This window comes from cf. Phormidesmis sp. LEGE 11477 (assembly GCF_015207105.1).
GTDB lineage: Bacteria > Cyanobacteriota > Cyanobacteriia > Phormidesmidales > Phormidesmidaceae > Phormidesmis.
The window spans coordinates 1-57,671 of the sequence record NZ_JADEXO010000024.1; the positions used below are offsets into that span (position 1 = coordinate 1).

At 49.3% G+C, this 57,671-nt stretch carries 48 protein-coding genes and 1 tRNA gene (1 of these 49 running past the window's edge); 22 read left to right on the forward strand and 27 right to left on the reverse strand.

What is annotated here, in order from left to right; translation table 11 throughout:
• Window positions 1–2,890 (forward strand): ATP-binding protein (locus IQ256_RS09280; protein WP_193855260.1); only part of this gene is annotated, 2,890 nt, incomplete at its 5' end.
• Window positions 2,887–4,038 (forward strand): DUF3322 and DUF2220 domain-containing protein, encoded by a 1,152-nt coding sequence (locus IQ256_RS30340; protein WP_193855261.1) that lies wholly within the window; start codon window positions 2,887–2,889, stop codon window positions 4,036–4,038. The genes IQ256_RS09280 and IQ256_RS30340, both read left to right, overlap by 4 nt.
• A 103-nt stretch (window positions 4,039–4,141) precedes the next feature.
• Here the strand turns inward: IQ256_RS30340 and IQ256_RS09290 are convergent, their stop codons facing one another.
• Window positions 4,142–4,387, reverse strand: a complete 246-nt coding sequence (locus IQ256_RS09290; RefSeq protein ID WP_193855262.1) for a hypothetical protein — start codon at window positions 4,385–4,387, stop codon at window positions 4,142–4,144.
• Between the two features lie 203 nt (window positions 4,388–4,590).
• A complete protein-coding gene (locus IQ256_RS09295) occupies window positions 4,591–7,140 on the reverse strand; it encodes a hypothetical protein (RefSeq protein WP_193855263.1) in 2,550 nt (849 codons plus the stop codon).
• 532 nt (window positions 7,141–7,672) lie between these two features.
• On the opposite strand from IQ256_RS09295, the gene IQ256_RS09300 reads away from it, so the two are divergent.
• Window positions 7,673–9,109 (forward strand): ATP-binding protein, encoded by a 1,437-nt coding sequence (locus IQ256_RS09300; protein WP_193855264.1) that lies wholly within the window; start codon window positions 7,673–7,675, stop codon window positions 9,107–9,109.
• Between the two features lie 26 nt (window positions 9,110–9,135).
• Here the strand turns inward: IQ256_RS09300 and IQ256_RS09305 are convergent, their stop codons facing one another.
• Window positions 9,136–10,137 carry a ligase-associated DNA damage response exonuclease gene (locus tag IQ256_RS09305; protein WP_193855265.1) on the reverse strand — a complete coding sequence of 334 codons (1,002 nt, stop codon included), beginning with the start codon at window positions 10,135–10,137 and terminating at the stop codon, window positions 9,136–9,138.
• A 163-nt stretch (window positions 10,138–10,300) separates the two neighbouring features.
• Here IQ256_RS09305 and IQ256_RS09310 point away from each other — a divergent pair, with 163 nt between their 5' ends.
• Entirely contained in the window at window positions 10,301–12,757 is a 2,457-nt protein-coding gene (locus tag IQ256_RS09310) for a PAS domain-containing protein (protein ID WP_193855266.1), read from the forward strand.
• 18 nt (window positions 12,758–12,775) lie between these two features.
• Here the strand turns inward: IQ256_RS09310 and IQ256_RS09315 are convergent, their stop codons facing one another.
• The 3 genes from IQ256_RS09315 to IQ256_RS09325 form a co-directional block, all read right to left on the reverse strand.
• On the reverse strand, window positions 12,776–13,690 hold the full coding sequence (locus IQ256_RS09315; RefSeq protein ID WP_193855267.1) for a cation diffusion facilitator family transporter: 915 nt from the start codon (window positions 13,688–13,690) through the stop codon (window positions 12,776–12,778).
• 199 nt (window positions 13,691–13,889) lie between these two features.
• Entirely contained in the window at window positions 13,890–15,686 is a 1,797-nt protein-coding gene (locus tag IQ256_RS09320) for an S-layer homology domain-containing protein (RefSeq protein ID WP_193855268.1), read from the reverse strand.
• A gap of 245 nt (window positions 15,687–15,931) precedes the next feature.
• On the reverse strand, window positions 15,932–16,306 hold the full coding sequence (locus tag IQ256_RS09325; protein ID WP_370623394.1) for a DUF2237 family protein: 375 nt from the start codon (window positions 16,304–16,306) through the stop codon (window positions 15,932–15,934).
• 142 nt (window positions 16,307–16,448) lie between these two features.
• Between IQ256_RS09325 and msrB the strand changes: the two genes are divergently transcribed.
• The 3 genes from msrB (at window position 16,449) to IQ256_RS09340 (ending at window position 18,820) form a co-directional block, all read left to right on the forward strand.
• A complete protein-coding gene (gene msrB, locus IQ256_RS09330; RefSeq protein ID WP_193855270.1) occupies window positions 16,449–16,898 on the forward strand; it encodes a peptide-methionine (R)-S-oxide reductase MsrB in 450 nt (149 codons plus the stop codon).
• A 46-nt stretch (window positions 16,899–16,944) separates the two neighbouring features.
• Window positions 16,945–17,766: an alpha/beta hydrolase gene (locus tag IQ256_RS09335; RefSeq protein ID WP_193855271.1), complete on the forward strand. Its 822-nt coding sequence runs from the start codon at window positions 16,945–16,947 to the stop codon at window positions 17,764–17,766.
• A gap of 124 nt (window positions 17,767–17,890) precedes the next feature.
• Complete coding sequence (locus IQ256_RS09340; RefSeq protein WP_193855272.1) at window positions 17,891–18,820, forward strand: LysR family transcriptional regulator; 930 nt, start codon at window positions 17,891–17,893, stop codon at window positions 18,818–18,820.
• Window positions 18,821–18,939: 119 nt separating this feature from the next.
• Here the strand turns inward: IQ256_RS09340 and IQ256_RS09345 are convergent, their stop codons facing one another.
• Both IQ256_RS09345 and IQ256_RS09350 read right to left on the reverse strand, forming a co-directional pair.
• Window positions 18,940–20,910 carry a lipoxygenase family protein gene (locus IQ256_RS09345; RefSeq protein WP_193855273.1) on the reverse strand — a complete coding sequence of 657 codons (1,971 nt, stop codon included), beginning with the start codon at window positions 20,908–20,910 and terminating at the stop codon, window positions 18,940–18,942.
• Window positions 20,911–20,988: 78 nt separating this feature from the next.
• Window positions 20,989–25,077: a LamG-like jellyroll fold domain-containing protein gene (locus IQ256_RS09350; RefSeq protein ID WP_193855274.1), complete on the reverse strand. Its 4,089-nt coding sequence runs from the start codon at window positions 25,075–25,077 to the stop codon at window positions 20,989–20,991.
• A 595-nt stretch (window positions 25,078–25,672) separates the two neighbouring features.
• Between IQ256_RS09350 and IQ256_RS09355 the strand changes: the two genes are divergently transcribed.
• Complete coding sequence (locus tag IQ256_RS09355) at window positions 25,673–26,224, forward strand: GNAT family N-acetyltransferase (RefSeq protein ID WP_193855276.1); 552 nt, start codon at window positions 25,673–25,675, stop codon at window positions 26,222–26,224.
• 28 nt (window positions 26,225–26,252) lie between these two features.
• Here IQ256_RS09355 and IQ256_RS09360 read toward each other — a convergent pair whose 3' ends face one another.
• The gene (locus IQ256_RS09360; RefSeq protein ID WP_193855277.1) at window positions 26,253–27,086 is read right to left on the reverse strand and encodes an inositol monophosphatase family protein; all 834 of its coding nucleotides are present in this window, start codon (window positions 27,084–27,086) and stop codon (window positions 26,253–26,255) included.
• A gap of 191 nt (window positions 27,087–27,277) precedes the next feature.
• A complete protein-coding gene (locus IQ256_RS09365; RefSeq protein ID WP_193855278.1) occupies window positions 27,278–27,646 on the reverse strand; it encodes a 2Fe-2S iron-sulfur cluster-binding protein in 369 nt (122 codons plus the stop codon).
• 231 nt (window positions 27,647–27,877) lie between these two features.
• On the opposite strand from IQ256_RS09365, the gene IQ256_RS09370 reads away from it, so the two are divergent.
• Window positions 27,878–27,964: transfer RNA gene (locus IQ256_RS09370), tRNA-Ser, on the forward strand.
• 12 nt (window positions 27,965–27,976) lie between these two features.
• Here IQ256_RS09370 and IQ256_RS09375 read toward each other — a convergent pair.
• The 3 genes from IQ256_RS09375 to IQ256_RS09385 all read right to left on the reverse strand — a co-directional run bounded on the left by IQ256_RS09375 (window position 27,977) and on the right by IQ256_RS09385 (window position 32,837).
• Window positions 27,977–29,479, reverse strand: coding sequence for a hypothetical protein (locus IQ256_RS09375; protein WP_193855280.1), 1,503 nt, complete (start codon window positions 29,477–29,479; stop codon window positions 27,977–27,979).
• Window positions 29,480–29,819: 340 nt separating this feature from the next.
• Window positions 29,820–31,121, reverse strand: coding sequence for a glucose-1-phosphate adenylyltransferase (locus tag IQ256_RS09380; protein ID WP_193855282.1), 1,302 nt, complete (start codon window positions 31,119–31,121; stop codon window positions 29,820–29,822).
• A 234-nt stretch (window positions 31,122–31,355) separates the two neighbouring features.
• A complete protein-coding gene (locus IQ256_RS09385) occupies window positions 31,356–32,837 on the reverse strand; it encodes a serine hydrolase (protein WP_193855283.1) in 1,482 nt (493 codons plus the stop codon).
• 151 nt (window positions 32,838–32,988) lie between these two features.
• Here IQ256_RS09385 and gatA point away from each other — a divergent pair, with 151 nt between their 5' ends.
• On the forward strand, window positions 32,989–34,431 hold the full coding sequence (gene gatA / locus IQ256_RS09390; protein ID WP_193855284.1) for an Asp-tRNA(Asn)/Glu-tRNA(Gln) amidotransferase subunit GatA: 1,443 nt from the start codon (window positions 32,989–32,991) through the stop codon (window positions 34,429–34,431).
• A gap of 168 nt (window positions 34,432–34,599) precedes the next feature.
• Here the strand turns inward: gatA and IQ256_RS09395 are convergent, their stop codons facing one another.
• From IQ256_RS09395 to IQ256_RS30345, 4 genes are all read right to left on the reverse strand, one after another.
• Complete coding sequence (locus IQ256_RS09395) at window positions 34,600–34,917, reverse strand: hypothetical protein (RefSeq protein ID WP_193855285.1); 318 nt, start codon at window positions 34,915–34,917, stop codon at window positions 34,600–34,602.
• A gap of 145 nt (window positions 34,918–35,062) precedes the next feature.
• The gene (locus IQ256_RS09400) at window positions 35,063–36,241 is read right to left on the reverse strand and encodes a sodium-dependent bicarbonate transport family permease (RefSeq protein WP_193855286.1); all 1,179 of its coding nucleotides are present in this window, start codon (window positions 36,239–36,241) and stop codon (window positions 35,063–35,065) included.
• A 621-nt stretch (window positions 36,242–36,862) separates the two neighbouring features.
• Entirely contained in the window at window positions 36,863–37,138 is a 276-nt protein-coding gene (locus IQ256_RS09405; RefSeq protein ID WP_228024719.1) for a nucleotidyltransferase domain-containing protein, read from the reverse strand.
• 47 nt (window positions 37,139–37,185) lie between these two features.
• Window positions 37,186–37,359, reverse strand: coding sequence for a nucleotidyltransferase substrate binding protein (locus IQ256_RS30345; RefSeq protein WP_370623396.1), 174 nt, complete (start codon window positions 37,357–37,359; stop codon window positions 37,186–37,188).
• A 396-nt stretch (window positions 37,360–37,755) separates the two neighbouring features.
• On the opposite strand from IQ256_RS30345, the gene ilvC reads away from it, so the two are divergent.
• Window positions 37,756–38,751: a ketol-acid reductoisomerase gene (ilvC, locus tag IQ256_RS09415; RefSeq protein ID WP_193855287.1), complete on the forward strand. Its 996-nt coding sequence runs from the start codon at window positions 37,756–37,758 to the stop codon at window positions 38,749–38,751.
• A 78-nt stretch (window positions 38,752–38,829) separates the two neighbouring features.
• Here the strand turns inward: ilvC and IQ256_RS09420 are convergent, their stop codons facing one another.
• Together IQ256_RS09420 and IQ256_RS09425 are read right to left on the reverse strand one after the other, a co-directional pair.
• On the reverse strand, window positions 38,830–39,753 hold the full coding sequence (locus IQ256_RS09420) for an FTR1 family protein (protein WP_193855288.1): 924 nt from the start codon (window positions 39,751–39,753) through the stop codon (window positions 38,830–38,832).
• 76 nt (window positions 39,754–39,829) lie between these two features.
• Window positions 39,830–40,777: an isopenicillin N synthase family oxygenase gene (locus IQ256_RS09425; protein ID WP_193855290.1), complete on the reverse strand. Its 948-nt coding sequence runs from the start codon at window positions 40,775–40,777 to the stop codon at window positions 39,830–39,832.
• Window positions 40,778–41,187: 410 nt separating this feature from the next.
• Here IQ256_RS09425 and IQ256_RS29530 point away from each other — a divergent pair, with 410 nt between their 5' ends.
• Complete coding sequence (locus tag IQ256_RS29530; RefSeq protein ID WP_228024720.1) at window positions 41,188–41,586, forward strand: hypothetical protein; 399 nt, start codon at window positions 41,188–41,190, stop codon at window positions 41,584–41,586.
• An 89-nt stretch (window positions 41,587–41,675) separates the two neighbouring features.
• Here the strand turns inward: IQ256_RS29530 and IQ256_RS09435 are convergent, their stop codons facing one another.
• Window positions 41,676–43,313, reverse strand: coding sequence for an ATP-dependent DNA ligase (locus IQ256_RS09435; RefSeq protein ID WP_193855291.1), 1,638 nt, complete (start codon window positions 43,311–43,313; stop codon window positions 41,676–41,678).
• 118 nt (window positions 43,314–43,431) lie between these two features.
• Between IQ256_RS09435 and IQ256_RS09440 the strand changes: the two genes are divergently transcribed.
• Window positions 43,432–44,364 carry an NYN domain-containing protein gene (locus IQ256_RS09440; RefSeq protein WP_228024721.1) on the forward strand — a complete coding sequence of 311 codons (933 nt, stop codon included), beginning with the start codon at window positions 43,432–43,434 and terminating at the stop codon, window positions 44,362–44,364.
• Between the two features lie 86 nt (window positions 44,365–44,450).
• On the opposite strand, the gene IQ256_RS09445 is transcribed toward IQ256_RS09440, so the two are convergent.
• Both IQ256_RS09445 and IQ256_RS09450 read right to left on the reverse strand, forming a co-directional pair.
• On the reverse strand, window positions 44,451–45,191 hold the full coding sequence (locus IQ256_RS09445) for a hypothetical protein (protein ID WP_193855293.1): 741 nt from the start codon (window positions 45,189–45,191) through the stop codon (window positions 44,451–44,453).
• Between the two features lie 21 nt (window positions 45,192–45,212).
• Window positions 45,213–45,485 (reverse strand): hypothetical protein, encoded by a 273-nt coding sequence (locus tag IQ256_RS09450; protein WP_193855295.1) that lies wholly within the window; start codon window positions 45,483–45,485, stop codon window positions 45,213–45,215.
• A gap of 177 nt (window positions 45,486–45,662) precedes the next feature.
• Here IQ256_RS09450 and IQ256_RS09455 point away from each other — a divergent pair, with 177 nt between their 5' ends.
• On the forward strand, window positions 45,663–45,839 hold the full coding sequence (locus tag IQ256_RS09455; protein WP_193855296.1) for a hypothetical protein: 177 nt from the start codon (window positions 45,663–45,665) through the stop codon (window positions 45,837–45,839).
• A 219-nt stretch (window positions 45,840–46,058) separates the two neighbouring features.
• Window positions 46,059–46,919 (forward strand): SDR family oxidoreductase, encoded by an 861-nt coding sequence (locus IQ256_RS09460; protein WP_193855297.1) that lies wholly within the window; start codon window positions 46,059–46,061, stop codon window positions 46,917–46,919.
• 121 nt (window positions 46,920–47,040) lie between these two features.
• On the opposite strand, the gene IQ256_RS09465 is transcribed toward IQ256_RS09460, so the two are convergent.
• Window positions 47,041–47,676 (reverse strand): Crp/Fnr family transcriptional regulator, encoded by a 636-nt coding sequence (locus IQ256_RS09465; RefSeq protein ID WP_228024722.1) that lies wholly within the window; start codon window positions 47,674–47,676, stop codon window positions 47,041–47,043.
• 159 nt (window positions 47,677–47,835) lie between these two features.
• Window positions 47,836–49,245, reverse strand: a complete 1,410-nt coding sequence (leuC, locus tag IQ256_RS09470; protein ID WP_193855299.1) for a 3-isopropylmalate dehydratase large subunit — start codon at window positions 49,243–49,245, stop codon at window positions 47,836–47,838.
• A gap of 200 nt (window positions 49,246–49,445) precedes the next feature.
• Between leuC and IQ256_RS09475 the strand changes: the two genes are divergently transcribed.
• The 5 genes from IQ256_RS09475 to IQ256_RS09495 all read left to right on the forward strand — a co-directional run bounded on the left by IQ256_RS09475 (window position 49,446) and on the right by IQ256_RS09495 (window position 51,756).
• Window positions 49,446–49,772 (forward strand): nucleotidyltransferase family protein, encoded by a 327-nt coding sequence (locus tag IQ256_RS09475; protein ID WP_193855300.1) that lies wholly within the window; start codon window positions 49,446–49,448, stop codon window positions 49,770–49,772.
• Complete coding sequence (locus IQ256_RS09480; RefSeq protein WP_193855301.1) at window positions 49,744–50,142, forward strand: DUF86 domain-containing protein; 399 nt, start codon at window positions 49,744–49,746, stop codon at window positions 50,140–50,142. The genes IQ256_RS09475 and IQ256_RS09480 overlap by 29 nt, the downstream gene beginning before the upstream one ends.
• A gap of 176 nt (window positions 50,143–50,318) precedes the next feature.
• Window positions 50,319–50,495: a hypothetical protein gene (locus IQ256_RS09485; protein WP_193855302.1), complete on the forward strand. Its 177-nt coding sequence runs from the start codon at window positions 50,319–50,321 to the stop codon at window positions 50,493–50,495.
• Between the two features lie 246 nt (window positions 50,496–50,741).
• On the forward strand, window positions 50,742–51,062 hold the full coding sequence (locus tag IQ256_RS09490) for a YkvA family protein (protein ID WP_193855303.1): 321 nt from the start codon (window positions 50,742–50,744) through the stop codon (window positions 51,060–51,062).
• Between the two features lie 109 nt (window positions 51,063–51,171).
• A complete protein-coding gene (locus tag IQ256_RS09495; protein WP_193855304.1) occupies window positions 51,172–51,756 on the forward strand; it encodes a hypothetical protein in 585 nt (194 codons plus the stop codon).
• Between the two features lie 76 nt (window positions 51,757–51,832).
• Here IQ256_RS09495 and IQ256_RS09500 read toward each other — a convergent pair whose 3' ends face one another.
• Window positions 51,833–52,009 (reverse strand): protochlorophyllide oxidoreductase, encoded by a 177-nt coding sequence (locus IQ256_RS09500; RefSeq protein ID WP_193855305.1) that lies wholly within the window; start codon window positions 52,007–52,009, stop codon window positions 51,833–51,835.
• Window positions 52,010–52,112: 103 nt separating this feature from the next.
• On the reverse strand, window positions 52,113–54,638 hold the full coding sequence (locus IQ256_RS09505) for an EAL domain-containing protein (RefSeq protein ID WP_193855306.1): 2,526 nt from the start codon (window positions 54,636–54,638) through the stop codon (window positions 52,113–52,115).
• 461 nt (window positions 54,639–55,099) lie between these two features.
• On the opposite strand from IQ256_RS09505, the gene IQ256_RS09510 reads away from it, so the two are divergent.
• Entirely contained in the window at window positions 55,100–55,270 is a 171-nt protein-coding gene (locus IQ256_RS09510; RefSeq protein ID WP_193855307.1) for a hypothetical protein, read from the forward strand.
• 138 nt (window positions 55,271–55,408) lie between these two features.
• Here the strand turns inward: IQ256_RS09510 and dnaK are convergent, their stop codons facing one another.
• Window positions 55,409–57,316 (reverse strand): molecular chaperone DnaK, encoded by a 1,908-nt coding sequence (gene dnaK, locus IQ256_RS09515; RefSeq protein ID WP_193855308.1) that lies wholly within the window; start codon window positions 57,314–57,316, stop codon window positions 55,409–55,411.
• Window positions 57,317–57,547: 231 nt separating this feature from the next.
• On the opposite strand from dnaK, the gene IQ256_RS09520 reads away from it, so the two are divergent.
• On the forward strand, window positions 57,548–57,671 hold the 5' portion of the coding sequence (locus IQ256_RS09520; protein ID WP_193855309.1) for a hypothetical protein. The gene runs 116 nt beyond the window's last position; the window shows 124 of its 240 coding nt (coding positions 1–124); it begins with the start codon at window positions 57,548–57,550; the stop codon falls past the right edge of the window.

Genomic DNA, 57,671 nt, shown 5'->3' on the forward strand with positions numbered 1-57,671 from the left:
GGAGAACTTAGCTGAGTGTCGAGAAATTTCTCAGCTAAAGCGGGTTCTAAAGGCAAACGATGTTGAAATCTTTGATAATTTTTCTAGGTATACTCAGCAGTTTCGTAAGCGCTTTGGCCTAGCTTCAGAAAAAGCGCTCGATTTGTTTAATCAGACGGTGAGTATCAAGCAAATTGATGGTCTCAATAACTTTGTGCGCGACCACATGCTAGAAACCGTCGATATGCGAGAGAAAATTGACGGTCTAGTCGGCAGCTACGAGAATCTGACCATCTCTCACAACTCAATTCAGAAGGCCCGCGAGCAGCTAGAAGTGCTGATGCCGCTGACCAAAGAGTCGGCCAAGCTGCAAAAGATAGAGCGAGAGCTATCCGTACTAGAGCGATCGATTGCTGTAACCCCCGCTTTCTTTGCCGCGCAGAAGCTGACGCGCTTGCAGACGCGCTTGCAGCAGATTCAAGAAGATTTAGCTCGATCAACAAACCAAAAAGACAGCTGCGATCGCACGCTTACCACCCTGCGCCAGCAAGCAAAAGAGCTAGAATTTGCTATCCAAAATGACAGCGTCGGTCAGCAATTGCAGGCGCTCAAACAACAGATAGAACAGGTTCAAAAAGAGATTGATCAAAAGCGGCACTCGGCTCAGCAGTATGATCGGCTTGCCAAACAATTAGACCTAGCCAGTCACTCGAACCGTGATGATTTTTATGCCGGTAGAGAGCAGGGCAATGCGCTAGCACAAGAGATCGAAGCAGCGCTCGCTGCCATCACAGCTCAGCGAGACGAGCTGAAGCTGACGCAGGCCAGGCTAAAGCAAGAGCGAGACCAGTTAGAGGCCGAATTGGTTTCACTACGCAGCCGCAAAAGCCAGATTCCAAAGCAAAATCTAGATATTCGCGATCGCCTACTTCAGTCGCTGAACCTAGCAGACTCTGACCTGCCCTTTACTGGCGAGCTGTTGCAGGTGCGATTGGAAGAAAAAGCCTGGGAAGGGGCAATTGAGCGGCTGCTAAGGAGCTTTGGTCTATGTTTGCTAGTGCCTGAAGCGCACTACCGGGCAGTGAACGCCTATGTGAACAAAACCGACTTGCGCGGTCGCCTGGTGTACTACAAGGTGACGGCGACTGCTCCCAATCCTACGCAGCGATCGCTAGATCCGAGTCAGATTCCTGGCAAAGTTCAGGTTAAACAGGACGACGTATTTTTTGAATGGCTGCGATCGCGCCTCACCCAGCAGTTTAACTATGTTTGCTGCGACGACATTGAACAGTTTCAGCGAGAAAAGCGAGCCATTACTAAAGCTGGGCTAATCAAGCATGGACAGGGGCGGCATGAAAAAGATGACAGCTTTCGGCTCAATCAGCGCAGCCGCTACATTTTGGGATGGGACAATGCTGACAAGATCAAAGCCTTGGAAGCCGACTTAAAAGCTGTCACCCAGCAGTTGGCTAAGATCGACAAAGAGATCGATGGATTAGAACAGGCGCGATCACACAGAGAGCAGCAAAGATCCTGGCTGCAAGATTTTATGCGCTTTGCCGACTTTGCCGAAATTGATTGGGAAAGTGGGGAGCGCGATCAGCAAGTACTAGTCAAGCAAAAGCAAAAGCTAGAAGCAAGCTCTAATAAGCTCAAACAGCTAGAAGCTCAGCTAGAAACGACTCAGTCAGAAATAGTCAAAATCAGCGTCAGTCGCGACCTAGCGCTGCAGGCGATAGGTACTTTTGAAAGCTATCAGCAAGATAATCTAAAGGCGCAAACGCAGTGTGAAAGGCTACTGAAAGCCGCTGCGTCTGATGAGCTTAGCGCTTTCGAAAAAAGCCATGCTAAAAAGCTGAAAACCTATGAGCTCACGCTAGAGACGATTGCCGAGGATGAATCGGCGATGAAAGACTCTTTGCAGGCGCAGCTTAGATCTAGAGAGCAAAAAAGAGATACGATCAAAAACGAAATTGTCCGCTGTTTGATTAGGTTCAAGGAAGCTTATCGAGAAGAAACGTTAGAATTTGGCAGCAGCTACGAGGACCTGCCGGACTACCTGAAGCTACAGCAGCAGATCGCCAAAGATGATTTGCCCAAACACGAAAAGCGATTTAAGCAGCTGATGAATGAGAAGGTGATTATTGCCATCTCTATGTTCAAAAGCGATCTAGAAAAGCAGGAAGAAGAAATTGAACTAGCCATCCACGATCTAAACGAGTCGCTCAGACAAATTGCCTATACGGACGCTACCTATATCGAGCTGTGCTGCGCCAAGACCAAGCACCGTGAGATTCGAGACTTTAAAGAAAGCCTAAGATCTTGTTTGGGCGATGTCGCCCGGCAGTCTCCAGAAGATCAAGAAGAGCGCTTTCAACGGATACGCACGCAGCTAATCGAACGATTCAAAGCATCAGATCGTTGGACAAAGCTGGTGACCGATGTCCGTAACTGGCTAGATTTTTCAGTCAGTGAGCGCTACCGCGAAGACGATGTGGAAAAAGAGCACCATACCGATTCCTCGGGCAAGTCTGGCGGGCAGAAGGTAAAGCTAGCCTATACGATCTTGGCCAGTGCGATCGCCTACCAGTTCGGCCTGACTCAAACCGACGCGAATGGCTTTAACGGTGCCTATCCGATTGAAGATAGATCGTTCCGCTTTGTTGTCATCGATGAAGCCTTCAGCCGTTCTGACGATAGCAATGCCCGCTATGCCATGGAGCTGTTCAAGAACCTGAATCTTCAGCTACTAGTGATCACGCCTAAAGACAAAATCAACGTGATCGAATCGTACATTGACACCCTTCATTTTGTTTCCAACTCTCCCGCAGGTGACTACTCTAAAGTGATGTCCGTTTCGATCGAGGCTTTCCAACAAAAGCATCGTAAGTCAACAGCTTTAGAATCGTGATTAGTCCTGAAAAGATCAGGGAAAAAGCTCAGAAACAGTACAAAGCTTTTCTGCGCGCTACCGTACTCGAAGAGAGCTTTTTCCCATTTGATTTGCCAGTAGGCAGTATCCCCAAAACCTACCCGGAATTACAGGCATCAGTTACCGAGCTGATCAATAGCTCAAAGGCAAAAAAGGGATTTGGCTACACAGTGCGACTAGAACCAAAAAATACTCGTAAATACGGTCTACAATCTCTCCCGCAGAAAATTTTCATTGAGAATGAAACAGATTATCTACAGCTCATTGACCAAGAGTGCGCTTTTGCCCACTTCCAATCTGACATAGCTTTGATCCAATCAACTACCCCAGGCTTGAGCTCATGGGTTGGGCACTATCCACTCAAAGTCGTTGCCTATCATGGTGACTGGCCAGATCTAATTAGGGTTTGCCAGTACTTTCAGCAAAATCCGCAGCCTTATCTATACATTCGAGAGCTGCCTATCGTGGTCCATACAAAGTTTATAGAAGAACGCAAAGGCATCCTTAGCAGCCTGTTAGAGGCGATCTTGCCAGATGAAAAACTGGGCACTGTCGAAGGTGAGAAGCACACTTTTGAAAGGCGCTTTTCTTTGCGATATAGCGAGCCGCTGGTGCGCCTACGAATTCTCGATCCGCTGCTTCAGCAGAAGTATGGCTTTCCAGTGGCAGACTTTAGTCTAGCCATATCGGCCTTTGCTAAGCTGCAGCTAGGCTCCCCTCGGTGCTTCATCACTGAAAATATGATGCCATTTCTGACGCTGCCTGCCCTAGCTGATGGCATCGCTATTTTGGGAGCAGGCTACGCTGTCAACCGCTTAAAGCTAGCGAATTGGCTGCTATCTTGTCGAATTTTCTACTGGGGAGACCTGGATTCGGCAGGATTCGACATCCTCTCTCAAGTAAGAACTCACTTTCCCCAAACTCAGTCAATACTGATGGATCTTAAAACATACCAGACGTTTCGAGATTTCGAAGTGCCTGATAGGAAAGCAACAGTTGAGACATCGCTAAACCTGCGGGCCGAAGAACAGGCGCTGTATCTGAAGCTAGCCATGAACAAGCGCCGATTGGAACAAGAGCGAATTAGTCAAGACTATGTCAATCGAATCTTAAAGCAAATTGACTAGATCAGAGCTATTAGAGCAGGTTCATTCGACGATACGACAGTCGAGAGCATGTTTATGACTGATAGCCCAGGGTTAACAGCCCAAGCTCAATAGCGATTAATCGCTAAGGACATAGCTGCGTAGTCCACTCTTCTAGATCGCGGCCTCTGCGACATCTTTGCTGGTCACCTGCCCAGACAATCTGCCAACGCTGCTCGTCAACTTTCTCAAACTCTAGCCTGTCTCTTTTGGCGGCGATCGCATCATCCACAAAGCCCTCGTTAGTGACAGTCACAACTGAGTAGTCTGTAAAGACCTGAAGTTCTAATATCGGTGGCTGTTCGCCCTCTTCGAGTGATGAACGGCCCACAATATCAAAAGCGAGCTCTCTAGGATCGCGGCCCTGAATAGGAGAGCCTCTTCTGTTCAGCTGCTGGACCGGAACCTGATTGTAAGCTGCCCAGCTTGCTTACAAAGCTTTCTTTCTCTTCGCCAGATTCTGCCATAGGAGTCACAGATAACCACAGGAAACTGCTTCAAATCTATCAAAACCTTCAGCTTCTTGGGCGAACGTTAGTAATTTGTCGCTAGCCAGCCTGCTCCAGCGGCGGCGCTACCTGACCAGACAAAGGCGATGAAGAGCCACCAAGCCGCGATCGCAATCTGCCTGCGACCGCTGTCTACCTGCGATTGTATTTCTTCCTTGACGTGAGTCACTTGTGACTGTACTTCTTCCTTGACGGCTGTCACCTGGGAAGCAACTGCCGCTTGCGTACTGGTAATTTGTTCATCGATTTCTTTACCTGCATTCTCTAGCAATTCTTTATCCGGTAGGCTCAGGTACTTACTTGCTTCAGTTTGCACTGCCTGTAGCCACTGGCTGATCTGTTTGGCTTTGGGCTGCCAAGCTTGCTCACCCCACTCTATGATGCGATGAATTTCCGCCTCAGTCATATCTTGGCGACTCTCTAATGCCTGTTGCCACCGGGCCTGGTCCCACAGCTCTTGATCAAAGGGAATATTGTGGTCGGATAGGTCGCTGAGTTTGGGAAGGTGGGAAGGGTGCGGAAGAGATGCGATCGCACTACTTACTGTTTGGCTAACTATCTGGCTGAGCGCTTTGGTTGCTTCTGCTGGCTGCAATTCGGACTTGTCTCTATTCTTTAAATAGTCAGTGACCTGGTCAGAAAAGTAATGCGAAAGATCTTTGACTGTATGGACAATCGCTGGACGAGTCGATTGAAGTTTGCTATCTAAGGTTGCTCTTAGCCACTCTGCAAGCTCTTCTTTCATATCATGATGAATTTGAACTCGTGAGAACAGCTCTGACCAGTCGATAGCGCTGAGCGATCCTTCGTTCTCTAACTGATCTAGCAACTTACCGACTTCAGGCTTGATATCTTCTAAAGAAGCGTTCCAATCTACTGTCTGCAAGTGCTGCTCTACAGTCTGATAAGCTTTGTCAGCAACCGAATGAATAGATAGCTCAGATTGGCTGTCTTTTATGTCTGATGTCTGTTGATCTGTTTCTTGTTCTGCTTCTGGTTCTGTACTCAAAAGTTCTGAAGGCCACGCTAGCTTCAGCGCCTGTATAAGCTGTTGTTCATCCTCCAAAGAGAGCTTCTGTCGATTTAGCAGTACGGTCTCTATCCTAGCAATGTTGAGCTTTTGATAGCTGTTAGAAATTTGCTCTGCTGATAAGTCGTGCTCTTGTAGCTGGGAGCAGACTTTCTCAGAAAGCTTCTGAGGGGTTAGTAGGCTGAGGTTAGTATATCGGCAGTAGTCTTCTAGTTTGGTTTGAATAGTTTGGATAGCTGAACTGTGATCTGTCGACAGATGACTAGTAGGTAATTGCTCGGTAGGTGACTGCTTAGTAGGTACGTGTTCTGTAAGCGAATGCTCTTCAGATAAGTGCTCTTCAGATAAGTGCTTTTTAGACGAATACTCTTCAGACAAATGCTCCGTAGGTAGACGGTCAGCAGAGAAATCTGTGCTGTTGTTCTCGTCTGCTGAAGAGCTTAATGACGACTCTGAGGATGCTGTTTGGCGGACGGTATCTGGTAAGAGTGCAGTCGTAGCGCCTACTATTCGACTCGCTGCGTATTTTGCTGCTGGCGGGTCTGTTTTCGATAGGTCAGCGTTTGACCAGTCTTCAGAAAGCTGCTGTATCAGCGTTTCGACGTCCCAATCTGATAGGTCTACCTCGTTGATGACGCTTTTGGCAATTTGCTGCCAGCTAGGTAAAGAAAGCTGTGAGAGTAGACTAGGCGATGTGGTTGATACAGTGACTTTGGGCGCTGAGGGTTGACTGGTTTCGGTGACGGTGACTTCGGTTCTACTAGGTTCAGAGGTTCTACTGGGCTCAGATAGCGACTGCAGACTCGATTGCTGGTTTGACTCTCCTTCAGCTATAGGAGGTTGATCTGCTTTGCCTTTATTTACACCTTCTTCTAATTTTTCTTCGATGACGGCGTTGATTTGAGATAGAATTTCGCCCTGCTGGCTGGACAGTAGCTGAGGAATTGCCGCTTGGGTTCTAGCAAGCTCGGAAATTTCTGCTGCTAGTTCTTCGATGGCAGTCTGTTGTTCTGCCGCGCTGTTGAATGGGCTATCAGATGGGCTGTCGGACTGGATGATTGACTGTTTGACTGTGGAAACTAGCTGCCTGCCACTGGCGATCGCACCACCGATCAAAGAATCTGTGATGCCTGTAATTGTCGTAGAGCACAGCCAAATAAACAGCAGCCAATAGGTCGACCAAAAAACAAGCCCAAAAATGATGCCCCGGCGGGGTTCCGCTAGAGCGCTAAATTCTACAGCTAGTAGCGTGCCCACAAAAATAACTGCCGACAGCCCGATTGCCACGCCAAATCCCAACAGGTGCGTAATTGGCAGCGACAAGCTATCCTCAGTAGCTTGCGGTTTGACAGATCCCAGCTCAGCGGCCTTCTCTTCGCTGCTCTCAGCTTGACTAGTCTCAGTTTGATCTGCTGTATCTGATGATGAACTGCCAGGAGAAAAGTCGAGCAGCGTCAGTCCCAGCGCTAGACCTAAATTAGCAAACGCAAGCTGCACAACCACTGCTATTAGCAGCCCACCTACAAGTGAAAAAACTAAGGTCATGCTCTGCTCTTGTACGGTTGCTTTCCTGTAGGAAACCATCTGTCAAGATAAGATCAGTGGAATTCTTTGTCATCTACCTATAGAAGCACCTTTAGATAGATGCACTTCTAGACACACCCCTAGACCGTTCCGACGGGAATGCTTTTCTGTGGGCACAATGTTAGCGAGGTAATTTGTCTGGGTAACTAGGCTCCTCACCCAAGTTGCCTACACTCTCTATTTGAGCCCCCACCGTTTGACCTCCTAGTCTGTTTCGGCCTGCTCTAGCTCAGCATTATCTCGGATGTCTGAATCTTTCTCTAACTCTCTCAAAGACTGCTCTATAAACTTTCGGTTAACTTTTGGTCAACCTCTCAATCGTTTCTTTAAGTTCGGCAACCTAAAAACATCTAACAAACTCGTGCCTTCCACAATGCCTTAGTGATGAGCGTCACACTAACATAGTGATGCTCCACTCTGTTCTAATCAAATTCTCTGATGCTGCCATAGTCAGCTACAAAAGTATCTCTATATCTGCGTATACAACTGGCTTATGCAAGTATCTATCAATCTCGTCTCAGCCACCAAACAAAACACCTTCTTTGCTGCTGAGGCAGATGCGTCAACTGTAAGAAACCACCTAGCTGTCGATAGCCCACCGATCAAAATATTACTAGTAGACGATCAGCCTATGGTGGCTGAGTGCCTTGAAGCGCTATTAGTCGATGAAAAAGACATGCAGCTTGTTTACTGTCGTCAGGCAAACCAGGCGCTAGCTGTTGCTATTGACATTCGGCCAGCGGTGATTTTGCAAGACCTAACTATGCCAGAAACTGATGGATTGGTTATGGTTGAGGCTTTTCGCACCGAGCCAAAAACCTGTTCTATTCCGGTGATTGTGCTCTCGTCTCAAGAAGATAGTGGCATCAAGGCAGCCGCCTTTAGTAAGGGTGCAAGCGACTATCTAGTCAAAATTCCTGAGCCCATTGAGTTTGTCGCTAGGTTGCGATGCCATGCCTCTGCCTACGCCAATTTGCTGAAAATCAAAAGAACAGAGAAGCGGCTAGCGAAGCAAAATGAAATATTAGAGTACCGCGTAGCAGAGCGAACTGCAGAGCTTGAAGATGCGCTTAGCAACCTAAAACAAGCCCAGGCTCAGCTCATTCAAGAGGAAAAGATGGCGAGCCTGGGGCAGCTAGTTGCAGGCGTTGCTCACGAAATCAATAACCCGATCAACTTTGTCTATGGCAACCTAGGGCCAGCTCAAAACTACGTCGAGCGGCTGTTAGATCTCATTGCGTTGTATCAGTCGGAATATCCTGTGCCGACTGATGTGATTCAAGATGAGCTCGATGAATTTGACCTAGGATTTATTACGGAAGATTTTAAGAGGCTGATCGGATCGCTGAGGTTAGGTACGCAGCGGATCAAAGACATTGTCGTTTCTTTACGAAATTTTGCTCGTCTAGATGAATCAGAGAAAAAATTTGCTGACATTAGAGAAGGTCTTGACAGTACCTTACTGATTTTGTCTTCTCAAATGAAAGAGATTAAGGTTGTAAAAACCTATGACGATCTGCCGTTAGTCGAGTGTCTGCCAGGTCAGCTCAACCAGGTTTTTATGAATATTTTAGCCAATGCGATCGCCGCGCTCAAATCGGTAGAACATCCCCAGATCAGTATTCAAACCGCCATGCTGACGCCGAATGTGATCACGATTGAGATCGCCGATAATGGGCCGGGTATGCCGCCAGAGGTTCAAGGCCGCATCTTCGATCCGTTTTACACAACCAAGCCAGTTGGGGAAGGCACCGGCCTTGGACTCTCTATCAGCCACGATATAATAGTACAAAAGCACCAAGGGAAGTTACACTGCCACTCTACGCCAGGGAAAGGAACAACGTTCTTAATTGATATTCCTATTTCCACGGAAAGCATGCCTAGTAAAAGTACTTGCAAAAGCACTTCTAGTAAAGAACATAGCAGCTAAAGAACACTTCCTAAGCCACCTGCTAATCACACGTCTAGGCTATCCCTTTCCCCTTCAAACAACGTTTCTAAAGGGCTAGCCTCCACAGATTTCTTCTCATTCAAGTATCTTGCTAGCACGTCATTTTGTCCGTGTGTTACGTACACTGTTTTAGCCTTGGTTTGTTCTATCGTTTGAATCAAGCCAGGCCAGTCAGCATGATCAGAAAGAACAAATCCGCGCTCATAGCCACGTCGTCTGCGGTTGCCGCGCACAGCCATCCAGCCGGAAGCAAAAGCGGTTTGAGGCTGCTTGAACCTTTTCATCCAGGTAGAGCGATGCCCAGAAGGGGGGGCAATGATCAGATCGCCAGTGAATTTGTAGCCTTTCTCCATGGTAGATACGGGCACTGTCGGCACCATGTCGATACCGACCGCTCGATAGATTTCAGTCAGGTTGTGAACTGCGCCGTGCAGATAGACAGGTTGATCTGTGAATTTGGTGAGCTCGGCCAGCACCCTTTGCGACTTACCAAAGGCATAGCAGAACAGAAGAGAGGGCCGAGTCAAGTCGCTCTGCCACCAGCGATAGATTTGTTCGGCGGTAGCTTCGCCGCTGTCCCAGTGATAGATGGGCAGACCGAAGGTGGCCTCTGTGATAAAAGTATCGCACTCAACGACCTCAAACGGATCGCAAGAGGGGTCTATCCCCCGCTTATAGTCGCCAGAAGCTACCCAGACTTCGTCTTTGTATTCGACCCGGACCTGGGCCGACCCTAAAACGTGACCAGCCGAGTGAAATGAGACCCAGGTCTGGCCTAGTTTGATCTTGTCGCCATAGCTCACACCGTTGAGATTGATGTCTTTGCCCAAACGCCGACGCAAAATGCCTTCGGAGATAGCAGTGGCATAGTACTGCTGGTGGCCCGTGTAGGCGTGATCGGCGTGGGCATGAGTGATCAGGGCTGTATCGACGGGTTTCCAAGGGTCAATATAGAAGCTTCCGGCTTCGCAATATAGACCTTCGGGGCGAACGGTGATTAGCGGCATAAGGAGGGAAGAGAGAACGAAACCTAGCAGCAAACAAATCAACTGCCACCGCCATCGTTATATCTAGGCTGAACGGGCTAATTTGATTTGATCGAGTTCGCTGTCGGGAATGATAAAAGTAGCTTGATATTTATTTTAGCTAAGTTTCCTCGAAGCATAATATATGACATTTCCTATTGCATCAGCTTGCAAAGAGTCGGTGGTTTCAGCCTCTTCGGTTGATTCGCAGGCGATTTATCAAGTGCTTTGGGATGATGACTATATAGGCCGAGCAGTTCTAGAGGTTTTAGAGCAAGGGAAACGTTTTCGCTTCTTGAAACTGAATAGTGCGATCGCCCAATCGAGCCTTTTCCCTACTGCTGATATCATCGGCAAAACGCTATCTGCAGTGACCTCAACGCAGTTGGTAAGCCGGTATCAAAATCACTGTGCCGACTGCGTTCAAACCAAAAAAACTGTTCGATTTGAGCTCAGTCAAACCACAGAGCCGTATCTGGAGCAATGGTGGCTAGTTACGGTTGCTCCGATCAAAGATACAGCCGACTGCGTGTATCAACTTGTTCTAAGTGCCACTGACATAAGCGAGAGTAAACGGCTAGAAGCTGATCTGAAGATGGCAGCTAAAGATGCTGACGAGATTATTGACCATGTTCAAGAGTCGATTGTGATTCACGACCCTAGCGGTAAAATCTTGAGGGTCAACAAATCATTTTTGGAGTTGTACAAGGTTACCTACGCGGATGCCCTACGCTTTAGAATCAGCCATGAGTATGCAACACCAGAGACCCCTGTCCATTTGTTGCCAGAGCTGTGGAGCCGGGCGTTAGCAGGTGAGAAGATAGAGTTTGAATGGCCTGCAAAGCGTCCTTACGAAGGTAGTCTAGTCAGCCTAGAAGTCAGCTTGCAAAGAATTTATCTGAGCGGCCAGGTTCGGCTAATGGCTTGTCTGCGCGATGTGAGCGATCGCAAGCAGGTAGAAGAAAAACAAAAGCGCTTACTCGACATTCTAGAAGCCACGCCAGATTTTGTCGAAATTACAGACGCCGAAGGTAACTGTCTATATATAAACCAAGCGGGACAAAAGATCATAGGGCTTCTAGAAGAGAGGCCGGTTAACGATTTACATATCAGCATGCTGATGCCGGCTCACCAAGCAGAAACCTTCCAAAATACCATCATACCTCATGCCATTGAGCACGGTAGCTGGGTAGGAGAGCAACAGCTAACTACCCTTTCTGGTGAGACTATGCCAGTTTCTCAAGTAATCATCACTCATAAAGATTCTTCTGGGAAGCTGAAATATATATCCACCATTGCCCAAGACATCAGTGAGCTCAAACTAGTAGAAGCAAAACTGCGCGATCGCGAACAATTTCTGAATAATATATACAGCGTTACAAGTATTGCTATTTTCTCTTGGGACGTAGACGAAAATGATCCGAGCGAGTTGAGATGTTCGGACTGGAACCCCGCTTGCGAGGCTGCAACTGGAATGTGCGCTGACAAAGTTTTAGGAAAAACGCCCGCAGAGGTCTTTGGCGTAGAACAAGGGAAGACGGTCACTCGAAACCTGACGCGGTGTATTGATCAAAGAAAGACTATCGCTTACGAAGAAGAAATTTTGATTGGGGAAGAACCTACCTGGTGGTCAACAAAACTAAATCCTATCTCTGATGAAACAGATCAAATCTATCGAGTCGTTGGAACGACCACCAATATCACGGAACTCAAGCTAAACACCCTTAAGCTAGAGGCATATAGCAAAAATCAGACTCAGCAAACCGAACAGCTCACTGCCGCGCTTAGCGAACTCAAACGGACTCAAGCTCAAATTGTTCAGAGTGAAAAAATGTCTAGCTTGGGACAGATGGTTGCAGGCGTTGCCCATGAGATCAACAATCCGGTAAACTTCATCCACGCTAATATCGAGCCTGCCTGTACTTACGCCGCCGATCTGATAGAAATTATTTCTTTCTACCAGCGTGAGTATCCGCAACCTTCTGTGGATCTATTAGCTAGGCTAGAAGAATTAGACTTTGATTTCATTCAGCAAGACTTCACTAAATTGCTTTCTTCTATGAAAGTAGGTACTCATCGCATTCGAGAGATTGTTTTATCGCTGCGTAATTTCTCTCGTCTAGACGAAGCTGAGGTCAAAGCGGTAGATCTGCATCAAGGACTTGACAGTACGTTAGTGATCTTGGCCCACAAAATTAAGGCAGACGGTGAACACGAAGGTATTGAAATTATTAAAGACTACCAGCTCACTCACTTAGTAGAGTGCTATCCCAGCCAGATCAACCAGGTGGTGATGAACCTTTTAGCCAACGCAATCGATGCGCTAGGTCAAACAAGTACGCCAAGAATCAAGATTTCGACCCGGCTGCACCAAGATCAAGCAGTGATCACCATCTCGGACAATGGCCCAGGCATCCCTGAAACGGTGCGAGCTCGAATTTTTGATCCCTTCTTTACTACAAAGCCAGTTGGGAAAGGCACCGGGATGGGACTCTCGATTAGCTATCAAATCGTGACCGAAAAGCACAAAGGGACGCTTTCAGTCAGCTCTGAGCCAGGGCAAAGCACCCAGTTCATCATTTCAATTCCGCTGTGGCAATAGGGTTTCTCATCGCAAGCGCTAATCAACTGAGGCCGCTTCGATAAAGATTCGCTTGACTTCGGTGTGCGTTCCTCTGATTGTCTTCTCGATTCTTCTGACAGCAGCTTCAATTTCGTCGGCTGAAAGCTCGTCTCGAAACTCGATGTTGAGTGCCAGCATGATGTCTTTTGGCCCTAAGTGTAGGGTAATTGGGGCTTCAGAATCGGAGACGGCATCGTCTGAGCGCACAATTGTTCTAATGCTTTCACGAGTTTCTAGCGAAGCGCTTTCGCCGACGAGCAAGCCCTTGGTTTTAGCGACAAGCGCGGTGGCTACTACGGTCAATAGTCCGCCGATGGCAATCGAGGCGATCGCATCATACATTGGATCCCCAGTCGTCTCGCTCAGCCACACACCCGTAAAGGCTACTAGCAGACCTACTAGCGCCGCCGAGTCTTCTACAATCACAATAAAAGAGCTGGGATCTTTACTCTGGCGAATTGCCTTCCACAGACCGATGTCCGCATTAGACTGGGCTTTTTTAAACTCTCTAATGGAGACCGTCAAAGCTGCTCCTTCAAAGACCGCTGCCGCTCCAAGCACACAATAGCTAACAATGGGATCGCTAGAAACTTCTGTAGATTGCAGGCCACGTATTCCCTGAAAAACCGACACGCCACCGCCTAGCGCAAAGATCAGCACTGCCACCATCAGTGACCAAAAATAGAGTTCCTGGCTGCGTCCGAGCGGATACTGCTCATCTGGTCCGGTCTCACTCTGCTTGAGTCCATACAGCAGCAGGACTTCATTGACAGAATCTACAACAGAATGGATGCCTTCTGAGAGCATTGCCGAACTGCCACTGATATAGGCACCGACAAATTTGGCGATACCGATAGCGACGTTTGCTGCCATCGCTGCGTAGATTGAGACTTTGGATGAGCCAGTGGACATAAGGTGTGTGTACTTAGATAACCATTCCAGTTAATTAACATACTGCCCCCTTTATTCCCTGCCTTCTCTCGGAGGAGAAGGCAGGGGTATCTAGAGCATCCTGCTTTTCAAAAGAAAGACTTATGCCCATGAAGCTGCCTATGAAGCCAGAGATACATTGAAAAGGCCGACTTTAGAAGAGGCTGATTGTAAGCCGGGCTTATCTTCTTTGCCACAGTCGACCGACTACCTCGGCGATCGCAGGCACTGAATCCACCTGATCCGCGTCTGTTCTTAGGAATCCTAGATCTGGCGCAGGTTCGTTTCTATTCCCTAAGATTAGCAGAGCTAGCTGAGCGATATCGACAATGCGGTCATTATCATCGCCTAGTAGGCCACGCAGATCGGGAAGGGCCGGACTGGCCTGTCGACCCAGATAAGTGAGGCCCAGCGCCGCTAGCTCGCGGGTTTCGACGCTGCCATCGGAGAGAGTGGAGACCAGCGTCGGTAAAATCAGGCTGCTGTCTTCAGTCAAGGTCCACAGTGCGTCGGCGGCGTACAGTCTAGTCAACGCATTCTCGCTATTGAGCGCCTCAGTCAAGCCCGGCACCGACTGCTGACCGATCTTAGTCAGGCTAGCGGCAATGGTCTTACTGACGTCCGGCTCTTCGCCAGTGAACGCGGAGGCTAGAGCAGGAATCGCGGCATCGGCTAGCGGGCCAAAGTCTCCTAAAGCAGAGGCAGCAGCACGACGAACGTCACTGTCGCCGTCGTTTAGAGTGTTGGTCAAGATGGGAATTGCGGACTGGAGAACCAGATCATCGATCTGGTTAGCCTGGTTGATATCACCGATTAGCGTGGCGGCGGTCTGTTTGGTGAGAGCGTTAATGGCTTCATTCTGGAGCAAGTTGCCTAGGGCCGGGACAGCATCGCCACCAATCTCAACTAAGGCGTCAGCGGCAATGTCTTTGACTAGGCCCGATTCGTTAGTAATAGAAGCCGTCAGTAGATTGATTAGTACGCCCTGATCGAGGCCGACTTGAGCCAAAGTGCTAGTCGCCAGGGCGCGAACCAGTTCGTCGTCGTCACGCAGGACTTCTAGAAGCGTTGGGGTAGCCGCTTCGGCTTCAGCGCCAATTTCGTTGAGGGCGTAGGCGGCGGCTTCTTGCGTTTGAGTATCGTCAGACTGGAGCGCGATCGCCAGATCCGGCACGGCTTTTGCACCTTCAGCCGCCAGCTGGTCGGCAGCGGCTTTGCGAACATCGGCATCGGCGCTGCCAAGAGAAGCTACCAGCGAGGTGAAATCGTCTTCTGCTGGATCGGTGACAATCGGCACAGAGGTATCAGGCAAATACGGAGAGGCGATCGCGCTGGCTCTACCTTCGTTGACTAGCGCCTGATAGGCGATCGCGGCAATTTCTGCTCTAGTAGCATTGCGTGATGGATTAAGCTGGCGCACGTTGGGATAGTTGATCACTAGATCGCTGGTCGTGGCCGCTGCGATCGCCTCGACGGCCCAGCCAGGAATTTCTTCACTATCCGCAAACGCTTGCAGGGCTGAGATATCTGAGTTAATCGTATCAATGCCTAACCCGCTCACTAGGGAGAGCAATACTTCTAGTCTGGTGATTGGCTGATTGAGCCCAAAGCTGCCGTCTGGATAGCCGCTGAGAAATCCGCTGCTGTAGGCCGAAGCGATCGCATCAGCCGCCCAGTGATCGGCAGGCACATCGCTGAAGTTAACGGACTCTCTCACCGCGTCTTTGGGAAAGCCACCGCTAACGATCGCGGCAAACTGAGCCCTCGTCATCTCTTGATCTGGGCGAAAGGTGCTGTCTGGAAAGCCGCTGATAATTTCGGCTGCAGTGAGCGCCTGTACATAGGGATTGGCCCAATAGCTGCTATCAACATCCATAAAGCGTGACTGAGCCGCCGCCGGCAGGGTGACCGATACGCCCAAAGTCAGCGCCGTCGAAAGTGCGATCGCGCTATTTGTATAATGATTTTGACCAAACATAATAAGAGCCTTATACCTGCAAAAAATACTGACGAGAATTCACTGAGCTGCTAGTCAGAATATCCCAACCAGATCTCTGGCTGCTAGCGTTTGGGTCCGATTAGAAATTCGGCCAAAGCTATAGCTTTTATCGTAAGGAATTGCAGGTCAAGAACGTATTGTTGCAATCGGCAGTGCTACTAGGCGTATGTTCTTTGAACGCGAGGGTCTGAAGACTTTGATTGGAAGAGTCTGAACACAAGTCTTCAAACTGAATGCGCTTTTAGATCCTCTAGGCTGACATGCTGTAGGGCTGCTTTGTGCGTAGAGGCTAATACAACAGGTGGAGCGACGCCATCATCCATGGCTTCTTTCCAGCGGGCCGCGCACAGGCACCACTTATCTCCTGGCTTTAGTCCTGGAAAATTGTATAAAGGCTGCGGTGCGCTCAGATCATTGCCCTGTGCCTTGGTATAGCGCAAAAAGGCGTCAGTAAGCTGGGCGCAGACAACGTGAACGCCTCTATCTTGTGGGCCAGTGTGGCAACTGCCATCCCGGTAGAATCCAGTCATTGGGGAAGTACAACAACTTTCTAAAGGGCCACCGATCACATTTTCAGCTTTGACTTTGGCATCATCTATCACTGTTAGTTGTCTCCTATCGTCTATTAATGCAATTGAAAATCATCCGTAAGTATGACTTTCCCTAAATACTACTCTGCTAACGAATACGTTAGGATCAAAGCGACCGCCCATACAAGGAATAAACCAAGGAGTAGACACTATGCCAGATAAGGTCGTTAAAACAGATGAAGAATGGAAAGAGCAACTTACCCCTGAAGCCTATCAGGTCACGCGCAAGGCGGGTACCGAGCGAGCCTTTACTAGCCCACTGAACAACAACAAAACTGAAGGCATTTATAGCTGCGTGTGCTGTGGTGCAGAGCTATTTACCTCAACGACCAAGTTTGATTCTGGCACAGGCTGGCCGAGCTTCTATGCGCCTAGCCAATCCGAAAATGTGTTGAACAAAAAAGACTTTAGCCATTTTATGATTCGCACAGAGACTGTTTGCGCTGTCTGTGATGCCCATCTAGGTCATGTATTCAACGATGGCCCCAAACCTACGGGCAAACGCTATTGCATGAATGGGGTAGCGCTCGCGTTTGAGCCTGCGGATGTGGATGGCGATGGCCAAGTCAAAGGGGCTAGTCCGGCTGAGGCTACCAGCTGATCCTACCAGCTAATTAATGTAGTCATAGGCTGCAACCACCGGATCGATGCGATTACATACTAAAACTCAAGGTTCTATTACCGGCTATCCTGTCCTCTGTTTGCACGGTCATCCCGGTAGCGGCGCGGCCATGAGTGTCTTTACTGATACTTTGGCCGCGTTGGGATTTCGGACCTATGCACCAGACCTGCGGGGGTATGGCCACAGTAAAACGGCATATCCTTTCGAGATGATCAGGCATCTAGACGATCTAGAAGAACTGCTGGCCCGATACGGAATTAAAGAGTGTCTGGTGTTGGGCTGGTCTCTGGGTGGAATTTTGGCAATGGAGCTAGCGCTGCGTCGATCTGATGTCGTGCAGGGATTGGTGCTGATCGGAACAGCAGCAAGACCTAGAGGATCGCATCCGCCGATCTCACTGCAAGACAATGTGATGACTGGCATTGCAGGACTTGTGAACTGGGTAGTCCCAGGGTGGAAAGGTGCGATCGCCCTCGGCAAGCAGTCTCTTTTCCGATATTTAATCTGCAACCACACGCCCACAGCGTACTCGTACCTAGCTAAGGCAGGCGCACCCGCTACGCTACGCACCAGTCGCCATGCCACCACCGCTCTAAACCAGTCTATTCGAGCTGGCTACAATCGCTTGCCCGATATCAAGGCATTGCAAATCCCAGTGCTGATGCTATGCGGAGAATGCGATCGTCACATCACCGCAAAATCCAGCCTAGAAACGGCTCAAGCTTTGCCAAACTGCGAATCTCACTGCTATCCAAACACCGCCCACCTGTTCCCCTGGGAAATTCCAGACCAGGTGAATTCAGACATTCAAAACTGGCTAGGCAGGCATAAAGAACGCTTCAATTAAGTCTTCAGTTAAGTACTGAGATTGATCGCGTTTCAACCTAAGAAAGTCCACGCAAAAGGTGTTCTCAAGTAGTAATAGTTTTCCTGGCTTAAGATAGGGTAAATGCTCGGTCGTTTGAGAATCTATGGCGGAGATCAATGTCAATCGAATCAAGCTGTCTCAGCTGCGGGCACTGGTGGCGATCGCGCGCACTGGCACCTTTAGTGATGCTGCCTCTCAGCTAGATCTTTCGCAGTCGGCGGTGAGTCATGCGATCGCCACGCTAGAAGAAGAACTCGGCGTTAGTTTGCTCAGTCGTGGTCGTCAGGGCGCGGTACTCACGCCTGTGGGACAGCAGATCACCCACGAAGCCAAGACGATGCTTTCTCATCTCAAAATTATTGGGCGAAAAGCTCAAGATGCAAAGGGTTTGCAAGCTGGACTGGTTCGAGTCGTCGGCTTTCGTAGCGTCGCAACTCACGTGCTGCCTGTTGTGATCGAAGAGTTTAGAAGGCTTTACCCTGGCATCAGCGTCTCAATCGGCGAAGGTAACGACGTACGCGGCGCAGAAGAAATTCTACGCCGAGGCGAAGCCGATATTGGCTTTACCTATCTGCCTGTGAGTGATGCTTTTGACGCCTGGGAGCTATTTCGCGATGACTACGTCGCCCTGCTGCCAAAGGCAAAAGCACCGACTACCCAACAGCCGCTCGATTGGGAAACGCTGAAAAAGCTACCCTTAATCCTGCCGATGCCAGAAGACGGCTGTCGCTATAACGTCGATCAGTATTTGCTAAGACACGGTCAGACTATCGCCCCTGCCTACGAAGTCAAAGAAGATTCAACCGTAGTCAGTATGGTTCGCCGAGGTCTAGGAGCCACCATCATCGCTAGACTCGCCGCCGAACCCATTCCCAAAGACGTTGCTGTTTGTGAACTACCCGTTCCTCTGCAAAGAGTAATTGGTGTTATCACCCTCGCTGACGCGCTACAGACGCCGCCTGTCTTCGCCTTTCTAGACACGCTCAAAGCCACTTGGGAACAAAAGGCGAACATTGTTCCTGCTAGAAGATGACGCTCCGAGCAATCGAACCCTCCGACTGGCCGTTCGTTTGGTCTGTGCTTGAGTCCACCTTCAGAATGAACCTTGCCACCATTTGTCCTGATCGGCAGCTCGCGATAGCTCACAGTCGTCTAGACACTGATACTCATCAAGATGGTATCAACTGGAATGCCGGGCTGGATTGCTTCGCGGTGCTGCCATAGGGCTGTTTTGAGCTTGATGGCCTCAGAGGTCATAATGGGGTTGTATTTCACCGTAGTTAGATTCCATAGCGTAATTACTTGGTCGGCATTTTTGGCCGCCACCTCAGGATTGTTTTCTTTCCACATGCCCAGGGTGGCGTATTCCACATCGCCGCCGTCTTCATACTGTTTGTTGTTTACCCATGAATGTTGGAACGTGCAGATATAGATGACATAGACGCACAGCTCTCTAAGATCTGACATCGTTTTGATATCCAACGTGCCTAGCTCTGGTTTTAGAACAGAGTGAGCGCTTAGATCTTTCGACATTTCCTCAATCTCTGACCAGTGCTCTTGAATGTCGGCTTCATGTTCGTCAAAGAAATCCTTAACGTAGCCGGTCAAAAGCGTCCACATGGCGATCGCAGCCGGGTCAAAGTGATTATTTTCGACGTAGTCAGGCATGGTCTGCTGCCGAGGCGTCCAGTTACGGTAGGTCTGGGTTTTTAGGGTTTCTAACAGCAGGCGATCGCTATCTTTAAAATTAATCACCGTTAGTCTAGGGACAATGCCTTCACTCTTCTCATCTCCCATCAACATGGTCAATCCATCTTGATCAATTTTCAGCAAACTCTCAAAGTGCGGTTCGAGCAGCGCCTTAATCGGATTGTCTTTTACATTGCGGAAATACGCCATCGCATACTGATCCATGTTTAGATGGGTAGCCCCCAAATGAGCATGTAGCTCATGAGCCACAAACTCAGCGCAGCGGAATAGTTTTTTGGCCCATTCCCATTCACGATCTTGCTTTTTAGGATGTCGAGTTTGCTTTTCAGTTTCTCCATACAGCAAATACTCAATTGAATGAGGGGTTAGCTGTTGATTGTCTAAACAGAACCGCGCTTCAATGTACTGAGGCAAAATGCCGTTTTCGTCAATGCTGACATCCTTAAACTCATAGCGGATAATGTACTGCCAGGGGTGATCGTCTACTCGCTTCATCTGGCCGGGATGAAACCCATTCAAACGGCGCTCCACAAAAAACTCGTCGCTAAACTTATCGGGATGCAGGCGAGTGAGGTTGGGCTGCAAGTAGCTAACAGCATTTAATTCAAACTGATCGGCCTCTGGATTAGGCAGTGTCAGAAGCGGGTTAATGACCTGTAAGCCAATGCCACTGAGATAGAAGTTGAAGTTCCATCTTAGACTGGGCGCAACACTTTCTGGCAGCGATTGAGTTTGATCAAAAGTTGGCGCATTAGGCGCGTAAACAAACTGCGTCTTAGGATCGGCAGATGCAGGGGCTTGGCTAGAGGGTTGCTTAGTAGAAGGCGGCTTCGCAGAGACTGTCTCTGGTTTTACAGACGGGTTGCTGGTGACTGGAGCTGGTTTCTTGGCGTTGGATACCGACGCTGCTGGAGTGGATGCAAGAGGTGTTCCTACTGCTTTCATGGGGTGGGGACTTTCAATAATCCAGATATCTGAAGTTCCTTTTTCGGTGGTTATGTACCCGTGATTGCGGGTGTCGGCAGACAGTTTTTGCTGGTCGTAATGACTATTGGTGATAGACACCTGATCTCCGTAGTGAATCGCACCTCCACCAGAAATTTTACGAATCTGCCAGCCTTGTTTGGCAGCATCGTAGCCGTCTTTCCAGTAATAGCAGTTATGACTGTCAGGAAAAGCACCCAATACATTCTTGCTTCCTAAACTCTTTTCTGAAGAAACAATTTTTACAGTATCTCCACTCGTAAGATTGCCAGTTTTTCCTCTGAGTTGGAGTTCTATTTTCCCCGTGTTGTCTAGCTGAGGCCAGCTATATCTTCCTTTGTCTGCAGCAACTAGGTGCTGACCGTTTTTGTGCCTCAAGTAGAATTTATCACCAAATTTTATGGCCGTAGCTTGGGCTTTTGCAGGCATGATACTTCTCTCACTTGTGTTAAAGGGCAGTGGCGTTTTAAAGGGGCTACCTACCGTTCGGCAGCCCAAATGAGGGTGCTATATGCTGATGCTCATCAGCAGTCGATCGAGCGGGAGTCCTGGTTCAATTGAGTCGCGTTGTTCCCAGACTGCTTTTTTCAGCTCAGTCGGCCCCATGTCCATTACCAGGTTGTAGCGAACAACAGAGAGGTTCCATAGCACGCTTGCCTGCTTAGACTTTCGCGCCATCTGTCCTACAAATTCACCCATATTATCCTTGGGATTAACGGCTTCCCACAGGCCCATAGAGCCGTACTCAACATCTCCACAGTCGTCATACTGCTTGTTGTTTACCCAAGAGTGGTAGAAGCTGCTGGTATATATCAAATAGGTACACATTTGCTTGAGATCGTCCACTGTTTTAATGTCCAGCGTCCCTAGTTCCTTCTTAAGCACAGAATGACTACTCAGATCGTCAGACATCCCTTCAATTTCTGACCAGTGTTGTTTGATGCCTGCTTTGTTCTTGGTAAAGAAGCTGTCGACGTAGTCTTGGATGACTTTCCACATGGCGATCGCAGCCGGGTCAAAGTGATTATTTTCCACTGTATCTGGCATGCAGTCTTGCTCAGGGGTCCAATCCCGATAGGTGAGGCCGCTAATCTCTTCTTTTAGCAGCGTATATAGTCCATCTAGGCTAATCGCTGAGGTCTCTGGAATCATGCCATCTATAGGCTTTCCATTCACGCTTTTGTAGCCAATGATGTTAGTACCGCCCCGCTGGTTGATGTTCAGCACCCCTTCAAAGTGAGGCTCCATCAGCTTTCTAATCGGATTGTTGATCACGTTGCGGTAATACGCGACAGCATACTGGTCAACGTTGAGATGGGTTCTACCCAGATGAGATCGACTCTCATGGTGAACCATTTCAGCACAGCGGAAAATCTCTTTTGCCCTTTCCCAATCACCGCTTACTGGCGTGTATTTCTCAGACTCTGTTTTGCCGTGCAGCGTGTATTCAATCGAATGGGGGCGTAGCTGCCGCCCATCTAAACAGAACCTGGCTTCAATGGTTTTAGGGAAAATGGAAAAGGGATCAACTTCAATCTGGCTGAAGTCGTAGTTCACTACATACTGCCAGTCTGGGTGCTCAACCCGTCTAAGCTGGCCGGGATTAATCCCGTTAAGTCGGCGCTCTACAAAAAACTCATCGCTGATCTTATCCGGGCGAAGCTTAGTCATGTTGTGAGGCAAAAGAGGACGAGGATCTTCTTGTCTCTCGATAATCTGTAGCGTCAATAGTGTCCCCACTAACCCTTTAAAGGCTTGGTGAAAGTTCAGCAGCCAGCGCGTGGTGCTCTGGAGTTCAGCCGGGAGCGTTTTATCTGGGTCAAACTGAGCGATGTTGCTGTTTTCAGCGTAGGAAATTTTCTCTTTAGGTGTGGGCACTTTCACCGGCAAATCGTCGCTGATTGCCCAGCTTACGCCGCGCATAACGCCGTAGCGGTCATACACTGTAGAATCGCAAGCGGTGGATTCAGATCCTCGATTCAGCATCCAGTAGCCCATCAGAGCGGGTTCTTTGCGGTTTACATACGCCAAACGACGCGACATATTTGTCTTAATTTGATCGGCGCTGCGGGCGGTGTTCCAGAATCGGAAGTCAGCGAGTTCGCCAGCAAAATGGTCTTCGTTTGGATAGCGTTTGCCAAGCAGCAGCTCAGCATTAACTGGAGGAGCGATCGCACCTTTCAACTTCTCTTTGCCAACCGACTCACCATTCACATACAGTTCCACCTGCTGACTATCTAGAACAACTGCCAGGTGATACCATTCGCCCAGCTCAATCACCGCGCTATCCCACGACTGAATAATCTGATTCTTGCCAGCGTCAGTAGAGTAAATAAACTGAGGAATTTTCTTCTCTGCGTCAATCAACAGCCCATAGTGGATCGCTTCTAAGTCAACAGGGGGAGTTCCTGGTGATTGAATCGGATTGTACTGCTTAGCAAAAACAACGCTCTTTTTATATGCCGATAGTTTTGTCCAGCATTCTAGAGTGAGCGTATCGTCCGGCTCCTGATAGTCTAGTGAGGCGCTACGGCCAATACTTACATAGCTGTCTTTCCCATTAAAAGAAAGCACAGGCTGTGGCTGTGCGGCAGGTTTGGCATAAGCACCTAATCGAATCATCAATATGTTGCGGTTCCGGTCTTGAGTCGCACCATAAGCGCCACAAAATCCTATGATTTCTTCTCCACCCGCTTCTAGCGAGAAAGGCGTGATCTTGGTCTGTCTGTGTTTACTCTCTCCCCCAAATACTTCAGAGGACACACCGTTGCGGGTATGAAATTGCAAACTGATAATGACGGGTACCGAATGATTCTGGGTTTGTAGTCCCCAAGTCCCTGTTACTTTGGTTAAATAGTCGTCGTCGTCGATAAAGAATACTCTGGGGGTGTCGCCAAGCCTGCCAGAGTCAACATCAGCATTCGGGACAGTGACGGAGTCCTGGTAGGCAACGCCCAAACCATCCACCGCCCAACAGGCCGCAACTCGCAGGGCCACGATCTTTGCCCCAGGCGTTCGATGGTCGGCCAAAAGGTCAAAATCCGTGGCGTCAGTAGAGCCGCCAACGGGCTGTATTTTGAGTTTGTTTTGAGCTTTAGGCTGAGTTTTAGGCTGGGTTTTAGGCATAGTGTCCTCGGGGGAATCTGACTGGGAATCGGCAGATGAAATTGTGAGAGTTCTGGTGGTGTTATTAGCAGATGACTGATATTCGATGTCATCTGACTCGTCTGGATCGGGTAAGGGAACAGTGGGAGAATCGACTAACAGACGCATCGCTGAGAGCAAGTAATCTCCCATCCGATGGTCGCCAACGTTATCTAAATCGAGCCGGGTCAGAGACTTGCCAAAATTAGCGATGCGGTCCCAGGCGGACATTTGACCGTCTTTGTGCAGGTTCCCATCAGCATCCCAATACACCAGCGTCCCCATATGCTCGTACCAGATGTGAGGGACGCGCGGTACGGAATCGTTGTCGTTAATCACTCGAAAGAATCGAGCTTTGAAGTCAGCATCAAAGGCTTGGGCCAGCTTGCGATCGCCCACCCGAGGCTGACCAAACGTATAGGCCCCCATGACGTTGTACTTCTTACCTTCTTGCAGCCGCAACGTGGCACAGGCTAGGGCTGCGAGCGCACCGCCTAAGCTATGGCCCGTAATCCAAATCGGCTGATTGTGAGTATTGAGCTTGTCCAACGACTTGATAATTCTGGGCCAAACCGAGCGCAGCGATCGATAGAACCCACTATGAGCGTTGCCTATAGGCTTATCAGTGGGCCAAGCATCTTTGTCAAGCTCGATGTTAGTAAGCCAGTCCGTAAGGTTTTCAGTACCGCGAAAAGCCAAGATTATCTTTTCATCATCGCCAACAATAAATCCTTCCGCGTCCGTTTCACCGTTGGTATCACTAGATCGAAAGAAAAACTCTTGATTGTTCTTTTCATCGAAGGTAAAGCCCAAAGCACTTAATAACCCTTGGCAAGGCTCTGACTTTTGATAGGCCATATTAGCGCAATAGCCTAAGTAGGCCATGTTAGCTAGGCTAAATTCCTCAGCGGTCGGATTGAATAGTTTTTGTAAAAATACGGCTTCTGTATTAGGTTCTCCGGTCACCTGATAATCATCAGATTCTATAAACCACCACTCATTAGCGCGAGGTACGGTGGTGACATAGCCTTCATAGCGCGTATCTCTTGACAGCCGCTGATCGTAGTGATCGTTAGTCAGATAAAACGCATCGCCATAGTAAATCTGTTTGTCGCCTTCTTCAATTTCTCTTTTTGTAACTCTCCAGCCTTGTTTTTTAGCGTTGTAGTCTTTCTTTCCGTAATAACAAGAACGAGAATCACGCCAGGCCCCTAAAACTCGCTCTTCTCCAATAGCGGGCTCTAGTCCTACAATTTGAACTGTCGCCCCGTCTACAGCATCACCTTGAAGCTTCACCTTAGCCTTGCTTTCAAAGCCGAGCCGGGGCCAGTTGCGTCGTTTGGCATCGTCCGGCTTCGGAAATACGTCCGATAGATAGGCTCCGCTCATATGCCGCAGGTAAACAACATCTCCCGCTTTAACGGGAACTTTCGATTCGGTTTGAATCTGCATGCCAATAACTTCCTATTTTTTAACTTAGGACAAACACGACAGGCAAAATATTCCAAAAACATTCCAAGAGCAATTATTTCAAGAGTAATTGTTTTTACCTGTAGCCATAGGTGAATAGTGACCAATCAGTGAATAATTGAGCCTTATTCTTATTCTTATGTCCGCTGAGCAGCGTTTATTTAGGCTGCTATCGCTTTTACAACAATCAGAAGAGAGAATAAAACTAGAGAGAATTATCTATCTCCAGACCTAAGCCTGTCACAGTATCTCGAAAGGGGGTAGGGATAAAAGTGGTGTTGTATCAATAGAGGTATGCGATCGCAATCCCCAAATCTTTCATCAAGTCGGATAAACTAGTTAGGGCAAAGTAGAAACTATTCCCGTACAATCACACTGACTTTAAGATAGAAAATGGCTGGCACTATAGATTTTCACCCGTTAGCAGGGACGAAGCTGAAAATCTAAATACTGGTATCCTCTTTGTATAAATTAAGTCAATCAAGCACTGTGACAAAAGATACAAAATGGTTTTGCTGACTATGAAGCGTTATCACTTATTTGTTTGTATTTATGTCGTTTTCTTATCGTTATATAAATGATTATCCGAGCGATCGAACCATCTGACTGGCCGTTTGTTTGGTCTCTGCTTGAGCCCACTTTTAGGGCGGGTGAAACCTACGCCTTTTCTCCTGATATCTGCGAATCTGAAGCCTATCAAGTTTGGGTAGAAAGGCCAAGAGCGACCTACGTTGTCGTCCAAGAGGGCGTAGCTAAAGGGACTGCTGTTGAGAAAGTCACTGAAGAAGTCGCTGTTGAGGAATGCGATCGCAGCTCTCGCATTCTAGGAACTTATTACATCAAAGCAAACCAACCTGCACTAGGCGCTCACGTTTGCAATTGTGGCTACGTTGTTGCCACCGCAGCTAGAGGAAGAGGCATCGCCACCGCCATGTGCGAGCATTCCCAAGCAGAGGCAAGGCGCTTAGGCTTTATTGCTATGCAGTTCAATCTAGTGGTATCCACCAACGCAGCCGCAGTCAGACTATGGCAAAAGTTAGGATTTGAGATTGTTGGCAAATTACCAAAGGCATTTCAGCATTCTGTTGCCGGATTAGTTGATGCGTTTGTGATGTACAAAATCTTGTAATTAAGTCCTTGTAATGAAGCCCAGTCGTTCAAGATCCTGACGGCGCAAACCTGGCTAATGGATCTACATCAGCAAGAACATCACTCAGCTCGCTATGAATGTGACCATTGGTGGCCAAAATTCGACCGCTCCCGATATCAAATGAACCCTCGTCATAAGCGGTCACTTTGCCACCCGCTTCTTGTACTAAGATGACACCCGCCGCCACGTCCCAGGGCGATAGCCCTCGCTCCCAGTAACCATCTAGTCGGCCACAGGCGACATAGGCCAAATCAATCGAAGCCGCCCCACCCCGGCGAACGCCACGAGTGAGATGAGTCAACTCACAAAATTCTGCATAGTTATTGTCAATTGTTTCCCGGCGGTCGTAGGCAAAGCCAGTGACCAGCAGACTGTCGGCCAGCGTCTCTGTCTTCGAGACGCTAATCGGCTCTCGGTTACAGGTTGCGCCTAACCCTTTGGCGGCTCGAAAAAGGTGATTGTGAACCGGATCAAAAATGGCCCCTACCGCAGGCTGATTGTTAATTAATAGACCCACCGAACAGCCACAAAAGGGATACTGATGCGTGTAGTTAGTCGTGCCATCTAGTGGGTCAACGGCCCAAAGTAATTCGTCCGTTTGCTTGCCAATACTGCCGGATTCCTCAGCGAGAATAGCGTGCGTGGGTACATGGCGGCGTAAGACAGCGAGCACTTCCTTCTCGGCGGCTTTGTCAGCTTCGGTCACGAGATCTCCAGGACGGCCCTTTTGTTGAATATTAGAAAGATTGCCCCAGTAATGCTGGAGCACGGCCCCTCCCGCGCAAGCAGCTTCGGTAGCGATATCAAGAAAGCGCTGGAGATCTTCGGAAGAATAAGTCATCTGGAGAGAATTTCTTTAGGAATATTGTCTGAAACCGCTATCTTTCGAGAAGACGAGCTCGTAGCATGAGGTGGATTGACGCCTTCCACTTCATACCGAGACTCATTTCTTATCTCTCCCGGCAAGAGATTTGCTGCAGGCTGGGTCAACTGTAGCCGGGTTAGATTAGCTGCGGACTAAGCTGGCTTCTATTAATCGTCGTCGATCAAGATGCCAGAGCGGGTCTTACCTTTGCCAAAGTAGCGACCAAATTGGAGTTCATAAACCTCGTCTTCGTCTTGAGTTTCTACTTCTATATCGCTGCGGGGATAGCTAACGCACAGCAGCGCATAGCCCTGTTCGCGCAGGTCAGGAGAAAGGCCCATCGCCTCGGGCTGGTGAACTTCACCCGAGAGCACGCGAACGGCGCAGGTGGTGCAGGCTCCGTTGCGGCAGGCATAGGGCAAGTCGGCGGCTTGATTTTCTGCGGTTTGCAAGATGTAGCGATCGCGCGGCACCTGCACTGTATAAACCGTATTTTTCTGTCGGTGGTGAATGCGAATGCGGTAGGTTTCAGCCATGACAAGGATAATGACAGGGACAGTTGAAGCGAAAAGTTAGATCGAACAGTGCTTCTATCATTACACGGATTTCATGACACAAAAATTGATTGAGCAGGTAGCTATGCGAACGGTTGACGAGTCGAAAATTAGTATTGTATCCAGGTCGCTTTCTGCTACGATGGCAAAGCTGTAAGTCGTTATCTCAAAAGACCTTAGTTGGCTTTGGGAGTGCGCTTACTAGCCTAATCAGGAGAGATGGCCGAGTGGTTGAAGGCGCAGCACTGGAAATGCTGTAACGGGGCAACTTGTTCGAGGGTTCGAATCCCTCTCTCTCCGTTCTTATTACGCTTAGTAGATCTGTTCTTTGCTCAGCTTTTCTTTTGCCAGGGCAATGCCGCCGACGGTAATCATCATAATGCCTGTCCACTGAATAATTTCTAAGCTACGAACGGGCATAAAGCTCAAAGACAGTAGCAAAGTTACTAACGGTGTGGTCGCGGCGACGATAGCTGTACGCGGCCCTGTAGCTAACAGGCTGGCATAGTTAAGCAAGTACGCAATCAACATTAGCAACCCAACCAGCAGGCCCCAGAGGAAAAAGCTTTCCCCGCTGAGGTCGACGAGCTGCAGCGGTTTGATCAGTAATACCAGGCTGCTGATTAGGGACACGGTAGAAAACTGGACGATAGATGTCGGGATAGGATGGCATCTTTGCCGATAGCAAAAATTGGTAAGCAGAATATATAGACTAAGGGCAGCGCTAGCAAGAAGTCCGATCCAGAGCTGGCTAGAGGAGCCGCTAACAAAGACAGGCTGTCCAACCAGCCAGCCTCCCATGGCGATCGCAACTAATGCAAGCAAGCCAAACGGCGTTAGTGATCGCGGCTGACGAAAGACGATCCTAGAAGGAATATCCGTCAGCGGATAGAGGAACAATAGCGCCGAGCTAATCGCCGCACCCATCAGGCCAATGCTTTGATACAGCAGCACCTGCGAGAGAAATAGAGCCGTGCCGCTAGCGACAACTGGCCAGAGCAGCTGCTCGCGAATATAAAACCAGTCATGTAGGTCATGCCAAGTATTTCTATATAGCTGAGGTGCCAGCAAAACTAGGCCCGGTAGGATCACAAGCATTCTCAGCCAGAGAAACGCAGTCGATGGTAGAAATCCAGCGCCGAGTTGCCCGATATCAACTAGATCAAACCAGGTGCCGCCCTGACTTAGGGTGCCGAATATGCAGTAGTGCAGCGCGGTGATTAGCGTTGTAATCACGCTCAAGATCAGTCCCCTATTCCCGTTGCCAGTTGCACCGACAGCTACATTGCCAGTTGCGCTTGGAAGGGGCATGCCTATCTGCTGCTGTACTAACCGCTGGCGGCGCTGCTCAGAGGTGGCGGGTGTCGGCAGCTCTAGCGTTCGATCCTGGCTAGCAGCGGTAGTCTCTGGTGTCGGTGGCTCACTCTCGCCCGGCAGAAGCGGACCAGCCGTCCAGGGATTGACTCTCTGCGTATGCGCTGCTGACGCTGCGGATGTATCTATCAACAGCTCTGAAGCAGCGGATGTTTCGGCTGATGGGCCAGCGCGATCGGGGTCTGTATCAGCAAGCTGGCGAAGGGTCTGCGTCAGTGAGATCAGCTGAGTATAGTCTGCTTGCAAGGCATCTATCTGACTTTGCAGATGGTCTTTCTCTGCCTCCAGACGGCTTCTTTCTGCTTCTAACTGCTCGATGTGCTGGGTTAGCCGACCGGCGTGACGACGCTGAACGGTTTCTATAGAAATCTCTTCTAAAGTGATCGGATCTTCCGGCTGCTGCGAATCGTCGCTATTAAAGTCTGAGTTGACCGACGCCATTAGTAATTTGCAAATGCTGTCTCTAACATATAGATAAAGTGGCTGTTTGCTGAAACCTCTGCTGAGAGTCTTACCAGATCATGGGTCACTGTGGTTGATATGCGTGCTACAGGCGGTGTAATTTCTCTGAAATGATCAAACAGATCGAGGGCCGAAGACAAAAGAAAGGAGTCCAATCAATTGAACTCCTATGAGATCAGATCTAAGGTAAACGCTTTTTGAACAATACAAACACTCTTCGAATGCCGCGAATGCCTTAGCTAGTCCAGGTTTCACCTAGGTTTCCAAGCTATGTATCTGTGTCAGCTTTGCCTATATGATTTTGCCTATGTAACTTTGCTTAGATGATAGTGCCATCAGGAATCGTGGCATTTTTTAGTACAACGACGATACCGCTACGGATGTAATAGCCTTCGTCTTCGCGTTCAGCCTCTTCTACATTGTCTTTGTTGATGATTTGAACATTCTTACCGATACGAGCGTTTTTATCGATGATAGCTTTGCGAATAACTGAGCCTTCACCAATCCCAATGGGGATTTTGTCCGGCTGTCCGGCAGTGATCGGGAATTCACCATCCTCGTCCATCTTCTCGTAATAGTCAGCGCCAATCAGCAGGGCGCTGTCAATCTCACAGTTGGCATGGATGCGCTGACGCAGACCAATAACCGAATTGTGAATGCGGCACTGTTTTAGAATGCACCCCTCGCTGATAATTGACTTGGTGATCTGGCTGTCTTTGATTTTACTGGGGGGCAAGTAGCGCGATCGCGTGTAGATCGGAGACTCTTCGTTATAGAAACTAAAGGCTGGATTAGGCTGCTCGGTTAGGGCAATATTGGCATCGTAAAACGCCTCAATGGTCCCAATATCTTCCCAATAGCCCTTGAATAAGTAGGCTTGAACGTTGTAATCGCGAGAGGAAGCTGGAATGATCTCTTTACCAAAGTCTGTCTGCTCTGGGTTGTTCTTGAGCAGATCGATCAACACCTGCTTTTTAAACACATAAATGCCCATAGAGGCGATAAATGGCTTTTCTTCCGCTTCTTCAGGAGAAAGACCCATGGCGGTTGTATCGACCTTCATGGCCTCAAGCGCCTCGCCTTTTGGCTTCTCAGAAAAATCAACAATGCGGTTGGAGTCATCGACCTTCATCAGACCGAAACTAGAGGCAGTTTTGTAACCGATTGGCACCACAGAAAGCGTGACATCTGCGCCACTTTCACGGTGCTTCATCACGTAATCGCTGTAGTCCATGCGATAGAGATGATCGCCCGAAAGGATAATAAATTCGTCTACATCGGCCTCTTCAAACATCCATAGATACTTACGCACCGCATCAGCGGTACCTTCAAACCAGCTCGGACTGTCAGGAGTTTGCTGCGCGGCCAAAACTTCTACAAAGCCGTCGCTAAACGTAGAAAAGTTGTATGCCTTTGAAATGTGCCGATTCAGCGAAGCCGAGTTGAACTGAGTCAGCACGTAAATTTTAAAAATATCGGAATTTAAGCAGTTACTGACTGGAATATCGATCAGTCGGTACATGCCTGCTAAAGACACCGCAGGTTTTGCACGGACTTTTGTCAGCGGGTAGAGGCGGGTGCCAGCACCACCGCCCAAAATTATTGAAAGTACTCTTTTCACAACGTCAATCCTGGCTCAAGATACAGGCCGTTCTCACATCACAATCAGTGTGAGCGGGTATCTGCCAGTTGGCAAGAGGGGATCGATACATATCTCTATTTCTAATTGCAGAAATCCGGGTTTACCGGGGCAAAGAAATATCTTTGATCAAGGGTTAATCGATCAAGAATAAGCTAAGGCTTAAGTGAGTCGAGTCTTACCAGCCAGTGCTTGGGTTAGCACTATTCTGTTCTCCTACAACGATCTGGCTCTCGATCTGCGCGTAAATTGGGTAGTGGACTTGACGGCAGATCTAGCAATCGACTGGGCGGGCGGCGAACCTATCTCTGCTTGATCGAACTCTGTGACAATCGGCTCTGTAGCAATCGGCCCGTTTTCTATCAGGTGGTTGGCCACGCCTTTGATCAGCTCTCGCAGCGCGATCGCATCGGCGCTATGGTTAATCGCAACGGTTAGGGCGTAGCGCTCGGCGTCTATTTTCATCACCAGCGTCGTCCCTAGCATGCGCTCGTTTTGTCCAGTCTTTTCACCTATCCATTCCACAGCGGGCCCGACTTCTTGCAGCGCCCGATAGCCAAGTTCTTGATCCTTTTGGGTTTGCAGTGCCTGTAGCAGCTTTTCATCGCCAGGGTGAGTCAGACGGTAGGTATTAACCATCATGGTGGTGACATCGTCGGTGGTGATGCGGTTGCTCTGGGTGCCGGGGTTGGGCGGCAAGATGCGATCGCCAGCCAGCTTGTGATCGACGAAGGTGTTTGTGTAGCCTTGATCTATCAGGGTTTTGTTGATTGCCCCTCGGCCTACGTAGTCAATGAGCTGATTGGTAGCGATGTTGTTGCTTTCGCTGATCATCCGATCCATGACCTGCAGCAGCGGATATTCTTGATCTACTTCAATCGTCGCCCCGAGCGCGTTTTCAGTAAAGTTCTGCGGATCGATGTAGAGCTTGCTGTTCGGGCCTAGATTTTCGGCGTGGATTTTGTCTAGAACGGCGATCGCAATGGGCAGCTTGATCAAGCTAGCAGGACTTGCCAACAGTTGTTCACCCTGATAGTGACGACACCAGTCAGCGCTGTAACCGCTTTGAGCCGCCTGCGTACTGATATCGATTGCTGCAGATGAACTAGGCGATGAATTGAGTGGCGATGGATAAGGCTCTGATAGATTAGGAGGCAAGTCGATCTGGCAAAGAGTGATATGCACAGCGGCTGGTGATATCTGAGCGGCCTTAATGATGTCGGCTAGAAACGCGCTATCGGCAGCGAGCACTTTCTGCTCTGCAGTGGCCAGCAGCGTTTTGTAGTGCGCCTTCTTATCGTTGACCTGCTGATAGATTAAAGCGTCTCTAGAAATGGTTGATAGCTTTTGCAGTGAGCTGTGCCATAGAACCCTTTCCTGCCGAGTAAATGCTAGGCTCGCGGCGGGCGTGTCAGCCGTCTGAGCCGCCTGATAGGCGTCCACTGCCTGCCGGGCAAGCGCTACGGCCTGATCGAAGTTGGCCCTGTCAGCATTTTGCTCAATCAGAACGTTTCGCGCCGCTAGCGTACTCCCAGTTGCGTCGTTAGGTGCTGCCTTATGCTTTGATCGTTCTTCATTTGATCCAAAAGCAGATTGTCTAGAAAGCATCGTTTCTAGCGGCGTTGCTAGCTCCCCTGTCAGAATGAATAGAGCGCTAGCGGTGGTTGCGATCGCAGCGGTATACCAAAAGCCAGACATAGGCGCAAAGTCGACCCTATCGAAAGTGGATATGAGAGCTTAACAAAACTACGTAAACTGCTTCGCCATAGAGAATACCATCTAGACGGTTCTGTGGTCTGTCGGCCTGTTACCCTTCTATATAGCTTCGGTCAATACAAGAGGAACCCCTATGTCAGCCATCCGCGAGTTGCACAAACAGCTCACGACCAAAGAGCGTAGCGCCGTTGAAATCACGCAGGCTCAGCTTGATCATGCCCAAGCCGTAGAGTCTCAACTCAACAGCTTTGTTTCTTTGACGGCTGAGAAGGCACTCGCTCAGGCCCAAGCCGTAGACGACAAGATTGCGGCTGGTGAGGATATTGGTCTGCTAGGAGGAATCCCGCTCGCCCTCAAAGACAATCTATGCACAAAGGGTATTCGCACGACCTGCAGCTCTCGAATCTTAGAGAATTTTGTGCCGCCCTATGAGTCGACCGTGACCGAGCGCCTAGATGCAGCCGGGGCCGTCTTTGTCGGCAAGACCAATCTAGACGAGTTTGCGATGGGCGGCTCGACCAAAAATTCTGCCTTCGGCCCCTCCAAAAATCCGTGGGATGTCAGCCGCGTGCCGGGTGGATCTTCGGGTGGATCGGCAGCGGCAGTTGCCGGGGGGCAGGTGCCAGTTGCCCTGGGCTCTGATACAGGCGGCTCAATTCGTCAACCGGCTTCTTTCTGCGGCATCGTTGGGATGAAGCCGACTTACGGCCTGGTTTCTCGCTTCGGGCTGGTGGCCTTTGCCTCGTCGCTCGATCAGATTGGCCCGTTTGGGCAAACGGTCGAAGATGCGGCAATCTTGCTAGGTGCGATCGCCGGACACGATCCCAAAGATGCGACTAGCCTCAAAGTCGACATTCCCGACTATACAAAGTTCCTAACCTCAGATCTCAAAGGACGCACCGTCGGCGTGATCAAAGAAACCTTTGGCGATGGGCTAGATAGTGAAGTCGGTGGGGCTGTACAAGCAGCCATCGACCAGCTCACAGCCCTAGGCGCAAAAGTCAAAACCATTTCCTGCCCTCGGTTCAACTACGGCGTATCGGCCTATTACATCATTGCTCCCTGTGAGGCATCCGCCAACTTAGCCCGCTACGATGGCGTACGCTATGGCCTGCGTTCATCCGAACCTAACCTGCTTTCGATGTACAACAAAACTCGATCCGAAGGCTTTGGCGATGAGGTCAAGCGTCGGATCATGATCGGCACTTATGCACTATCGGCAGGCTACTACGACGCCTTTTATCTAAAGGCGCAAAAAGTCCGAACGCTGATGAAGCAAGACTTTGAGAAAGCCTTTGAAGAGGTCGATGTCCTCGTCAGTCCCACCGTGCCAACCACAGCCTTTAAAGTCGAAGAGAAAGACGATCCGCTCAGCCTGTATCTGCTCGATCTGATGACGATTCCGGTCAATATGGCCGGACTACCGGGTATGAGCGTGCCTTGCGGATTTGACAAAAGCGGATTGCCGATTGGCCTGCAGCTAGTGAGTAACGTTCTGCGCGAAGATCTGCTGTTTGAGGTGGGTCATGCCTATGAGCAGGCGACTAAGTGGCATCGGCACAGACCTAAGCTTTAGCGGATCATTCAGAAACGGTGCTAAGAAGCATTGCCGACCAGTCGAATTGCTAGGGCTTAGGCGATCGCCGATCAATGGCTAAGCTCTCTTGCTAAACCTCCTGAAAACGCAGCAAAAAGAGCCGGAGGCATGTCTCCGGCTCTCTTATTTGTTCGGTTGGGGCTTGAGTTAGAACTTGTGCGCGTGCAGCACTTCCATCACATCACAGAGATAGGCAATGCCTGAATAATCGTCAAAAAACTGCGATGCGACCGCATCCGAAATCTTCACAGCCATGTCTCGATTGGGGGTCAGGATCTCGAACTTGATGTTCGCGTAGGTGTCGGAAACGGTGGGTTGCCCTGACGAGCGCACGTTGCGACTGCCTTTACCGCCAGCGTCCACCACTGTATAACCGGTAGCACCAGCTTCGTCTATAATCCTGCCAATCTTTTTCAGCAACAGCTTTTCTGTAACGATGACGAGCTTGCTGGCTTGCTGGGTCATGTTAGTTACCTCCTAAACGTGTGTATTCATTAAACTACATAAGAACTGAGGAAAACGGCAGAATTGCGTCCCATAGCGCTGATCTAGCCGCTGCGTTGGTCGCCAAGTTCAGAAGAGCATCGGCAAACCTAAGCTTAGCTAGGGTTCAGCTACCGCCTAGCGCCTGAGCGAGCCCAATGAAGAGCGGTATGCCTATGGCAAGCGCGACCGGTGTACCGACGGCTGTGGATGAGCCGATGTAAGCAGAGGGATTGGCCGACGGAATACCCGCGCGTAAAGTGGGTGGCCCAGAAATGTCTGAGCTAGAGGAAGCAATGACGGCTAGAATGACGACGCCGCCAAGGCTAAACCCTGTGGTGACATGGGCAATCATACCCAGACCGAAGGCGATGAATCCATGCAGTAGCGGTGCGACAAAAGCATACAAAGCATACCACTGGCCCACCTTTCGCAGCTCGCCAAGCCTGGCTGTAGCTTCCATTCCCATGACTAGCATCAAGATCGAAAGCAGGCCACGGAAGAGGGGATCGAAGAAGCTTTCGTAGACGCTTTCTGGTCGGGTGAGAATGCCTAACGCAAGACCGAGCAATAGTGCCGATAGGGCAGAGCCTTGAAGGCTTTCCTTAATGATGGGCCAGATCTCGACACGCTTTGCTGGGGCAGACCCCTGACTGTTGGGATACCCATGTGCGGTAATGCCCTGCTCATTCGGATAGTCGCTTGCGATAACGCGCTGGTCACTGGGATAGCCGCCTGCGGCAACAGCAGGCTGTTTGCTGAGTGCCTCTTGCCTGCCGAGCGCCTCATGCTTGCTGATCGCCTGGTCTGCGGCAGTGCGCTGCTTGGTGACATAAATGCTGGCTATGACAATCGCAGTCACAAGCGCCGGGATATCCATGAATGGATAGAGTGCGGCAGCCCAAGGTTCGTATGGGATGCTTTCCGTTTCCAGTATCGTTAGGCCAGCAGCGAGGGTAGAACCACTCACCGCACCGAATAAGCCTGCGGTCGCGATCGCATCCACAGGTTTGACTTTCGGCATCAGGGCCAGTGTATAGCGCCCGATAAATACGATTAAGATTCCTATTATCACGGCAAACAGCGCCGGTAATAGCATCTCCAACAGATTGGCATTGCGGATCGCAATACCGCCGCTCAATCCAACTTTTATAAGCAGCATGAAAACAATAAACTTATAGATCGGATCTGGGATTGTCAGTCGGCTATTGACAGCGGCAACGACCATACCCCCAATTAGAAAGCCAAGCGTCGGAGACTGTAGCTTATCCAAGAAGAGCGCTAAGAAATTGGATAGAAAATCCACGGTGTAATTCCTCCTTAATCAGAAAAATTTGAAAAAAGTAAGGGCGAAGCGCTTCACCCCCACGGTAGAGGCGTTACGCCAAAAACCTATTGACAGGCCGTTCAAAAGCAGCTTTTCTCTGAACGGGCGGAAAGCGAGGTAACCTCATATCACTTTCCATAGATATAAATCTATCGATGACCGAACCTGTATATGCTTAAGTCTATCTTAAAACGTGTCAGAAATTACACCAGGCCCCACGAGTTAGTAGAGCAATGATAAATATAAAGCATAAGTTTTCCTTTTATTCGATAACATTCTATATATCTCTGGCTAATAGATAATAGAGGCTAAGCAGATCCTCCCTACCTACTGCTACTTTTCAACAAGGAGTAGGTAGGTCTATGACGGGTCAAGGGCTCAGCTAAGAGCGAAGAGGTAGAACAATCACAAGCTTTTCTCCTCGCACTGAACTACGCCTTTAGGAAATACGCCTTTAGTGACAGTGAGGATCAACATCTATACAAGCTTAAGAATTAATTTGAGCCCTGCTCTATGTCTGTCTTTGTGTGCCGCTAGTTTGTGTGCCGCTAATAGAACAACACCTGTGTTGCGCGAGGTTTCACTTCATCAGGCCCATCATCAGACCGAAAACAAAACTATGCCTACTCGGTCAATGTGATCTCGCAAAGGCTCGTTTCCTAAGCTGTCATAGTCCACAACGTCAAAAAAATAAGGTAGCGGTCGTTCTTCATTCAAGCTCTCTGATAGTTGAATAACCGTAGAATAAGTGATGCCTTTTCCTTTGATCGAAAGATCTACGTCTGAGCCTCGGTGATGAGTTCCCTTTGCCCGAGACCCAAACAGAATGACCTGATCGATTTCTTCCAGCTCGGCGGCAGCAGCACGAATATGCATAAGGTCACGCTCTATGAGTCCATGACTCACTCTTTCTAGCCTATGACTCATCGCTCTGCTTCTGCTTTCTTGGTTGTGAGGGTCTCGTACAGTGCCGCAATTAAAGGGTAATAGCGTTCTCGAATACGCTGCTCTACGGTTTGAGCAATCTTTTCTTTGTATGTATGTGCGGTTAGGTTTCTATCTTGAAGAGCATCTATCCATCCATGGCCTTCGCCGATGGATTCTTAACGCTCAGCGCTTCAGTCAGTAACAAGAAAGTCCGCTCGAAGTTGGAATAGCGCTGTATCCAGCGAGTATCAGGATCAACCACACACTTATTTTGTTGTACAAGTATTCTACAAGTTTGACATAGGTCTGATGCTTGAATCTATGGTGATTGCCACTTTGCCCCCACATCTTCCTGCATTGAGATTTTAGCAGTGAAACCCTTGCCACAAGAGGACAGAGTGATTATCTAGCGTATGGACACCTCCAATGCTGGCTGTATCTGCAGAGGTTTGGAGTTTTCAATAGCTTGAGAAGCCGCCTGTTTGATAAAATCAAACGCTCGACCCCCGTTCACATGCCTGTTTGCCCTCATGCACCAGGATGCCGCAGTTCAAGGAGAACTTTCAATGGCCAAAATGTATTACGACAGCGATGCCAATCTAGACCTACTCAATGGTAAGACGGTGGCAATCATCGGCTATGGTTCACAGGGCCATGCTCATGCGCTCAACCTCAAAGACAGCGGTGTGAATGTAGTAGTAGGGCTCTATGAAGGTAGTCGCTCTAAGGCCAAAGCAGAAGCAGAAGGGCTGGCCGTCAAATCAGTTGCCGACGCCGCTAAGGTTGCCGATTTCATCATGATTTTGCTGCCGGACGAAGTGCAGCGTAGCGTCTACAAAGAAAGCATTGAGCCTGGTCTAGAGGCTGGAAATGTCGTGGCATTTGCTCACGGTTTCAATATTAATTTCGCTCAAATTGTCCCACCTGAGAATGTAGACGTAGTCATGGCTGCGCCTAAAGGGCCTGGCCATTTGGTTCGCCGTACCTATGAGCAAGGGCAAGGCGTTCCAGCACTGTTTGCGGTTTATCAAGATCCTTCTGGTCAGGCTCGCGATCTGGCGATGGCCTATGCCAAAGGGATTGGTGGCACCCGCGCTGGCATTTTAGAAACTACGTTTCGCGAGGAAACAGAAACAGATTTGTTTGGAGAACAAGCAGTGCTCTGCGGTGGCCTTAGCGAGCTGATCAAGGCCGGGTTTGAAACCTTGACAGAAGCGGGATATCAGCCCGAACTCGCTTATTTTGAGTGCCTACACGAAGTGAAGCTGATTGTGGATCTGATTGTCGAAGGCGGTTTGGCCAAGATGCGCGATAGCATCTCCAATACGGCTGAATATGGTGACTATACTCGGGGCCCTCGGGTGATCACCGCAGACACTAAGGCAACGATGAAGCAGATCCTCAAAGAGATTCAGACCGGACAGTTTGCGCGTGAGTTCGTGCTAGAAGCTCAGTCTGGAAATGCCGGGTTCAATGCTACACGGCGGATCGAAGCTGAGCACCCAATTGAGGAAGTCGGTAAGGACTTGCGGGCAATGTTTAGCTGGCTAAAAAAGGTTTAGATCTAGCTGTCTAACAAAGTAAGGATATGGCGTTTCTCGACTGCAGCCGAGAGACGCCATATTTTTCTGGTGGACCTGTTACTGGTTGGTTGCCTGCTTGATGCCAGAAGACTGGTCGATAATGCCAAGGCTACGGAAGTAGCGACCGCCCACACCGAATAGAAAGCTTGCATAGGCTAATGCTTGGAGCAGGTAAATGTGATCTCGATAGCCTAGGAGCGTTTTAAACAAGATGCCAGGAAAGCTTTTGTCAGGTAGAACGGCGCTAGCGTCCCACAGCTGCGGCCCTAGAATACAGGACTGACTGCTGATACATAGATCTAGATCAGGCTTGATAATACTTATGGCAGTGAAGGCCGCATCTAGATTTTTGCAGACGGACACGACTAGTCCAGCAACGATCAACAATAGGAAAATGCCCATCGCTTGAAAGAACAGTTTGAGATTGATGCTTACTCCAAACTTGAACAAGGCAATGCCAATCAGGAACGCCCCAAAGAGTCCAGCTACGGCTCCGCCAATGCCGGCTACGCTTTGCTCTAAGTTGCTAAACAAAAACAAGACAGTCTCAAAGCCTTCACGCAGCACCGCAATACACACTAAGCTAAAGACGCTGATACTCGCGCCTTCTGAGTCAGCCAAAGCATCTTTGAGCGAGCCTTCTACTGCTCCTTTCATATTTTTGGCTTGCTGCGTCATCCAGATCAGCATCCAGCTCAGCATGACAATAGCGACACTGCCGAAGAGAACGCCCAGCAGTGGCTTGAGCAGTCCCTGAAGCGCAGGTAGGGTGTACTGCACCTGGGTTAGGGTAAGGCCCAGAAAAATGCCGATCAGTATGCTGCCGGCGATACCTGCGGCTACTCCTCCGTATACCCATTTATTCAGCTCGGTGCGGTTTGCTTTGTTCAAACAGGCCAGCACGATACCGACGACTAGGGCCGCTTCTACGCCTTCTCTAAGCGTGATGACGAAGGTTGGAATAGCTGAGGAAAAATCCATGACAACAGGCAGTGGCTTACGGTAAGGACTATGATTGATTATGGCCTGAATCCGTCAACTTGAGGGGCACAAAGCCTCAAGCTAAGCCAATCTCCTTTAATCTTTGCTGCAAATATTCTTCAGCGGTCTGAGCCGGAAATAGCTGATTGCCGCCCGTTTTTTCTATGCAGCTAGAGAGCGGGGTGAGATCGAACTCAGGGCGCGGGTGAACAAAGAAGGGCATAGAAAAGCGGCGATTGCGGCTGCTAGTCGGGTTGACAACGCGATGAGTAGTGCTTTTGAGCAGGCCGTTGCTCAGTGACTGCAGCATATCGCCCGTATCGACGATGATTTGTCCAGGCGTCGTCTGTACGGGCAGCCAGTCTCCATTTGGCTGAAGCAGCTCTAGCCCAGGCGTTGTGGCTTCGCATAGCAGAGTGATTAGGTTGATGTCTTCGTGAGGGGCGGCGCGCTGGCTAGCAGGGATAGCATCCGCCGAGACTGGCGGGTAGTGAATGATGCGTAGGATAGTTTGGCCTTCGGCAACTTGCGTAGAGAAAAAATCACTGGGCTGCTGTAGGTACTGGGCGCAGGCTTGCATGAGCTGACTGGCACAGGTTTCGAGCTGCTCGAATAGGGCGCTCATCACCGGTCGAAACTGGGGGACTTCTTTGGGCCAAAGGTTTTCTGGGTAGCTGACAGGATGGGCGGTGAGCTTTTCTCTGCCTAGGTGCCAAAACTCTTTTAGATCAGGGGCAGCGCTGTCTTTGGCGTGCTCTTTGCCAAACTGGGTGAACCCGCGCTGGCCTTTCATCTGGGCGATCGCATACTGCATTTTCGTCGATTCGGGCAGCGCAAAAAAGGCTTCTGCTGTGCCGTAGGCCGTATCGATCAGGCGCTGTTCTATCCCGTGATTGACTAGGGCAAAAAACCCTAAATCCGCGAGCGCATCACCTAGGGCCGAAACAAAAGCCACGCGCTGACTACTGTCCCCAGCTGAATTAAAATCTTTGAGGTCTAAAACGGGAATGGTTTGAGCAGTCATGACTAGCGTCAAGGAATTTCAAGAATGGTTATTCTAACAGTTGCCTTTTCAGGCAACTGACGGATGCTATACAAATTTGTCCTTAGTGAATGAGAATTTAATAAACTGTCTGATTTCAAGTCTTACCGCAAGCCCTCATCCTAAATCCTTCTCCCTGGGGGAGAAGGACTTCAAGCTCCCTCTCCTTCGGGAGAGGGTTGGGGTGAGGGCGGCAGAAAATGTGCATCTTATTAAATTTTCGATCCTTAGTGAATGAGCCAGCAGACGAATCTTCCTAAGCCGGAAGTCTTTGATGCATTCGGGTTAAAGGAAGCGGTAGACTCTAAGACAAAGATACAAAAAGAAAAGATACAAAGTTTACGCTGTCTTTGTTGCGCTGTTCCCTTTGCACTGCTTTTGGCGCTGCTCTAATGCTCTCCTTAAAATCTCTGCTGGTTGATAAGTTCTTGTCGGTTTGGTGGGCTGTAGTGATTGCGATGCTAGCGCTGCCGTTTGCCGTCTGGCTATTAAACGTAGTTAACGCGCCTGCTGAGTCAGATATCTGCCGACTCTTTAGCGGTCACCAAGTCTGCATTAATAGCATTCGCCGTAGCGCCAAAAGCTATTGGGAGTATCGAACTGTCGTAAGTATAGATGGCGTTAGACAGCCACTGGAGCTTTATAACTGCCGCGATCGCGCTCGGATCTTAGCTAGTGACGGCAGCATTGTTCCTTTTTTGACGGGTAAAACTGGCGATTGGGTCTGCCAGCTGACTGTACCTACCCGGTCCAAACAGATTAGAGAACGCGGCGAAATCAAGATGCGCTGACTTCGGCTCCGCTCAGCTTTGCGGTCATCTCGCCTGAGGGTTGAGTGGAGTCGTAGGCGCTTCCTTTTCTCGTAGAATAGCCCGGCTTCTTAGACTCGGCTTTTTAGTAGCGCGATCGCACTTGCTAGCGTATCTGCTTCTTTCATCGGTTTATCTGTTCGCCAGCGCAGAATTCTAGGGAAGCGCACCGCAATTCCCGACTTGTGCCGCTTTGATTCAGCAATGCCCTCAAAGCCAATCTCAAAGACATGAAACGGCTCAACCGAGCGCACCGGACCAAATTTTTCATTGGTATGTCGGCGAATCCAGCGATCTAGCTTTTCAATCTCGGCATTGTCTAGACCAGAATATGCCTTGGTAAAGGGCACCAGCGTCCTGCCTTCTCCTTGGCCTTTCCACAGCGCAAATGTATAGTCAGTAAATAGGTTAGAGCGCTTACCGGTCCCTGCTTGGGCATAGATCATCACCGCGTCCAAAGTCATCGGATCGACCTTATGCTTCCACCAGTAGCCGCGCTTTCTACCGACTAAGTAAGGGCTGTTTAGGGCTTTTAGCATCAGCCCTTCTGCGCCCATGGCTCTAGATTGCGATCGCCAGTCTTCTAACGCTTCAAACGTCTCGAACGCTAGCGGCTTTGCATAGCTAATACACTCATTGGGATGCTGGTCAATCAAAGCCGTCATCGCTGCTCGTCTAGCCTGTAAGGGCATGGTTCGAATATCCTCACCCTCCTTTTCTAGTAAGTCGTAGGCGATGAAATGCACCGGATTTTCTGCCATCAGCTTCTTAGTTACTCGCTTTCGGCCCAGCCGCTTTTGCAAAAAATTGAAGTCTAGCGGTTTCTCTGCATCCCAACAGACAATCTCGCCATCTAGTACAGTTCCATCAGGTATCACGCCGACTGCCGACTCGAACTCAGGAAACTGGTGGGTAATCAGATCTTCTCCTCGCGACCAGATAAATAGCTGGCCCTCCCGGTAGATCAGCTGAGCGCGAATGCCATCCCATTTCCACTCAGCCTGCCACTGCTCCATCGGCTCAGCCGCAAACTTTTCTACATCAATCGGCGCTGCCAAAAAGAAGGGATAAGGTCTACTGGGGCTTGCATCGGTTTCATCTGGATCGATCAGAGCCTGATAAAACTCGCCCGTAGTCTCAATGTCGCCCATCAGCCGATGGGTTAGAACCGCCTCTGTCAGCCCATACTCCGCCGACAGCGCTTTGACCACTAGCTTGGTACTTGCCCCCATCCGAAAAGCGCCCGTTAGCACCTTGTTGAGCACGAAGATCTCATCGTCTTGTAAATTAGCCCACCAGTCGATAACGAGGTTTTTCAGGCGATCGCTTTCCTTATCCTTAATTTCCTTGACCTGCGGAATCACCGACTCCATCCACTCATGCAGCGGCGTGTCACCCCCTGCGCTCGAAGTACCCGTTGGCTCGATTGAGACATCGCGCAGCAGCAAGGCAATAGTCTCTGCCGTATCGCCGACATGCGAGGCGCTCTCCTCAAACAGCCATTCTGGTATCTCTGAAATCTGTAAAAAGATCTCGCGCAGCACCCGAGAAGTAATCAGCCGCTTTCGCGTTTTACTCATCAGCAGATAAAGCGCCCATATCGCATTTTGGGGGTTTTCATCGTGAAAGTATTGCTGTATGGCCCTGACTTTTGCGTTCGTCGATGTGGTGGCATCTACGTCTAAAAACAGCTGCGTAAATCGTTTCATGCTCTCTAATAGTCTTAGTCTCGGGCATTATTAAATTATTTGCTGACATTTGAGAAAGGTGAGTACTCAGCCTTTACGATGTTAAAGTTCGCAACATTTTGATATATCCAGAGTTCCATTGAAGTTATCTGATACCGACTTTGCCAATACAGAGGCGACGCCTCCGTGTGATATGAAAAAAGCTGACGAGCACGATAGTCGTGATCCTAGCCAAAGTAAGGCTTCTGATCGTGAAGCTAGCGTTACAGACCACCCTTTGGCTAGTGCTGAAGCGGCTAATACTGAAGTGCAAGCTACGATTAGAAGAACCCGCTCTAGAACCAAGCTTTCTACCAAACCTAAATCCACATCGAAGCTTTCATCGCCTGTTTTGTCTACTAATTTGCCCAGTGATTCGCCTAGTAAGAAAAACAGCACCAGCGATTCTTCACCTGAGCCTCCTAAAACAGCAAGTAAAAGGAAGGAGCGTGATGCTACTGCTAATTCACTCAAGCCAGGTAGCAAGTCAGACAGAAAAACTATCAAAACCCAGCCTAGTCCGCCAGCGAACTCTTGGCCTGTGACTCAAAGTAGCGATCTAATCACCATCTTTATTGATGGCTCTAATCTTTTCTATGCAGCCTCCCATTTGAACATAGAAGTAGACTATCGCCGTCTCTTGACCTCTCTAGTCAGAGGCCGTCGTCTGCTGCGGGCGTATTTCTACACGGGCGTAGATCCTCAAAACGAAAAGCAGCGTGGCTTTTTGCTGTGGCTCAACCGTCATGGGCATCGTGTCGTCAGCAAAGAGCTAACCAATCTACCCGATGGCTCTCGCAAGGCAAACATGCATGTAGAGATGGCCGTTGATATGATGCGTATTGCAGAATACTGTCCAAATATCACTTTACTAGGCGGCGATGGCAACCTGGCTTACGCGCTGCAGGTGCTAAGTCAGCGCGGTACGTTTATTGAGGTGGTGAGCCTGCAGTCTATGACTAGCGATAGCCTGATTGACTTAGCTGATTCGTACACGGATTTGGCGGACTTGCGCGATGCGATTAAGCGCTAAACTCACAGCTGCGGACAACTGCGGACAACTGCGGACTCTGGGCGATCGCATCCGACTTGCACCTAACAGCTAACAATGAACTAGCGTTACAAGACTAGCAGCAGACCAGAATAGCCAACTGCTCCAATAGCAAACGTCCAAAATCGACTCTCCCTTTCTTGAGGCAGCTCTTCTTTCAAGATGTTCAAGATGATACCGCCAGCTAGAAAGGCAAACAGCACGGCTGTGATGGCTTCGTCTATCTCGGTTTGGGTACCAATTACCCAGCCACAGATGACAGCCGCTGCTAATATCCACTTACCCACGCGAGAATAAGGCCGTTTGTGGTCTTCCCATAGGCTGTAGTCGTTGACTAGAAAGTGAAGCGCCATAGCGATCACATACAGCCACAGCCCGATTAAGCTCGGTTCTTCGCGATGCATCAGTAAATAGCCGATCAGCGCGTTATACAGTCCAAAAGACACCATGTGTAGCCAAAACACACCCGGTTGGGTCTCGTCGCCATCGCCTTCTTGTCTGCTTCGATGCCTAGAAACCTTAGCGGCTCTTTCTAGACCATAGAATGCAATCATCCCTAGCAACGCTAGGACATACACATGGTGTTCAATCGCCGAGAGGGCAGTGGTACTCTCTTGAAATTCTGATTGGGCCTCACTCAAGTCAGGCAGCACATGGACAAAGACATAGGCGACCGAGACCCCGCTACCGAAAGAAAGCCATCGACTGCGAGGCGATCGCTTCAAGAACTTGAACCGGCTAGCCACCACGTGAATTAGCGCTAGGAAAAGTGCAGATAGTCCAGCTAGTACAACATCAGAGCTATGCATTGCTATGGCTACTGATTACGGCTACTGAATCGAGCTGCTGTCGCTGCGGCGAGCTTGAGACGCGCCTTGCTGTGACAGGACATCTTCGTCTATTGATTCGTCACTTAAATTACTCTGAGCTCTTTGGACATCGGCAGGCGTAGCCTCAGGCACATTCATTTGGCTAGCCGATGTATCAGACGGCGTACAAGCCGTTGTCATCAACATCACCAGCAGCCCCGCTACTAGCACAATGACCAAGCGCCGCAATCTACCTAGCGTCACTAGCTGGCCCACATGTAGAAAATTGTTCATACTCGTCTCTAGGTTGCTATCAATGAGAGTTTATAAAGATTTTCTTAAAACTCACGCTATGAGAATAAGTCACTTGCCAAAAACTTGTCTTCCGACTGAGGGCATAGTTTGAGTTAGACCACTACGCTACTAACATTCTTTCGTTTGCGTTGTCTTGATAAGAAGATTAGAAAAACCATGAATAGTGACTTGGGCCGACTTGCAATCATTCTTTCAATTCTGCTACTGATTATCTTTCCTTTTGCGGGCCTAGCGCCTTTGACACTGTTATTCTTTGTTGCAGTTTGCGGGTGGGGAGCGCGTTTGTTTAGCACCGTTGTGGGCGCAACTGAGCCAAGAGACTCAGATCAGTAGGCCAACACGGTAAGCCAGTAGACAAGCCAATCGATACACCAGTTGCCAGGCTCAAGGCTCTACTAGCCCAAGAAGTAAGGTCTTTCTCTTGGTTCTTTCGGTATAGACCTGCTGGTATAGGTTTAGTAGAGTAAAGTGGCCTAAAAGTCTACTTTTAGGAGGTAAAAAAAGCTGTTCAAAACCGCTTTTCTAAAAGGGTACTTTAACGAAAATAAAGAGATGCCCATTTCCGCTGATCAGATCCCCGCTCAGTCGCAAGACAAACAGCCCGCTCATGAGCATGAGATGACACCCGCGCCCATTTATGATCGCGAGAGCTACAAAGGTAGTGAAAAGCTCAAAGGTAAAGTGGCGCTAATTACTGGCGGTGATAGTGGGATTGGCAGATCGGTCGCAGTGCTGTATGCGAAAGAAGGCGCTGACGTGGCCATTTCTTACCTGGATGAGCAAAAGGACGCTGAGAAAACAAAGTCGCTAGTAGAAGCGCAAGGGCAGAAGTGCCTGCTGCTGCCTGGAGATATTAGTAACGAGACTTTCTGTCAAGAAGTCGTGCAAAAGACAGTAGATCAGCTCGGGCAGCTAGACATCCTAGTCAGCAACGCGGCTGAGCAGTACATGGAAGATGATTGGGAAGAGATTGACTCGGCTAGGCTGGGTAGCATCTTTAGCACCAATGTCTTTCCAATGTTCTACTTCACAAAGGCGGCCTTGCCGCATCTGAAAGAGGGCAGCTCAATCATCATAACCACCTCTATCAATGCGTATAAGGGCAATGATTCGCTGCTGAGTTATTCGACCACGAAAGGGGCGAACTTGGCATTTTTGCGATCGCTTTCTCAGCGCGTTCTAGAAAAAGGCATTCGCGTTAACGGCGTTGCCCCTGGCCCAATCTGGACGCCTTTCATCCCCGACGCCTTCCCTGCCGATCAAGTAGAAGGCTTTGGCAAGCAGGTACCGATGAAGCGCCCCGGTCAACCAGTAGAAGTCGGCACCTGCTTTGTATTCCTAGCGTCCGAAGATTCCTCTTATATCACTGGGCAGGTGCTCCATCCTAATGGCGGCGTAGTAGTTGGTGCGTAGGTCGTTTCATGAACGCCACCCTCTCTCTTGTTTAATAACAGGCGAGAGGGTGGCAAGTTTGTAAAACCTAAGAGGTTTTTAGAGGAGTTTTTTTTGGGTGGAAACTCTTAAACAGAAATTTCTAGACAGAAATTCCCAGACTCTGAGGCGTCACAATTAGCTGACGGCGATGCACCCTTAGCCAGCCCTCATTTTTGAAATCGCGTAGCAGCCTGGTCACAGTCACTCGGGTGGTGCCAATGATCGTCGCTAGCTGATGATGGGTTAGCCTGATGGTGATGCGGACGCCATCGGGCCCAACTTGACCAAAATCTTGAGCCAGCTGAACGATCAGGCTACGTAGACGATCGGTCACTAGGCGCTTGCCCGAAAAAGCTAGCCACGCTTCTGTCTGCTGTAAACGACGAACTAACTGCGGAAACAGGGCTGCCGATAGCGCCGGAGAAGATTCTATTTCACTGATAGACAGCGGCAGCAGGTTAACTTCACTCAGTGCGGTTGCCCAGTATGGGTGGATGTGAGTCAGTGATGCGCCAAACGCCATCGTTGAGCCGCAGAGTCCGACGATCGTCTCATTACCATCGGCATGGATTGTATGCAGCTGAACGGTGCCCCGACAAATAATGTAGATATGCTGAGACTGTAGCGGGATGGTCAATCCGGCAGTGTAGGTAACGAGCGATCGCTCCTCGTACAGTCTTTCTAGATGCTTGACAAATGGCGTCGATGTCTCACGAACCGGTACAGACGTAGTCAAAGACAAAACAATAGCCCCGATAGATCTAATCTTTTGGACCTATCTTGCAAGACAAAAGTTAACCGTTAAAAAAGAGTAGGTTAAGAGATGTATTGCAAAATACAAAGCTCTCTAAACCTTCTCTTAACCTATTCTCGAAACATCTGCTACGAACATCTGCTAGACGGGTTCCAACTGCCGAACATCAGTGACCTGTCCGGTGACCGCTGCCGAAACCACCATTGCCGGACTCATCAGCAGCGTTCGCCCCGAAGACGATCCCTGCCGCCCCTTGAAATTCCGATTAGAAGAAGACGCGCTAATCTGAGTGCCCTGTAGCTTATCAGGGTTCATCGCCAGACACATAGAGCAGCCAGGCTGACGCCATTCAAACCCTGCCGCCTCAAATATCTTATCTAGCCCTGCCGCTTCGGCCTCTACCTTCACCCGCTCCGAGCCAGGGACGACAAACGCCTTTACCCCAGAAGCAACGCGGCGACCCTCAGCAACTTTAGCCGCCTCTTGCAAGTCGCTGAGCCTGCCGTTGGTACAGCTACCAATAAAGCAAACGTCAACCTTGGTACCCTCAATCTGCTGCCCTGGCGAAAGCTGCATGTAGCGATAGGCTTCTTCGGCAATAGGTCGCTCGTCTTCTGGCAGGGTCTCTGGCGTGGGAATCGTCTCGTTTACGCCGATGCCCTGCCCAGGCGTGATGCCCCAAGTGATTGTCGGTGCAATCTCGGCAGCGTCAAATTTAACTACGTCATCGTATTCGGCGTCCGCGTCGCTACGCAGACTCTTCCACCAGGCGATCGCATCATCCCACTGCTCAACCTTAGGAGCGAAATCGCGTCCTTTTATATAGTCGTAGGTGACCTGGTCTGGGTTGACGTAGCCGCAGCGAGCGCCGCCTTCAATCGACATATTGCACAGCGTCATTCGCCCTTCCATAGACAGGCTGGCGATCGCGCTACCGGCAAATTCATAGGCATAGCCGACTCCGCCTTTCACGCCTAGCTTACGAATGATATGCAGAATAATGTCTTTGGCAAACACGCCTTCAGGCAGTTCCCCATTCACCTCAATGCGGCGAACTTTCAGCTTCGCTAGGGCCAGCGTTTGAGAGGCGAGCACATCTCGAACTTGGCTAGTGCCGATACCGAATGCGATCGCGCCAAAAGCCCCATGCGTAGAGGTATGGCTGTCCCCACAGGCGATCGTCATTCCCGGCTGGGTCAGTCCCTGTTCTGGTGCGATCACATGCACAATTCCTTGAGAGCCAGATCCGACATTGAAAAAGCGAATACCGTGCTCAGAAGTATTGGCCTCTAGCGCCGCCATCATCTTCTCTGCCATCGGATCGGCAAAGGGGCGCGACTGATCTTCTGTCGGTACGATGTGATCGACCGTGGCGATGGTGCGATTAGGGTACATCACCTTAAGACCGCGCTCGTTTAGCATGGCAAAGGCTTGTGGACTAGTCACCTCATGGATCAGGTGTAGGCCAATGAATAGCTGAGTTTGGCCAGAAGGCAGTGTGCCTACGGTGTGGGCGTCCCAAACTTTGTCAAAAAGTGTGCCTTTGCTCATAGCGATATCGGGCTCAAAAAGCGCTGAAAATTAGTAAAACGGAATCGATTAACTATAGAACGAATCAATCAACTATAGTAGACTACATGGCCGCCTGTCGGCGGCAAGCGCGGTATTGATAAGATTGGTTGAGAAGTCAGTCAAACAGAGACTGAGAACCGAGTCGAGCAGAGGCATAGTTGTACAGAAGACATAGCTATATGGAGAAAGAAGTTCTTGACCAGGAAAACCTACAGCAACTGTTAAGAGAGTTCAAGCAGAGGAGAGGCTCAGCGCTGAATTTACGTGCTTTAGGCTACTTCGGCTCTTATGCCCGCCAGGAAGCAAGACCTGATAGTGACGTTGATATTGTGTTCGAGACCGATAGTCCAAACTTGTTTATGACTGCTCGTCTTCGAGAAGAACTGGTAGAAGTCTTAGGAAGATCAGTAGATGTTATCCGCTATCGAGAGCGTATGAGCCCTCGGTTTAAAGCTCGTTTGGAAAAAGAATCAATCTATGTATGCGAAGAGCGAGCTAATAGATAGACTGAAGCGAATTCTAGAAGCTACAGAGCTAATTCCTGAGAGATTTCAGAGTATCTCTAAGCCTGAAGATTTTTTGACTACTTCGACAGGGAAAGAGCATCTAGACTCGATCTGTATGGTGCTATTGGCAGTAGGTGAATCTTTTAAGCAAATCGATCAAAGAACGGAAGGAAAGCTGCTATCCAATTATCCAGATATTCCATGGCGAGACATCATGGCGCTGAGAAATATCCTCGCTCATGTTTACTTTGAAATAGATGAAGAAGAAATTTACAGCGTGTGCGAGGCTGATATCAAGCCTTTACTTGACACTATTCGTCGCATGATAAAGGACTTAGAACGTAACCGCTTCGCCGAATGGCTACTGTGAGTTTGGTGATAGCAATGCCTTCAATGCAACAAGATTAATGCTGTTCAGTATTGTCTCATCTGAAACTTAATCCAGCATAGGACGGCATTCGGACAGTCTCTCTATTGTGAAAAATGTAAATGGTGATAGCGCCTACCGTCTTTGAGTTAGCGCCACACTGCATTGAGGCTACTAAGATGAAACGTTTTCTGTTCTCTGTATTAACTGTTGTCATGTTCACAACCCTATCGGCGGCTTCTGCAAGTGCAGGGCAGGTTAATTTGGGTAACCCCGTAGCCGATCTGAATAATGATGGCAAAGTGACACTGCATGAAGTAGCCAGCTACAACCGAGACCAGAGAGATAAAAGCTGAAGAATTTGTCAAAGCCCTGAGCCAAAATATCAGCATCTTGGTTGTAGGTAGGCGATCGCATGATAGCTAGCTTCGATCTGGCAGTGATTCCTCTATCGGTCTCGCCTAGGCATTGCTATGTTCGGTTAACCGTCCGCTTCTAGACAACCGCCCCGTCCAAGGTTCGGCGTATCTTCCACACCTGACGGCGCTTGCCTCATCTGCGATTATAGAACTGTTGAAACAAAGCCCTCACTCAAACAGCAGATGAAACAACAACTCTCTGGCGCTCTTCACAACTGGTATCGCAAAGCTCTTAAACACGATAGGTATCGCTGGCTCGTCATCTTTGGGACTCTGTTCTACTTAGTCAGTCCGCTCGATATCTCCCCTGATGCAATTCCTTTGATTGGCTGGATTGACGATGGTATTGTCGCTAGCCTTTTGATTTCGGAAATCAGTCAGCTTTTGACCGAAGCGCTGAAGAAAAGACAGCTTTTTAACAACACTATCAAGACAGAACTAGAAACTGTCATGGATACTGACAACGTTAAGACCATCAACGTAGAGGCTGTCACCGTTAGCTGAGGCGCTGCGCTAGGACGAAGGTGAGGGCACTAAATCTTTTCTCAACCTCTTTTCATACTTTCCCGTTCAATTGTTTTCCCGTTCAACTGTCTTAACTAAGGAACAAACCATGACTTACACACAAGAAACTTTCTCTAATCTTTCAGAGTCTGCTGCCACGGAGCCAACGACTGCCGAAAAACTCAAGACGCTGGCTAAAGAAAGCTCTCAGCGTGCCCAGCGGATTTCTAGCATTCTCAAGCAGGCTTTTTCAGAGACTCGTGAAGAGTTTCAGGCTGGACGCACTGTAATCAGCCCAATTGCTAAGGAAGTGACTACTGAAGCGGTTTCTACCTTCAAATCAAAAAGTCAGCAGGCGGCTGAAGCGGTTAATCAAGTATGGCAAGAGGAAGAGAGCACGCCGGACTTTACCGATCGCTTGATTAAAGTGCTTAAAACTGTGGCAAGCGCTGCCAAAGCAAAACTATTTCCTCAGATCAAAGCGCAGACTCAAAAGCAGGCGAGTAGACTAGATGTTCTGCTAGGCGATCGCTACGGTGAGCAGTACATCACCCTCAAAGATCGATTCGGACAGGTACGTGCCTGGGTCAATGTCTCTCAGCCAGTGGCCGAAAGCACAGCTACTGAGAACATTAGAGATACTGCACCCAAGACAGCTACTGTCATTGAAGTAGACAGCAAAGTTATCAACTAGTGCTTTCGATCTTTTAGATGTTTCTCACACATCTTTAGCCCACTGGCGGAGCGTAGAGCTTCACTAGTGGGCTTTCTTATTGCTTACGGCCAAACTGCTGCTTGGCTTCTTTATACACTGACTCGGAAATTGTAGAGATCTCTCTTTCTCTTGCAAACTTCTCTATCTTCTTGCGGGCTGCGGGTCTTACAAAGAAGGGAATTTCCTTCAATAGCGCTTCGGCCTCTGTCGTCCACTCTACTGAACTCGCCATAAAATCTAACTACCCTAGCTGTTGTTCTGATCAAAATAGCACGTAGATCATCGGTTGTAGGCTTTAATCTCTATCAGGTGAAAGCTTTTAGACGGCTAGAGTTTCAAGCTGCTCGATCATCAATTAGCCAGTTTTTATTCATCTCAATCAAACGGGTGGCCTCTTCTTCTGGCAGCGGCTTCGCAAAGTAATAGCCCTGACCATAGTTACACTTTAAAGCCTGTAAGACAGCCAGCTGCGCTGCGGTTTCAATCCCTTCTGCAATTACATCCATCCCTAGCTGATGGCCTAAGCTGATGATTGTTTTGACGATCTCACCATCTTCATTAGCCGTTGCCTCCATGCGTCCCACAAAAGACTGATCGACCTTTAGTGTATCTGTCTGAATCTGATGCAAATAGCTCAGCGAAGAATATCCGGTGCCAAAATCATCTAAACTCAGCTTCAGATTCAAAGCCTTAAGCTTAGCGAGCTGGTCGATGGTATCACCCACGTCCTCCATCGCGGCACTTTCAGTCAGCTCTAATTTCAAACTGTGCCCATCAAGCTTCGTTCTAGCTAAAATCGCTGCTACCTCTTCGGTCAAGTTAGGCTGATTAAACTGCTTGATCGATAGATTGACGCTGACCATTAGGTCTCTAGCAGCGGCAAACTGGTGCTGCCAATGGTACATTTGCTGACAGGCAGCTTCTAGAATCCACCGGCCCATCGGGATGATCAGGCCGGTCTCTTCTGCTGTTGAAATAAAAGCCTGCGGTGACACAAATCCTTTTTGTGGATGCTGCCACCGAACCAACGCCTCAAACCCAGCTAAATATCCTGTTCGCAAGTCTACAATCGGCTGATAGTACAAAAGGAATTCTCGCCGCTCGATGGCCTGACGCAGTTGAGCTTCTATCTCAAAGCGCTCTACGGCTTGCGATCGCATCTCTGGATCAAAAATTTCATAGCGATCTTTACCTAATACTCGCGATCGCGTCATTGCCCTTAGCGCATCTTGTAGCAGCATCTCCGCCTGCTCTGACGACTCATCCTGGCTCAGCGCAATACCGATACTAAAGCTGTTAGTCATTGTCTGCTTGTCAACGGTGGAAGGTGACTCAAACTCGCTGTACAACTGCTCTGCTACCTGAGCAGCCTGACTGGCACCAGCGACAGGAAGCAATACGGCAAACTCGTCATCTCCTAGCCTAGCCAAACTATGCTGTAACGGCAGGACTGTTCTAATTCGCTGAGCTAGATGAATCAACAGCCGATCGCCGAAGTGGTGACCAAACCTTTCATTAATTGCCTTAAAGTGATCCACATCTAAAGTCAGCACGGCTAAGGAAAGATCAGCATTAGTGCCTTTTTTATTAGCAAGCGATCGCCTTAGCCTCTGAACAAACAATGTCCGATTAGGCAGACCCGTCAGCGAATCATAAAAAGATTGGTAAAAGACCTGGTACGTAATCAACCCGCCTCCGGCTAGTAGAAAACCTATAGCAGGCGCTGCAAAAGGGATCCAGCCTGTCAAGCTAAAAGCAACTAGCGTACATCCCGTCAAGGCAAGTAAACCAGCTACTAGTCCCACACCCAAAAGGACAGACCGCCTCATCTGCCATACCAACAGACCGCCAGCTAGCGACCACAGCCAAATCCAGCCGATCTCTACCGAATTGGCACAGTACCAAAAAACACTGTTTTCCCCTAAAACACTGCTTAATATCTGACTGACAATCTGAGCATGTACTATCACTCCAGACATCACATGTTCGTCGTCTTGGCCCGAACTATACGGCGTGTAGAAAAAGTCTTTTTTACTAGGCGCTGTCACCCCGATTAAAACGATCTTATCTTCTATCCAGTCAGGATCGACTTCTCCTGCTAGCATCTCTGTCAAAGTCACTGTACGCGCCACCCGATCGGCAGATCGATAGTTCAGCAAAATCTGGTAGCCGCCCGCATCGACAGCTTCATAACCGCCCGAATTAGGTGTTAAAGCCGAGAAAGTCTTTTCTCCGATTGTCAATTTCTCGCGGTCAACCGCAAACTTGTAGCCCTTAGGCTCTAAATACTTCAGCGCTAGCTGTAGTGCAAAGGAATATAGTGGTTTTTGCTCAACCTGCGCGTACAGAAGTCCTCGGCGTAAGATCCCGTCATTATCGATCGGAAATTCGTTAAAGCCAACTTGATCGTTTGGCATGCCTGGCGGTGGCGGAATGGCATCATCAGCGCTTATTCCTAAACTGGTAATAGCGACTATATTGGGCTGATCGAGCGCAGCGCGCAGCGCTAACTGACCATCGCCATGAGAAATATTGCGGTAGATATCTAGCCCAATGACTTTAGGGGAATAAGACTGAAGTTCGTTTAAAAGGTTAGCTAGCGTCTGATCAGACATCGGCCATTCACTTTGACGGCTAACATCTTGCTCGGTTACTTCGACAATTAGCAAGCGAGGATCTGGCCCTTTATCAGGTCGTAACCGCAGCATGTAGTCATAAGTCAGCAGCTCTAGAGACTGTACTGCTCCTATCTGCCGCAACCCTAGCAATAGCAGCGTAACGATCACACTAGCTAGCCAATAGGGCTGGCTTTGCAGCCGCCTACACAGCCGTTTGGATAGTCTCCTAAAATTGGCAGTCACCGATTTAAACGCTCCCAAACACTGGCGCAAACCCTAGGTGAAGAGGTTCCCTTCGAGCAGACAGGCAGATGATACGCAGTATTAAACAATATTTTCCACTTGAATGAATGAGCTCAACTATAGCTAAAGTCAGCCGTAGTTTTGATGATTGGTAGTAATCTATACCGGCGTCCACAGTGATCTTGACCGCTACAGCATTTCTTGCGGCATACTCGCCTCAGTCTACGCGCGCTAGCGAGCCGCTTAGCTCAATGGGATCAACTCACCCGTTAGAAACTATACGAGTCATTCGCGTTCCTCTCATACGTTCCTCTCATACATAGAGGAACCTCCTCTATAAGAGAATCGCTCATTGTGAAAACAGTCCGGTTGACTAGATTATTGATCATTGACTGGGGAGGCGATCGCTGGTGACAATGATTGAGCAATACATCTCAAGCAATACATCTAAAAGGACAGCTATGGCCAACCTTCAGCCGACTAAAGTGCCCAATATGCAGCGGCCAAAGAAAGGATTTAATGAATACGCAGAGCAGCTCAACGGCAGAGCAGCGATGGTTGGTTTTATGGCACTAATCCTCATAGAACTGATCACTGGCAAGGGGCTATTAACTCTAATTGGCCTCAAGTAAGAATAGAAAAGCACAGGTAGAACTATCCACCTGTGCTTGCTCGCTATATTGTTCGATTGCTATACACTGCCATCACTCTTAGCAGCAGACGAGTGCGCGTCTATGGTGAAGGCGATCGCGCACTAACACTAGAGCTGCCTACTTCTCAGTTTCAGAGAATTCAGCATCAATGACATCGTCTTCGCCACCTGTAGAAGCTTCGCCATCCGCTGCATCTTCAGGCGCTGCATCGGCATCTGGCGCGTCACCGCCCTGCTGATACAGATTGCTACTAAGGGCATAGAGCGCCTGCTGTAGGGCCTCCATGTCCGACTTAATTTTGTCGTCGTCCTCAGCAGCAAGGGCTTCTTTCAGCTCTTTGATTTGAGCCTCAATCTTCTCCTTGTCTTCAGCCGGGACTTTATCCCCTAACTCCTCGACCTGCTTTTCAGCCTGATAAGCTAAGGAGTCAGCCTGATTCTTTCGATCGATCCGCTCGCGTCGCTCTTTATCAGCATCCGCGTTGGACTCTGCATCTTTGACCATTTGATCTACTTCAGTATCAGACAGCGTAGAGGCTCCAGTAATGCTGATGGACTGCTCTTTGCCTGATCCTTTGTCCTTTGCAGTGACGTTCAAGATGCCGTTAGCGTCGATGTCAAAAGTCACTTCGATTTGCGGGACGCCGCGCTGAGCTGGAGGAATACCGTCTAGGCGGAAAGTTCCTAAGCTCTTATTGTCGCTAGACATTTCACGCTCACCCTGTAGAACATGAATTTCTACATTGGTCTGGCCGTCTACCGCCGTCGAGAACACCTCAGACTTCTTGGTAGGAATGGTGGTGTTGCGGTTGATCAGCTTGGTCATGACGCCGCCTAGAGTTTCTACACCCAGCGACAGCGGTGTTACATCTAGCAGCAAGATGTCTTTGACTTCACCTGCCAAGACGCCACCTTGAATAGCCGCGCCAATCGCAACCACTTCATCAGGGTTAACGGTCTGGTTAGGTGCTTTACCCAAAATCTTCTCAACCAATTGCTGAACCGCCGGAATGCGGGTAGAGCCACCTACTAAGACGACTTCATCGATATCAGACTTGCCGAGCTTGGCATCTTTAAGCGCATTCTGAACGGGTACGCCACAGCGATCGATCAAATCAGAGCAAAGCTCTTCAAACTTAGCCCGAGTCAGCGTAGTCTCTAAGTGCTTAGGCCCGTCTTGAGTTGCGGTAATAAACGGTAAGTTGACTTCGGCTTGACTAACGCTAGAGAGTTCGATTTTGGCTTTCTCAGCCGCTTCAGTCAGACGCTGTAGTGCCTGCTTGTCTTTGCGAAGGTCAATGCCTTCTTTGTTCTGAAAGTCTTGAGCCAGGTAGTCAACCAGCTTCTTGTCGAAGTCGTCACCACCCAAGTGAGTATCACCAGAGGTTGCCAGGACTTCAAAGACACCGTCGCCAACTTCTAGAATAGAAACGTCAAACGTACCACCACCCAAGTCAAAGACCAGGATAGTTTCGTTGCTCTTCTTATCTAGACCGTAAGCCAGCGCAGCGGCTGTGGGCTCGTTGATAATCCGCAGCACTTCAACGCCTGCGACTTTACCAGCATCTTTAGTTGCCTGACGCTGAGAGTCGTTAAAGTAAGCAGGAACCGTGATCACAGCCTGAGTAACTTTCTCGCCGAGGTACTTACTAGCGTCATCTACTAGCTTGCGTAAGACTTGAGCGGAGATTTCTTCAGGCGCATACTGCTTGCCGTCAGACGTTTCGATTTTGACATTGCCGCCTACTTTCGCAATTTTGTAGGGGACTTCGCTCGATTCGTTATTGACTTCGTCGTACTGGCGGCCAATAAAGCGCTTAACTGAATAAAGGGTGTTTTCTGGGTTCATTACCGCCTGACGCTTGGCGATCTGACCCACAAGGCGATCGCCATTTTTCGCGTAGGCGACGACTGAAGGTGTAGTACGAAAACCTTCGGCGTTAGCAATTACAGAAGGCTTACCGCCCTCCATGACTGCGACTACCGAGTTTGTGGTTCCAAGGTCGATTCCGACGACTTTTCCCATGTGTATGCTCCGATCTGGATAGTTATAGAGGTTTGCTCAAAAGGTTATCTCTATAGTGCTTAATCACAGGTGGTTTGCTGAAGGGGGGGTTACCGAACCGGAGGTGTGGGTGTGTCGGGGCTTCTATATCGAAATAGAATCAGAATGACTCGAATGGAGGAACAGAGCGCAAAATAGAGATCGGCTAGCCATGAATGGCGATCGCAGCCTCCTCACTCGTTGGAAGTAAACATGATCCAAACTATCAAAGCCAAAGCAACTGTCCAACCTGGTGGCCTAGTTGAAGTGCATTCAGATGAATTACCGGAAGGGGCTACTGTGGAAGTCATCGTACTGGTAGAAGCAGCCTCTGAAG

What these genes read in the sequence shown, in the direction of transcription:
- dnaK (WP_193855308.1), bottom strand. Translation starts at nt 57,316, where the DNA reads ATGGGAAAAGTCGTCGGAATCGACCTTGGAACCACAAACTCGGTAGTC.
- IQ256_RS09455 (WP_193855296.1), top strand. Translation starts at nt 45,663, where the DNA reads ATGAATAGTGACTTGGGCCGACTTGCAATCATTCTTTCAATTCTGCTA.
- msrB (WP_193855270.1), top strand. Translation starts at nt 16,449, where the DNA reads ATGCCAGATAAGGTCGTTAAAACAGATGAAGAATGGAAAGAGCAACTT.
- IQ256_RS09335 (WP_193855271.1), top strand. Translation starts at nt 16,945, where the DNA reads ATGCGATTACATACTAAAACTCAAGGTTCTATTACCGGCTATCCTGTC.
- IQ256_RS09425 (WP_193855290.1), bottom strand. Translation starts at nt 40,777, where the DNA reads ATGACTGCTCAAACCATTCCCGTTTTAGACCTCAAAGATTTTAATTCA.
- IQ256_RS09295 (WP_193855263.1), bottom strand. Translation starts at nt 7,140, where the DNA reads ATGACCTTAGTTTTTTCACTTGTAGGTGGGCTGCTAATAGCAGTGGTT.
- gatA (WP_193855284.1), top strand. Translation starts at nt 32,989, where the DNA reads ATGTCAGCCATCCGCGAGTTGCACAAACAGCTCACGACCAAAGAGCGT.
- IQ256_RS09300 (WP_193855264.1), top strand. Translation starts at nt 7,673, where the DNA reads ATGCAAGTATCTATCAATCTCGTCTCAGCCACCAAACAAAACACCTTC.
- IQ256_RS09445 (WP_193855293.1), bottom strand. Translation starts at nt 45,191, where the DNA reads ATGCATAGCTCTGATGTTGTACTAGCTGGACTATCTGCACTTTTCCTA.
- IQ256_RS09355 (WP_193855276.1), top strand. Translation starts at nt 25,673, where the DNA reads ATGATTATCCGAGCGATCGAACCATCTGACTGGCCGTTTGTTTGGTCT.
- IQ256_RS09490 (WP_193855303.1), top strand. Translation starts at nt 50,742, where the DNA reads ATGAAACAACAACTCTCTGGCGCTCTTCACAACTGGTATCGCAAAGCT.
- IQ256_RS09420 (WP_193855288.1), bottom strand. Translation starts at nt 39,753, where the DNA reads ATGGATTTTTCCTCAGCTATTCCAACCTTCGTCATCACGCTTAGAGAA.
- IQ256_RS09500 (WP_193855305.1), bottom strand. Translation starts at nt 52,009, where the DNA reads ATGGCGAGTTCAGTAGAGTGGACGACAGAGGCCGAAGCGCTATTGAAG.
- IQ256_RS09365 (WP_193855278.1), bottom strand. Translation starts at nt 27,646, where the DNA reads ATGGCTGAAACCTACCGCATTCGCATTCACCACCGACAGAAAAATACG.
- IQ256_RS09320 (WP_193855268.1), bottom strand. Translation starts at nt 15,686, where the DNA reads ATGTTTGGTCAAAATCATTATACAAATAGCGCGATCGCACTTTCGACG.
- IQ256_RS09310 (WP_193855266.1), top strand. Translation starts at nt 10,301, where the DNA reads ATGACATTTCCTATTGCATCAGCTTGCAAAGAGTCGGTGGTTTCAGCC.
- ilvC (WP_193855287.1), top strand. Translation starts at nt 37,756, where the DNA reads ATGGCCAAAATGTATTACGACAGCGATGCCAATCTAGACCTACTCAAT.
- IQ256_RS09485 (WP_193855302.1), top strand. Translation starts at nt 50,319, where the DNA reads ATGAAACGTTTTCTGTTCTCTGTATTAACTGTTGTCATGTTCACAACC.
- IQ256_RS09435 (WP_193855291.1), bottom strand. Translation starts at nt 43,313, where the DNA reads ATGAAACGATTTACGCAGCTGTTTTTAGACGTAGATGCCACCACATCG.
- IQ256_RS09360 (WP_193855277.1), bottom strand. Translation starts at nt 27,086, where the DNA reads ATGACTTATTCTTCCGAAGATCTCCAGCGCTTTCTTGATATCGCTACC.
- IQ256_RS09460 (WP_193855297.1), top strand. Translation starts at nt 46,059, where the DNA reads ATGCCCATTTCCGCTGATCAGATCCCCGCTCAGTCGCAAGACAAACAG.
- IQ256_RS09480 (WP_193855301.1), top strand. Translation starts at nt 49,744, where the DNA reads ATGTATGCGAAGAGCGAGCTAATAGATAGACTGAAGCGAATTCTAGAA.
- IQ256_RS29530 (WP_228024720.1), top strand. Translation starts at nt 41,188, where the DNA reads ATGCTCTCCTTAAAATCTCTGCTGGTTGATAAGTTCTTGTCGGTTTGG.
- IQ256_RS09395 (WP_193855285.1), bottom strand. Translation starts at nt 34,917, where the DNA reads ATGACCCAGCAAGCCAGCAAGCTCGTCATCGTTACAGAAAAGCTGTTG.
- IQ256_RS09340 (WP_193855272.1), top strand. Translation starts at nt 17,891, where the DNA reads ATGGCGGAGATCAATGTCAATCGAATCAAGCTGTCTCAGCTGCGGGCA.
- leuC (WP_193855299.1), bottom strand. Translation starts at nt 49,245, where the DNA reads ATGAGCAAAGGCACACTTTTTGACAAAGTTTGGGACGCCCACACCGTA.
- IQ256_RS09345 (WP_193855273.1), bottom strand. Translation starts at nt 20,910, where the DNA reads ATGCCTGCAAAAGCCCAAGCTACGGCCATAAAATTTGGTGATAAATTC.
- IQ256_RS09385 (WP_193855283.1), bottom strand. Translation starts at nt 32,837, where the DNA reads ATGTCTGGCTTTTGGTATACCGCTGCGATCGCAACCACCGCTAGCGCT.
- IQ256_RS09405 (WP_228024719.1), bottom strand. Translation starts at nt 37,138, where the DNA reads ATGCATATTCGTGCTGCTGCCGCCGAGCTGGAAGAAATCGATCAGGTC.
- IQ256_RS09375 (WP_193855280.1), bottom strand. Translation starts at nt 29,479, where the DNA reads ATGGCGTCGGTCAACTCAGACTTTAATAGCGACGATTCGCAGCAGCCG.
- IQ256_RS09305 (WP_193855265.1), bottom strand. Translation starts at nt 10,137, where the DNA reads ATGCCGCTAATCACCGTTCGCCCCGAAGGTCTATATTGCGAAGCCGGA.
- IQ256_RS09450 (WP_193855295.1), bottom strand. Translation starts at nt 45,485, where the DNA reads ATGAACAATTTTCTACATGTGGGCCAGCTAGTGACGCTAGGTAGATTG.
- IQ256_RS09510 (WP_193855307.1), top strand. Translation starts at nt 55,100, where the DNA reads ATGGCCAACCTTCAGCCGACTAAAGTGCCCAATATGCAGCGGCCAAAG.
- IQ256_RS09475 (WP_193855300.1), top strand. Translation starts at nt 49,446, where the DNA reads ATGGAGAAAGAAGTTCTTGACCAGGAAAACCTACAGCAACTGTTAAGA.
- IQ256_RS09350 (WP_193855274.1), bottom strand. Translation starts at nt 25,077, where the DNA reads ATGCAGATTCAAACCGAATCGAAAGTTCCCGTTAAAGCGGGAGATGTT.
- IQ256_RS09315 (WP_193855267.1), bottom strand. Translation starts at nt 13,690, where the DNA reads ATGTCCACTGGCTCATCCAAAGTCTCAATCTACGCAGCGATGGCAGCA.
- IQ256_RS09495 (WP_193855304.1), top strand. Translation starts at nt 51,172, where the DNA reads ATGACTTACACACAAGAAACTTTCTCTAATCTTTCAGAGTCTGCTGCC.